Origin of the sequence: Frigidibacter sp. MR17.24 (assembly GCF_037095655.1) — a bacterium.
Taxonomy (GTDB): Bacteria; Pseudomonadota; Alphaproteobacteria; order Rhodobacterales; family Rhodobacteraceae; genus Frigidibacter.
Map to the genome: position 1 here is coordinate 1 of NZ_JBAWKE010000014.1, position 53,901 is coordinate 53,901.

General features: G+C 68.6%; 56 protein-coding genes and 1 pseudogene (1 of these 57 only partly in view). 22 read left to right on the top strand and 35 right to left on the bottom strand.

Features of this window, described 5'->3' with window-relative positions:
• From V8J39_RS22200 to V8J39_RS22210, 3 genes are all read right to left on the bottom strand, one after another.
• Window positions 1-1,224, bottom strand: a 1,224-nt coding sequence (locus V8J39_RS22200) for an AAA family ATPase (protein WP_336463165.1), incomplete at its 3' end; no start/stop codon positions are given.
• 58 nt (window positions 1,225-1,282) lie between these two features.
• Entirely contained in the window at window positions 1,283-2,239 is a 957-nt protein-coding gene (locus V8J39_RS22205) for a GIY-YIG nuclease family protein (protein WP_336463166.1), read from the bottom strand.
• A 168-nt stretch (window positions 2,240-2,407) separates the two neighbouring features.
• Window positions 2,408-2,944 carry a hypothetical protein gene (locus tag V8J39_RS22210; protein ID WP_336463167.1) on the bottom strand — a complete coding sequence of 179 codons (537 nt, stop codon included), beginning with the start codon at window positions 2,942-2,944 and terminating at the stop codon, window positions 2,408-2,410.
• 128 nt (window positions 2,945-3,072) lie between these two features.
• Between V8J39_RS22210 and V8J39_RS22215 the strand changes: the two genes are divergently transcribed.
• Window positions 3,073-3,258 (top strand): ribbon-helix-helix protein, CopG family, encoded by a 186-nt coding sequence (locus tag V8J39_RS22215; protein WP_336463168.1) that lies wholly within the window; start codon window positions 3,073-3,075, stop codon window positions 3,256-3,258.
• A 605-nt stretch (window positions 3,259-3,863) separates the two neighbouring features.
• On the opposite strand, the gene V8J39_RS22220 is transcribed toward V8J39_RS22215, so the two are convergent.
• Both V8J39_RS22220 and V8J39_RS22225 read right to left on the bottom strand, forming a co-directional pair.
• Entirely contained in the window at window positions 3,864-4,649 is a 786-nt protein-coding gene (locus tag V8J39_RS22220) for a hypothetical protein (RefSeq protein ID WP_336463169.1), read from the bottom strand.
• Window positions 4,650-4,972: 323 nt separating this feature from the next.
• Entirely contained in the window at window positions 4,973-5,179 is a 207-nt protein-coding gene (locus V8J39_RS22225) for an MbcA/ParS/Xre antitoxin family protein (RefSeq protein WP_336463170.1), read from the bottom strand.
• A gap of 400 nt (window positions 5,180-5,579) precedes the next feature.
• On the opposite strand from V8J39_RS22225, the gene V8J39_RS22230 reads away from it, so the two are divergent.
• The 8 genes from V8J39_RS22230 to V8J39_RS22265 all read left to right on the top strand — a co-directional run bounded on the left by V8J39_RS22230 (window position 5,580) and on the right by V8J39_RS22265 (window position 14,109).
• Entirely contained in the window at window positions 5,580-6,314 is a 735-nt protein-coding gene (locus V8J39_RS22230; RefSeq protein ID WP_336463171.1) for a PIG-L deacetylase family protein, read from the top strand.
• A gap of 108 nt (window positions 6,315-6,422) precedes the next feature.
• A complete protein-coding gene (locus V8J39_RS22235) occupies window positions 6,423-7,109 on the top strand; it encodes a 4-carboxy-4-hydroxy-2-oxoadipate aldolase/oxaloacetate decarboxylase (protein WP_336463172.1) in 687 nt (228 codons plus the stop codon).
• A 56-nt stretch (window positions 7,110-7,165) separates the two neighbouring features.
• Complete coding sequence (locus V8J39_RS22240) at window positions 7,166-8,236, top strand: 4-oxalomesaconate tautomerase (RefSeq protein ID WP_336463173.1); 1,071 nt, start codon at window positions 7,166-7,168, stop codon at window positions 8,234-8,236.
• A 99-nt stretch (window positions 8,237-8,335) separates the two neighbouring features.
• A complete protein-coding gene (locus tag V8J39_RS22245; protein WP_336463174.1) occupies window positions 8,336-9,055 on the top strand; it encodes a TetR/AcrR family transcriptional regulator in 720 nt (239 codons plus the stop codon).
• A gap of 32 nt (window positions 9,056-9,087) precedes the next feature.
• Window positions 9,088-10,017 (top strand): TAXI family TRAP transporter solute-binding subunit, encoded by a 930-nt coding sequence (locus V8J39_RS22250; protein WP_336463175.1) that lies wholly within the window; start codon window positions 9,088-9,090, stop codon window positions 10,015-10,017.
• A 17-nt stretch (window positions 10,018-10,034) separates the two neighbouring features.
• The gene (locus V8J39_RS22255; protein WP_336463176.1) at window positions 10,035-11,969 is read left to right on the top strand and encodes a TRAP transporter permease; all 1,935 of its coding nucleotides are present in this window, start codon (window positions 10,035-10,037) and stop codon (window positions 11,967-11,969) included.
• An 8-nt stretch (window positions 11,970-11,977) separates the two neighbouring features.
• Window positions 11,978-12,862, top strand: coding sequence for an amidohydrolase family protein (locus V8J39_RS22260; RefSeq protein WP_336463177.1), 885 nt, complete (start codon window positions 11,978-11,980; stop codon window positions 12,860-12,862).
• Window positions 12,863-12,945: 83 nt separating this feature from the next.
• Complete coding sequence (locus tag V8J39_RS22265; RefSeq protein ID WP_336463178.1) at window positions 12,946-14,109, top strand: LysR substrate-binding domain-containing protein; 1,164 nt, start codon at window positions 12,946-12,948, stop codon at window positions 14,107-14,109.
• A gap of 3 nt (window positions 14,110-14,112) precedes the next feature.
• Here V8J39_RS22265 and V8J39_RS22270 read toward each other — a convergent pair whose 3' ends face one another.
• From V8J39_RS22270 to V8J39_RS22290, 5 genes are all read right to left on the bottom strand, one after another.
• Complete coding sequence (locus tag V8J39_RS22270; protein ID WP_336463179.1) at window positions 14,113-15,006, bottom strand: NAD(P)-dependent oxidoreductase; 894 nt, start codon at window positions 15,004-15,006, stop codon at window positions 14,113-14,115.
• A gap of 95 nt (window positions 15,007-15,101) precedes the next feature.
• A complete protein-coding gene (locus tag V8J39_RS22275; RefSeq protein WP_336463180.1) occupies window positions 15,102-15,581 on the bottom strand; it encodes a tripartite tricarboxylate transporter TctB family protein in 480 nt (159 codons plus the stop codon).
• Window positions 15,578-16,594 carry a tripartite tricarboxylate transporter substrate binding protein gene (locus V8J39_RS22280; protein ID WP_336463181.1) on the bottom strand — a complete coding sequence of 339 codons (1,017 nt, stop codon included), beginning with the start codon at window positions 16,592-16,594 and terminating at the stop codon, window positions 15,578-15,580. The genes V8J39_RS22275 and V8J39_RS22280 overlap by 4 nt, the downstream gene beginning before the upstream one ends.
• A 74-nt stretch (window positions 16,595-16,668) precedes the next feature.
• The gene (locus V8J39_RS22285) at window positions 16,669-18,168 is read right to left on the bottom strand and encodes a tripartite tricarboxylate transporter permease (protein WP_336463182.1); all 1,500 of its coding nucleotides are present in this window, start codon (window positions 18,166-18,168) and stop codon (window positions 16,669-16,671) included.
• 117 nt (window positions 18,169-18,285) lie between these two features.
• Window positions 18,286-19,212, bottom strand: a complete 927-nt coding sequence (locus tag V8J39_RS22290) for a LysR family transcriptional regulator (RefSeq protein ID WP_336463183.1) — start codon at window positions 19,210-19,212, stop codon at window positions 18,286-18,288.
• A gap of 145 nt (window positions 19,213-19,357) precedes the next feature.
• Here V8J39_RS22290 and V8J39_RS22295 point away from each other — a divergent pair.
• A pseudogene (locus V8J39_RS22295) lies at window positions 19,358-20,289 on the top strand (IS5 family transposase).
• A 290-nt stretch (window positions 20,290-20,579) separates the two neighbouring features.
• Here V8J39_RS22295 and V8J39_RS22300 read toward each other — a convergent pair.
• A complete protein-coding gene (locus V8J39_RS22300; RefSeq protein WP_336463184.1) occupies window positions 20,580-20,903 on the bottom strand; it encodes a YnfA family protein in 324 nt (107 codons plus the stop codon).
• Window positions 20,903-21,331, bottom strand: a complete 429-nt coding sequence (locus V8J39_RS22305) for a MerR family transcriptional regulator (RefSeq protein WP_336463185.1) — start codon at window positions 21,329-21,331, stop codon at window positions 20,903-20,905. The genes V8J39_RS22300 and V8J39_RS22305 overlap by 1 nt, the downstream gene beginning before the upstream one ends.
• Window positions 21,332-21,468: 137 nt before the next feature.
• Here V8J39_RS22305 and V8J39_RS22310 point away from each other — a divergent pair, with 137 nt between their 5' ends.
• Together V8J39_RS22310 and V8J39_RS22315 are read left to right on the top strand one after the other, a co-directional pair.
• The gene (locus V8J39_RS22310) at window positions 21,469-23,754 is read left to right on the top strand and encodes a heavy metal translocating P-type ATPase (protein ID WP_336463186.1); all 2,286 of its coding nucleotides are present in this window, start codon (window positions 21,469-21,471) and stop codon (window positions 23,752-23,754) included.
• A gap of 11 nt (window positions 23,755-23,765) precedes the next feature.
• The gene (locus V8J39_RS22315; RefSeq protein ID WP_336463187.1) at window positions 23,766-24,233 is read left to right on the top strand and encodes a DUF411 domain-containing protein; all 468 of its coding nucleotides are present in this window, start codon (window positions 23,766-23,768) and stop codon (window positions 24,231-24,233) included.
• Window positions 24,234-24,505: 272 nt separating this feature from the next.
• On the opposite strand, the gene V8J39_RS22320 is transcribed toward V8J39_RS22315, so the two are convergent.
• From V8J39_RS22320 to V8J39_RS22330, 3 genes are all read right to left on the bottom strand, one after another.
• Entirely contained in the window at window positions 24,506-25,177 is a 672-nt protein-coding gene (locus tag V8J39_RS22320) for an MBL fold metallo-hydrolase (protein ID WP_336463188.1), read from the bottom strand.
• Complete coding sequence (locus V8J39_RS22325; RefSeq protein ID WP_336463189.1) at window positions 25,167-25,682, bottom strand: MarR family winged helix-turn-helix transcriptional regulator; 516 nt, start codon at window positions 25,680-25,682, stop codon at window positions 25,167-25,169. The genes V8J39_RS22320 and V8J39_RS22325 overlap by 11 nt, the downstream gene beginning before the upstream one ends.
• A 189-nt stretch (window positions 25,683-25,871) precedes the next feature.
• Complete coding sequence (locus V8J39_RS22330) at window positions 25,872-26,765, bottom strand: LysR family transcriptional regulator (RefSeq protein ID WP_336463190.1); 894 nt, start codon at window positions 26,763-26,765, stop codon at window positions 25,872-25,874.
• A gap of 97 nt (window positions 26,766-26,862) precedes the next feature.
• Here V8J39_RS22330 and V8J39_RS22335 point away from each other — a divergent pair, with 97 nt between their 5' ends.
• On the top strand, window positions 26,863-27,609 hold the full coding sequence (locus V8J39_RS22335) for an SDR family oxidoreductase (protein WP_336463191.1): 747 nt from the start codon (window positions 26,863-26,865) through the stop codon (window positions 27,607-27,609).
• Here the strand turns inward: V8J39_RS22335 and V8J39_RS22340 are convergent.
• Window positions 27,606-28,592 carry a GlxA family transcriptional regulator gene (locus tag V8J39_RS22340; RefSeq protein ID WP_336463192.1) on the bottom strand — a complete coding sequence of 329 codons (987 nt, stop codon included), beginning with the start codon at window positions 28,590-28,592 and terminating at the stop codon, window positions 27,606-27,608. The two genes, V8J39_RS22335 and V8J39_RS22340, sit on opposite strands and share 4 nt — an antisense overlap.
• A 220-nt stretch (window positions 28,593-28,812) precedes the next feature.
• Here V8J39_RS22340 and V8J39_RS22345 point away from each other — a divergent pair, with 220 nt between their 5' ends.
• The 4 genes from V8J39_RS22345 to V8J39_RS22360 all read left to right on the top strand — a co-directional run bounded on the left by V8J39_RS22345 (window position 28,813) and on the right by V8J39_RS22360 (window position 31,469).
• Window positions 28,813-29,649 carry an alpha/beta fold hydrolase gene (locus V8J39_RS22345; RefSeq protein WP_336463193.1) on the top strand — a complete coding sequence of 279 codons (837 nt, stop codon included), beginning with the start codon at window positions 28,813-28,815 and terminating at the stop codon, window positions 29,647-29,649.
• A 158-nt stretch (window positions 29,650-29,807) separates the two neighbouring features.
• Entirely contained in the window at window positions 29,808-30,221 is a 414-nt protein-coding gene (locus V8J39_RS22350) for a Rid family hydrolase (protein ID WP_336463194.1), read from the top strand.
• Between the two features lie 167 nt (window positions 30,222-30,388).
• A complete protein-coding gene (locus V8J39_RS22355) occupies window positions 30,389-31,024 on the top strand; it encodes a TetR/AcrR family transcriptional regulator (protein ID WP_336463195.1) in 636 nt (211 codons plus the stop codon).
• On the top strand, window positions 31,014-31,469 hold the full coding sequence (locus V8J39_RS22360; protein WP_336463196.1) for a cupin domain-containing protein: 456 nt from the start codon (window positions 31,014-31,016) through the stop codon (window positions 31,467-31,469). Before V8J39_RS22355 ends, V8J39_RS22360 begins: the two co-directional genes overlap by 11 nt.
• A 96-nt stretch (window positions 31,470-31,565) precedes the next feature.
• Here V8J39_RS22360 and V8J39_RS22365 read toward each other — a convergent pair whose 3' ends face one another.
• From V8J39_RS22365 to V8J39_RS22380, 4 genes are all read right to left on the bottom strand, one after another.
• Window positions 31,566-32,180, bottom strand: coding sequence for an FMN-dependent NADH-azoreductase (locus V8J39_RS22365; RefSeq protein ID WP_336463197.1), 615 nt, complete (start codon window positions 32,178-32,180; stop codon window positions 31,566-31,568).
• A gap of 76 nt (window positions 32,181-32,256) precedes the next feature.
• Window positions 32,257-33,120: a sigma-70 family RNA polymerase sigma factor gene (locus tag V8J39_RS22370; protein WP_336463198.1), complete on the bottom strand. Its 864-nt coding sequence runs from the start codon at window positions 33,118-33,120 to the stop codon at window positions 32,257-32,259.
• On the bottom strand, window positions 33,110-33,583 hold the full coding sequence (locus tag V8J39_RS22375; RefSeq protein WP_336463199.1) for a carboxymuconolactone decarboxylase family protein: 474 nt from the start codon (window positions 33,581-33,583) through the stop codon (window positions 33,110-33,112). Before V8J39_RS22375 ends, V8J39_RS22370 begins: the two co-directional genes overlap by 11 nt.
• An 84-nt stretch (window positions 33,584-33,667) precedes the next feature.
• Window positions 33,668-34,495: an SDR family oxidoreductase gene (locus tag V8J39_RS22380; RefSeq protein WP_336463200.1), complete on the bottom strand. Its 828-nt coding sequence runs from the start codon at window positions 34,493-34,495 to the stop codon at window positions 33,668-33,670.
• Between the two features lie 94 nt (window positions 34,496-34,589).
• Between V8J39_RS22380 and V8J39_RS22385 the strand changes: the two genes are divergently transcribed.
• Window positions 34,590-35,516 (top strand): LysR family transcriptional regulator, encoded by a 927-nt coding sequence (locus tag V8J39_RS22385; RefSeq protein ID WP_336463201.1) that lies wholly within the window; start codon window positions 34,590-34,592, stop codon window positions 35,514-35,516.
• On the opposite strand, the gene V8J39_RS22390 is transcribed toward V8J39_RS22385, so the two are convergent.
• Window positions 35,468-36,397, bottom strand: coding sequence for an ornithine cyclodeaminase family protein (locus V8J39_RS22390; RefSeq protein ID WP_336463202.1), 930 nt, complete (start codon window positions 36,395-36,397; stop codon window positions 35,468-35,470). The genes V8J39_RS22385 and V8J39_RS22390 overlap by 49 nt on opposite strands.
• A 10-nt stretch (window positions 36,398-36,407) precedes the next feature.
• Window positions 36,408-37,403, bottom strand: a complete 996-nt coding sequence (locus tag V8J39_RS22395) for a threonine ammonia-lyase (RefSeq protein WP_336463203.1) — start codon at window positions 37,401-37,403, stop codon at window positions 36,408-36,410.
• Window positions 37,404-37,525: 122 nt separating this feature from the next.
• On the opposite strand from V8J39_RS22395, the gene V8J39_RS22400 reads away from it, so the two are divergent.
• Window positions 37,526-38,233 carry a GntR family transcriptional regulator gene (locus V8J39_RS22400; protein ID WP_336463204.1) on the top strand — a complete coding sequence of 236 codons (708 nt, stop codon included), beginning with the start codon at window positions 37,526-37,528 and terminating at the stop codon, window positions 38,231-38,233.
• Between the two features lie 105 nt (window positions 38,234-38,338).
• Here the strand turns inward: V8J39_RS22400 and V8J39_RS22405 are convergent, their stop codons facing one another.
• Window positions 38,339-39,238 (bottom strand): LysR family transcriptional regulator, encoded by a 900-nt coding sequence (locus V8J39_RS22405; protein ID WP_336463205.1) that lies wholly within the window; start codon window positions 39,236-39,238, stop codon window positions 38,339-38,341.
• 95 nt (window positions 39,239-39,333) lie between these two features.
• Here V8J39_RS22405 and V8J39_RS22410 point away from each other — a divergent pair, with 95 nt between their 5' ends.
• Entirely contained in the window at window positions 39,334-39,813 is a 480-nt protein-coding gene (locus V8J39_RS22410) for a GlcG/HbpS family heme-binding protein (protein WP_336463206.1), read from the top strand.
• A gap of 126 nt (window positions 39,814-39,939) precedes the next feature.
• Here V8J39_RS22410 and V8J39_RS22415 read toward each other — a convergent pair whose 3' ends face one another.
• From V8J39_RS22415 to V8J39_RS22450, 8 genes are read right to left on the bottom strand one after another with little or no spacing between them, the layout of a single operon-like run.
• Window positions 39,940-40,740 carry a Pnap_2097 family protein gene (locus V8J39_RS22415; protein ID WP_336463207.1) on the bottom strand — a complete coding sequence of 267 codons (801 nt, stop codon included), beginning with the start codon at window positions 40,738-40,740 and terminating at the stop codon, window positions 39,940-39,942.
• On the bottom strand, window positions 40,737-41,990 hold the full coding sequence (locus V8J39_RS22420) for an MSMEG_0569 family flavin-dependent oxidoreductase (protein ID WP_336463208.1): 1,254 nt from the start codon (window positions 41,988-41,990) through the stop codon (window positions 40,737-40,739). Before V8J39_RS22420 ends, V8J39_RS22415 begins: the two co-directional genes overlap by 4 nt.
• Before the next feature lie 11 nt (window positions 41,991-42,001).
• A complete protein-coding gene (locus V8J39_RS22425) occupies window positions 42,002-42,280 on the bottom strand; it encodes an MSMEG_0570 family nitrogen starvation response protein (RefSeq protein ID WP_336463209.1) in 279 nt (92 codons plus the stop codon).
• Window positions 42,273-43,241, bottom strand: coding sequence for a sll0787 family AIR synthase-like protein (locus tag V8J39_RS22430; RefSeq protein ID WP_336463210.1), 969 nt, complete (start codon window positions 43,239-43,241; stop codon window positions 42,273-42,275). The genes V8J39_RS22425 and V8J39_RS22430 overlap by 8 nt, the downstream gene beginning before the upstream one ends.
• Complete coding sequence (locus V8J39_RS22435) at window positions 43,241-43,786, bottom strand: MSMEG_0567/Sll0786 family nitrogen starvation N-acetyltransferase (protein ID WP_336463211.1); 546 nt, start codon at window positions 43,784-43,786, stop codon at window positions 43,241-43,243. Before V8J39_RS22435 ends, V8J39_RS22430 begins: the two co-directional genes overlap by 1 nt.
• The gene (locus V8J39_RS22440) at window positions 43,783-44,904 is read right to left on the bottom strand and encodes an MSMEG_0568 family radical SAM protein (protein ID WP_336463212.1); all 1,122 of its coding nucleotides are present in this window, start codon (window positions 44,902-44,904) and stop codon (window positions 43,783-43,785) included. Before V8J39_RS22440 ends, V8J39_RS22435 begins: the two co-directional genes overlap by 4 nt.
• A complete protein-coding gene (locus tag V8J39_RS22445; RefSeq protein ID WP_336463213.1) occupies window positions 44,897-45,865 on the bottom strand; it encodes a Nit6803 family nitrilase in 969 nt (322 codons plus the stop codon). The genes V8J39_RS22440 and V8J39_RS22445 overlap by 8 nt, the downstream gene beginning before the upstream one ends.
• Before the next feature lie 53 nt (window positions 45,866-45,918).
• The gene (locus V8J39_RS22450) at window positions 45,919-46,401 is read right to left on the bottom strand and encodes an MSMEG_0572/Sll0783 family nitrogen starvation response protein (protein ID WP_336463214.1); all 483 of its coding nucleotides are present in this window, start codon (window positions 46,399-46,401) and stop codon (window positions 45,919-45,921) included.
• Window positions 46,402-46,679: 278 nt separating this feature from the next.
• Between V8J39_RS22450 and V8J39_RS22455 the strand changes: the two genes are divergently transcribed.
• The gene (locus V8J39_RS22455) at window positions 46,680-48,050 is read left to right on the top strand and encodes an aminotransferase-like domain-containing protein (RefSeq protein ID WP_336463224.1); all 1,371 of its coding nucleotides are present in this window, start codon (window positions 46,680-46,682) and stop codon (window positions 48,048-48,050) included.
• A gap of 1,049 nt (window positions 48,051-49,099) precedes the next feature.
• Here the strand turns inward: V8J39_RS22455 and V8J39_RS22460 are convergent.
• Entirely contained in the window at window positions 49,100-50,017 is a 918-nt protein-coding gene (locus V8J39_RS22460) for an NADP-dependent oxidoreductase (RefSeq protein ID WP_336463215.1), read from the bottom strand.
• Between the two features lie 84 nt (window positions 50,018-50,101).
• Here V8J39_RS22460 and V8J39_RS22465 point away from each other — a divergent pair, with 84 nt between their 5' ends.
• Window positions 50,102-50,875 (top strand): AraC family transcriptional regulator, encoded by a 774-nt coding sequence (locus V8J39_RS22465; protein ID WP_336463216.1) that lies wholly within the window; start codon window positions 50,102-50,104, stop codon window positions 50,873-50,875.
• A 76-nt stretch (window positions 50,876-50,951) separates the two neighbouring features.
• On the opposite strand, the gene yghX is transcribed toward V8J39_RS22465, so the two are convergent.
• The 3 genes from yghX to V8J39_RS22480 all read right to left on the bottom strand — a co-directional run.
• Window positions 50,952-51,845, bottom strand: coding sequence for a YghX family hydrolase (gene yghX, locus V8J39_RS22470; protein ID WP_336463217.1), 894 nt, complete (start codon window positions 51,843-51,845; stop codon window positions 50,952-50,954).
• A 243-nt stretch (window positions 51,846-52,088) separates the two neighbouring features.
• On the bottom strand, window positions 52,089-53,240 hold the full coding sequence (locus tag V8J39_RS22475; protein ID WP_336463218.1) for an L-dopachrome tautomerase-related protein: 1,152 nt from the start codon (window positions 53,238-53,240) through the stop codon (window positions 52,089-52,091).
• Window positions 53,237-53,901, bottom strand: the 3' portion of a protein-coding gene (locus V8J39_RS22480; protein ID WP_336463219.1) for an alcohol dehydrogenase catalytic domain-containing protein. Its footprint extends 358 nt past the window's final position; only the last 665 of its 1,023 coding nucleotides appear in the window; the start codon falls outside the window, past its right edge; it ends in the stop codon at window positions 53,237-53,239. Before V8J39_RS22480 ends, V8J39_RS22475 begins: the two co-directional genes overlap by 4 nt.

Below are 53,901 nucleotides of genomic sequence, written 5' to 3' on the forward strand. Positions count from 1 at the left end.
GCAGGGCGCGGTCTCGCGGGCATGCTCGAAGGATCTGCGCATCTCGCGCAGGAGGTCTCCGAGATGTCCGGCCGCCTGCCACTCGCCATAGGAAGCCTGGACGCAGCTGATCCCGGCGGCATTCGCCATGGCCTGCGCGAGCCATGTCTTGCCCGTCCCGGGCGGGCCGTAGAGGAGGAGCGAGCGGCTCAGCTCGGACCAGGCGACCTCGCCGCGCTGCCAGCCCTGCAGGTCGCTCACCATCCGCCGCGCGGTGGTCAGCGCCTGCGATGTGCCGGTCATGGCGTCGAGATCGGGCCCGGATCGCGGAGCGGTCGGCGCGGAGTTCCGCAGGAGCTGCGCGATGCGTTCGGCCACGGTGTGTGCGGTCTCGGCGCGCAGTGCGATCTGCAATGCGCCGGGCGTGAGAGTGCTGAGCGCGGCGTCATCGGGCAGGGCCGCACGCACCCTGGCCTCGTCGATGCGGCCCGTTGCGGAATGGGTGTGCCGGAGCAGCGTAATCAGGATATCGGTGTCGAGATCGGGAAGATCCTGAACCGGGGGGAGAAGCACTGCGACCTTGTTCGGGATCCTGTAGCCGGAGGGCAGGGTGATCAGCACCGGGCCGGCCTCTTCCAGCACGCGACCGATGGCGGCGGTGAAGCGGGCCTCTGCGGGAGTCGTCACGTGGCCCGTGCCCTGGACCTCGGGCGCGGCCACGAAGAGCGTCGGCTTCGTCGGATCGCCGTCGTCCTGATAGCGGCTCGCCCGCCAGGTCTCTGGCAGGAAGGCCTGGCGCAGCAGCTTCTTCAATGTGCCTGCGTCGTCGATCCCGGCGAGGATCGTCACCGCGCCCGGGGCGAGCCACCGAGCCAGATCCGCCTGACTGCCGATCAGCGCCGCGATCCGGATCGCGAGCAGCAGCCGGTGCGGATGCACCCAGACCGCCGGGCGATGCGCGCCCGAGGCGAGGTCCACCGCCTCGGGATCGGCCCCGCTCTTGCGCAGAGCCGCGCGGTCGTCTGGGTGATGGCGGTCGATGGCGCCGCTGGTCACAAGCATCTCGGTCAGCAGGCGGCCGCGGGGTGTCAGCTGGTAAGGCGGGCGGTCGCTTCCATCTTCATTGGCATCCTTGTCGTTATCCTTGTCGGTGCCGCGCAGCGGCTCGTGCCGGCGCAGGCGTGCGATGGCGCTTTCCGCGAGCGGCAGCCAGATCGGTGGGGGAAGGGAGGTTTGTTCGGGCATGGGCAGTCTCACTCTCTGTCTCGGGGCATCTTCTGAATTGTGGGGGCATCTGTTCCCGTCAGCGGGTGAGCCCGGAGCTCTCGAGGGCGTCCAGCATCTGCAGGATCACCGGGCCGAGGCGGGCGTCGTAGATTTCCGACCCGACGCGCAGGACGTCGCGGTAGCGCTCGGGCGCGACGACGGCCTCGGGCGAATGCTGGCGCAGCTTGCGGTGCATGCGCTTCTCGATCTGCAACGCCCGGTGGCCGGTGCGGACCGGGATCCGGCGCAGGATCTCGGCGTCGAGGTCGGGCCGGCGCTTCAGCTGGTAGTGCAGCCGCGAATGCGGATTGCGGCTGTAGCCGAGCTTCACGAACTCGGCCCCGTCCGGGTGGCGGATCCGCATCGCGTAGATCCAGCTTGGCGAGGCGGACCATCCGGTGCTGCAGGACGTGCACTGCACCCGCTGGGACTGCATGTTCGCGCGGGCGATCCGCTGGCGATGGCCGCAGCGTTCGGGGCCTTCTCCGACATGAGTGTAGATCCGGTAGTTCGGGTCCTTGTCAGGGTCCGCGCCGACCAGCTCCCAGCCATGCGCCTGCGCCTCGGCGGCCTCCTTGGCGTCGTGGCAGGTCTCGCATCTGAGGCCGGTTTCGCCGCGGGCGGCGCGGCCGACCAGCTCGAACTGTCGGCGGGCCGCGTGGCCGCAGGGCATGCGGTAATGGCCGTAGTGCCGGTCGTCGGGATCGCGGTGCAGCCAGGTCAGGCCCGCGGCTTCGGCCTCGGTCCGCCACGCGCTCTCGAGGCAGTTCGGGCAGAGCGGCTGGGCCGTCCGCAGCGTGAAGATCTTCGAGACGCTGAGGGCCGCGCAGGTGTGACAGCGCAAGGCAAGGTGGAAGCGGTCGCGGACCCGTGCGGTGATCTCGAACCCCTTGTCATGGGCGATGTCGATCCAGCTCGGGGTGAGCGGCATGTCGAGGATGGGGAGGATCTCGCCGTTGATGGTGAGCGTGTGGGGCAGGGGGATCTTGGTCATGGGCATAGGGCTCCTGGAAGAGGATGCGGGCGATCCGTTCAGGCATGGGGGTGCCGGCGCGCTGGCATGGGATGCGGGCGCGGTTCGGATGGCCGGGGTCTGGCTCCCGCGTGGGGACGCGGGGCAGGGACCGGTTCGGCGAGCTGTCAGGGAGGGGTCAGGCCGGCGTCACGCGCGCGGCAGCTTGGGCGCGCTGACCGTATCGGCCTCGAGCAGCCCGGTGATCGCCGGGGAGAGCGTGTCGGGCAGGTAGATGTCGAGCGAGGCCATCGTCTCGAGTCGCTGCGCCGCCGTCAGCAGCATCCGGTCGACGCGCAGCGCGGTGGCGGAGCCGCCCTCGCAGCGGAACAGGTGCTCGTAGTGGACGACCATCGGATGCAGACGCTGGTAGGTCCCGGGTTCTTCGGATCCGGTCATGCCCTCGATCAGCATCGCCATCCGCCGCAGGGGCTCGTCCTCGTCGCGGGTCTCCTCGGCATCGGTCAGCGCGAGGACCTGGCGCGACAGCCTGGTCTGGATCTCCTCGGCGTCGCGCAGCCAGTTGGCGAAGGCCGGGTCCCAGATGTCGACATCCTCGATGTCGCGCTCGGCCTCGATGTGCAGCGCAAGCGTGCCGAGCAGCGCCGAGAAGGCGATCGAGATCGGCGAGGGGACGTAGCGCCCTTCCGAGCCGGGCGTGATGGTGGTAGCGGTGAGCGTAGCCATTGGTCGATCTCCGTTGACGAGATGGGTCTTGGTCAGAACGAGGGCGAGGAGGTGAGATGCCTTGCTCTCGTTCGTTAATCATGTAATGCTGTAATCATAAAGTCAATCCATCGAATGGAAGATTCAGCATGGCAGAGAAGAAAAAGATGGGCCGCCCTCCGGCGGACACCGAGCCGGTCATGATACGCATGTCCCGCGATATGATCCGCGCACTCGATGAGGCTCGCCGCGACGTCGAGGATCTCCCGACGCGACCGGAGCTCGTTCGGCGGATCGTGTCGGAGTGGCTCGCTGAACGCGGCGTGCAGGTCTGAGATCAAGGCCGCCGATGATGGATGTCGGGCGTTCTCGGAGGAGACTGAGGGCCAGGCCTGGCAGGGTGGCTGTGGGGCGTTGGGGCTTCATCTAGAGGTCAGGTGATCTCATGGCCGATCAGGAGGACCGAACTTCCTTAAGTCGCCCACGCCCCAAGAAACGTTGACCTTTTCGCCTGTCGTCAGCTGCCCGATAAAATGGGCTGGGGTCACTCAGTCCATATTATCGGGCAGGTAGAGCGCGCAACGCCCGTCGGCCCGATAATATGGCAGGGGCGAGGGCCGATGCTGCGATCGGACCTCAGGCGGCGGACTGGCACGACGCTTTTGGCGTCTGGTGCATCCGGCAGGCCAGCCGCGAACCCGGCATGATTGGCGCGGCTCGCCCCGGCGGTGCTGGCAAGAGCCACGACCCGCCTGTCGCCCAAGACGTCAGCAACCCAGATGACCCGCCTGGCCGAGGGAACCGGCTCGGCACGCATGGGGGTGGCGCTGTCAGGCAGGCGGGGGCTCCCCGATGCCCGAGGCCTCTTCGACCTGCCCGGACCGAGGCGCATGCTTCCGTGCCGGGGCGAGGGATGCCGAGCCGACCGCAGGGCGCGGTTTCAGTGCGTCTGCGCGGTCCAAGGCTTGTCCGGACTGCTGCGCTCGCTGATCGGACCCTGCCGTGTCTGGTGGGAGGGCACGGTCGCGACCCGATCGCGCTGGCTCTCTGCGCCGACGCCACGAGGCCTGTCGATGAGCATTCCGCCGGCATGGTCCCGAGCAAAGAAGGGATCATCCGGTTCCTCTGTGCGGTCTGCGGCTTCATCCACCTGGCATGCCGCGGCCGTCGCCGCGGAGGTGCTCTGCGCAAGCGATGTCGCCGCCCCGGCATTGGTGGCAGAGCCGCCAGGGCGTTCGGGCCGAGCGTCGCCGGAGATCCCGCTCAGCTCGCGAGCCGCAGCCGGGGCACCCTCGCCGGGCTGCGGTTCGGAGAGCTCGTCGGCACTCGGCGCTTCCGGGCGCAGTCCTGCGTCCGTCTGCGAGCGGCCGCAGCCGCACGCGGGTGCAGTCGTCCCGTCACCCGCGCCGTCTGCGTCGAGCGCGTCCGGCACCGCCGCTTCGTGCATGCGGCCGGGGCGGCGCGCCAGCTTGCGGTCGCTCGTCTTCAACTCGCGCAGGTAGCTCGCCAGTGTTCCGGCGGTGATCTTCATGCCGCTGGTGGCGAGGCGCTCCGCGATGTCCGCGTGGCTGTAGCCGCGCCCGAGGGCGGTGCGGATGTCGTCCGCCAAGGTGTGCACCGTCTCGCGCGCGGTGAGGGCGGTTTTCGGCTTCGGCGGCAGTGCGGTCAGCATCTTGCGGATGGAGGTGACGGTCTCGCTCGAGACCTGCAGCGGCGGCGTCTTCATGTCGGCATTCCTTCTTTTGGGGCCGACAGTATTAATAATCACGTTTGCCCCGGGTGTCGCAGCAAGGTTCGCGTAATCCACATGTTTGGGTGGCCGGAGGTGTAGGGGCCCTCAGTGCAATGCGACGCGTTCGCTGGCGGCAGCTGTCGGCGATTGTGTTCGGGCTCGGCAGTCCGCGGCATCAAGCTTCGATCAGGATCATTCACTGGGCTGGTGCCTTGCTGGCCAATCATGCTGGGGGCCTACTGCCACGCTGTAGGTGCCTCGCATCCCATCAATAGCGAACCGGCTTCGCCCGTGGGGGCATGTTAGCGCGGGATGGCTCAGATGTAGACGCCGAACTCCATCCTCACGAGCAGGTCCGAGACCGTCTGGAATCCTTCGGCCGTCTCGAGAAAGGTCGCAGGACTGCGGCAGCCCAATGCCAGAGTGGGTTCTGCGAGCCACTCCTCGGCCGTCTGCGGCGATCCCAAGACCGCAGCCGCCTGCGCGCGAATGCATTCGATACTGATGTCCTGAGCATCGATCATGAACTCGAGACTGGACCCAACTTCGTGCGAAGTCAAAGGATGTCGCCTCAGGCGCGGAGGGGCGCCGTCGCGGCGATCGGATGCGTCGGCCCAAATCGACTTCGGACGGCGTGAACGTTTTTGTGTCTGACAGCTGTGGCGAATGACGTTCGCGCGGAGGGTCTCGGCTGAGGTCCGCCAGTCCAAGGATTTGCGGGATGCAGCGATCAGGCGGCGGCCCGATCATCTGGCAAGCTTTGTCGCGCCGCAATCCTCGCCGGAAAACGGTGGCCACCTATGCCAGCGCATCGGCCGTGGTGCCGTCCTATAGCAGAAACTAATGCCCTGAGCGCTCGATCTAAATTGAGATGCGGGCCAAGGCGGGCGATCTCTCGACGCAAGCTTTGCTCAGGAGGACACCGTGACACAATCCAAGACCGCCCTGGTCATCTCGGCCCATGCCGCCGATTTCGTCTGGCGCTGCGGTGGCGCGATCGCGCTGCATGCCTCGATGGGCTACAAGGTCACCGTGGCGTGCCTGTCCTTCGGTGAGCGCGGCGAGAGCGCGAAGCTTTGGAAACAGCCGGGCATGACGCTGCAGCAGGTCAAGGACGCCCGGCGGGCCGAGGCCGAACGGGCGGGCGAGGCGCTGGGGGTGCACGACCTCGTCTGTCTCGATCTCGGGGATTACCCGCTCGAACTGACGCGCGACGACAAGAACCGGCTGGTGGACGTGATCCGCGACGTGCAGCCCTCGTTCATGCTGTCGCATTCGCAGTACGACCCCTACAACACCGACCACATGTATGCGACCCAGGTCGCGCTGGAATGCCGGATGATCGCGCAGGCCTGGGGCCACAATCCGGGCCAGAAGGTGCTGGGGGCGCCGCAGCTCTACCTGTTCGAGCCGCACCAGACCGAGCAGATGGGCTGGAAGCCGGACACCTTCCTCGACATCACGCCGGTCTGGGAACGCAAGCGCGCCGCGATCGAATGCATGGAGGGCCAGGAGCACCTGTGGGAGTTCTACACCCGGGTCGCCATCAACCGCGCCAACCACTTCAAACGCAACTCGGGCGGCCAGTCCGGCGGCCGCGACTGCAGGTATGCCGAGGGCTTCCAGTCGATCTTCCCGCGCACCGTCGACGAGCTGTGAGCCGGCGGGGCAGGGCGGCCCCGTGCAGCTGAGGCCGCCCGCCCCGTCGCAGGCCTTCGACACCTACGAAATTCACGGCACCACGCCGGCACAGACACAGGAGCCGCCATGTCCGGTCCCAACCAGAACGTCGTCATCCGCAACATCGAGCGCGCCGAGCGGTCGGTGATCGAGGGGCTCGCCGCGGCCGGCGTCGCCACCGTGCACGAGGCGCAGGGTCGCATCGGCTGCCTGCACAGCCAGATGCGCCCGATCTACGCTGGTGCGCGGATCGCCGGTTCGGCCGTCACAATCTCGGCCGCGCCGGGCGACAACTGGATGCTTCATGTCGCGATCGAGCAACTGCAGGAAGGCGACGTTCTGGTGCTCGCACCGACCTCGCCTTGCGACAACGGCTATTTCGGCGATCTTTTGGCGACCTCGGCCATGGCGCGCGGCTGCCGCGGGCTGATCATCGACGCGGGCGTGCGCGACGTGCGCGACCTGACGCAGATGGGCTTCCCTGTCTGGTCCAAGGCGATCTCGGCCCAAGGCACCGTCAAGGAGACGCTCGGATCAGTCAACGTGCCGATCGTCTGTGCGGGTCAGAACATCGAGGCGGGCGACATCGTGGTCGCGGATGACGACGGCGTCTGTGTCGTGCGCCGTGCCGATGCGGCCGTGGTGCTGGCGGCGGCGCAGAAGCGCGAAGCCGGCGAGGAGGCCAAGCGCAAGCGCCTCGCGGCGGGCGAGCTCGGGCTCGACATCTACGACATGCGCCCGCGGCTTGCCGAGAAGGGTCTGGTCTACATCTGAGCGGGGAAGGGCAGGGCGCTGGCCCTGCGAATCTAGCGGGTCCGGGGGAGGGGCGCATGACGATTTCGAACGATGACGGGGGCATCGCCTGTCTGTGGATGCGGGGCGGCACCTCGAAGGGGGCGTATTTCCTGGCGTCGGACCTGCCCGGGGATCGGGCAGCGCTGGACCGGCTGCTGCTGGCGGTGATGGGCAGCCCAGACCCGCGCCAGATCGACGGGATCGGCGGGGCGGACCCGCTGACCTCGAAGGTCGCGGTGCTGTCGCCGTCGAGCCGGCCCGATGCGGATGTTGACTATCTGTTCCTGCAGGTCTTCGTCGATCAGGCGCTGGTGTCGGATGCGCAGGGCTGCGGCAACATCCTGGCCGGGGTCGGCCCCGCCGCGATCGAGCGCGGGCTGGTCGCGGCGCGGGGCGACGAGACCGAGGTGCGCATCCACATGCGCAACACCGGAGAGGTCGCGGTCGCGACGGTGCAGACGCCGGGCGGGCGGGTGAGCTACCGCGGCGAGACGCGGATCGATGGCGTTCCCGGCAGCCATGCCGCGGTGCCCCTGATGTTCACCAACACCGCCGGGTCGATGTGTGGCGCGCTTCTGCCCACGGGGCGCGCGGTGGACCGTGTGCAAGGCGTCGACGTCACGCTGATCGACAACGGCATGCCCTGCGCGATCCTGCGCGCCTCGGATTTCGGGCTGACAGGGCGCGAGACGCGCGAGGCGCTGGAAGCGGACGAGGCGCTCAAGGCGCGGATTGAGGCGATCCGGCTCGAGGTCGGGCCGATGATGAACCTTGGAGACGTGCGCGAGAAGTCGGTGCCGAAGATGACCCTGGTCTCGCCCCCCGGGGCGGGGGGAACGATCTCGACCCGCAGCTTCATTCCCCATCGCTGCCACGCCACGATCGGCGTCTTCGCCGCCGTCAGCGTCGCGACCGCCTGCACGCTGGAGGGATCGCCTGCCGCCGATCTGGCGCAACTGCCTGAAGACGGTCGCTTTCTTGTCGAGCATCCGACGGGTGCGGCCGAGGTCCTGATCCGCCTGGACGGGCACGGTGCCGTGGTCGGGGCCGGCACGATGCGCACGGCGCGCAAGCTTTTCGACGGTCTCGTCTTCCCCGCCGCGTGACACTTGGGGCCCATGTCAGATCATTTCGAACACCTGTCCGAAAAGGCTGTGCTACCGTCCTGATTCTTGGTAGTCTCGATCGGAGAGACAGGAGGACCCATGGCGCAGCAGACCAGCCACGACGAGATCCGCGTGTCGGAACGGTCCCGCGGTGGCGGCCCCCGGCAACGGGACCGCGCCGACCAGATCGTCGATGCGGCGATGAAGCTCTTCTCGGAGCAGGGATATGGCGCGGTGTCGCTGCGCGAGATCGCGCGCGAGAGCGGCGTTGCGGTCTCGACGGTGGCCTATCACCACGTCGACAAGCTGTCGCTTCTGGGTGAGATCTACGAGCGCTGCACCCGTCCGATGAACGCGCGGCGGTTGGAGCTGCTTGGAGAGGCGCAGCGGATCGACGAGGCATCCGCGCGGCTGACGGCGATCCTGCGGGCCTATCTGCTGCCGGCCTTCACCTCGTCCGACGACACGATCCACGGCGGCGCGCGCTTCACGCGCATGCGTGCCGTGCTGTCGGCCGAGGGCGATCCCGAGGCCCGCCGCATCATCGCCGAGGCCTTCGACGCGACGACGCGGCAGTTCATCGACGCGATCTGCGCCTGCCTGCCGGGCGCGTCGCGCGAAGCGGTGGTCTGGCAATGCCAGTTCCTGCTTGGCGCGCTCTACTACACGCTCATCAACCCCGACCGGATCGACCGCCTCTCGGACGGTCGGACCAGCGGGGCCGACCACGAAACGGCCATCGGCATGATCGTCAGATCGACCCATGCCAGCCTGATGGCCCTGATGCCGCCGCCAGAGGAAGCGGTGCTGCAGGGCTGAGCCCGAACACTAGGAATTTACGGGAGGATACCGTGAGAATTGGACTGATGCTTGCCGCGGCCGCTCTGGCCGGCGGCCTTGGAACCTGTGTCTCTGCAGAAGAGCGCATCTCGATCGGCACCGGCGGCACCGGCGGGCTGTTCTACGTCATCGGCGCGGGTGTCGCCGATGTCATCAACAAGCATGCCGAGGGCATGACCGCGCGGGCCGAGGTCACCGGCGCCTCGGTCGAGAACCTGCGCCGCGTGGCCGCAGGGCAGATGCAGATCGGCTTCTCCTCCTCCTCGACGCTCTACGAGGCGGCGACGGGGACGGGGGCCTTCGACGGCGACAAGCAGGCGGTGCAGGGCATCGCCTCGCTCTACCCGGCGGTGCTGCAGGTCGCGACGATCGCCGGCACCGGCATCGCCGGGTTCGAGGACCTGAAGGGCAAGCGCATCAACCTCGGCCCGCCCGGCTCGAACGCGGCGGTTCTGGCGCAGCGGCTGCTCGATGCCTACGGCGTCTTCGATCCGAGCAAGGCCCAGTTCCTGTCCTATACCGAGGGCGTCGCGGCGCTGGGGAACGGCACGCTGGACGCGACCGTGGTGCTGGCCGGGGCGCCGACCGCCTCGCTGATCGACCTCGCGACGCAGGAGGACATGGTGCTCCTGCCGATCGATCCCGACCGGTTGAGCGATCTGTTCGCAAACTATCCCTACTACCAGCCGGCAGAGATCCCGGCGGGCACATACAAGGGGCAGGACACGGCGGTGGCTGCGATCAACGATCCCGCGACCCTGTTCGCCGGCACCGAGGTCGATCCGGCGACGGTTCAGGCGATCGCCGCCGCGATCTTCGACCATCTCGACGAGCTGTCGGGGGTGCACCCGCAGGCCAAGGCGATTTCGGTCGAGAGCGCGACGCCGATGCCGGTCGAGCTGCATCCCGGTGCCAAGGCCTATTTCGACGGCAAGTCCTGAGACCCGGAGGCGAACCCGTGCTGAGCGACCTTTTCGACAGGCTGGCGCTTCCGGGCGCCCGCCGCGGCTCGGGCCCCGAGGCGACGCTCGTCGCGCTCTGGGTCGCGGTCCTTGCGGCGCTGGTGACCGCGCTGGTGATCTGGGGCGCCTACTTCGGCCTTGTCACCGCGCTGATCCTGCGTGCGCTCTTCTTCTCGATGATGGCCGCGGCCGGGCTCGCGATGGTGGGATACGCCACCGCGAACCCGGTGGGGCGGATCCTGTGCTACGCGCTGGCTGTCCTGGCGCTGGTGCCGGGGCTGCACATCCAGGCAAGCTACCTTGACATCGTGATGCGCGGGGCGATGGCGAAGCCTGCGGATCTTTGGGTCTTTGCCGTGCTGATGGCCGGGCTCTTCGTGCTGGTGCAGCGCCGTGTCGGCTGGGCGCTGATCGCGCTGATGGTGGCGGCGCTCCTCTATGCCTGGTTCGGCTACCTGATCCCGGGGCGCTATGGCCACGGCGGCTACGACCTGCGCCGGCTCGCCTCGACGCTGATGCTGTCGACCGAGGGCGTCTACGGCGTGCCGATGGGTGTGGCCGTGGAATACATCTTCCTCTTCTCGCTGCTCGGATCGCTGCTGATGCGCATCGGCACCGGCGAGGTCTTCGTCGATGTCGCGCGCGGGCTGACCGGGCGGATGCGCGGCGGCCCCGGGCTGTCGGCGGCGCTGTCCTCGGCGCTCCTGGGCACGATCAACGGCAGCGCGGTCGCCAATGTCGTCACCACCGGCACCTTCACGATCCCGCTGATGAAGCGCACCGGCTATTCCGCGACGCTTGCCGGCGCGATCGAGGCCGCGGCCTCTTCGGCCGGGCAGATCCTGCCGCCGGTGATGGGGGCGGCCGCCTTCCTGATGGCCGAGGTCATCGGGGTGCCATACGCGACGATCGCGCTTGCGGGGCTGGTGCCTGGGCTTCTCTACGTGCTGGCGCTGATGGCGGCGGTCTGGCTCGAGGCCGGCCGGCTGGGCCTTCAGCCCGACCGCGAGGCGGGGCTTGCGCTGTTGGGCCGGACGCTGCGCGAGCGGGGTTATCTGCTGTTGCCGCTGGCGCTTCTGGTTGGCTGCCTCGTCGCGGGCATGACGCCGGTCCGGGCGGCGGTCTGGGCGATCCTCGGGGCGCTCGCGCTGTCGCCCTGGCGGCGCGATACCCGCATCGGGCCCGTCGACCTTGTCCTCACCTGCCGCGAAACCCTGATCTCGGTCATGCCCATCGTCGCGGCGGTCGCGGCGGCGGGTGTGGTGATCGGGGTGCTGAACCTCACCGGTCTGGGGCTGATGCTGTCCGGGCTGATCCTCGATCTGGGGGGCGGCAACGTGATGGTGATCCTGCTGCTGACGGCGATCGTCTCGTTCCTGCTGGGTATGGGGCTGCCGACCTCTGCCGCGTATCTGCTGCTTGCGGTGCTGGTCGCGCCGGCGCTGACCAAGCTGGGCGTGCCGCCGATCGTCGCGCACATGTTCATCTTCTACTACGGTCTCGTCTCGGCGATCACGCCGCCCGTGGCGCTGGCGGCCTATGCCGCCGCCTCGATCTCGGGCGGTGATGCGAACCGCACCGCGTTCGAGGCGGTGCGGCTGGGCTTCGTCAAGCTGCTGGTACCGTTCCTCTTCGTGTCCATGCCGGGGCTGCTGATGGTGGGCTCGGGCGCGTCGATCGCGGTGTCGATCCTGCTGGCGGTGCCGGCCGTGCTGGGGCTGACCGTGGCCTTCGCCGGCTGGTGCCTCGTGCCGCTTTCGCCCCCGGTGCGTGGCGGTTTCGCGCTGGGTGCGCTGCTGCTCGCCTGGCCGACCGATGTGCTTTCGACCGATCCGCTGACGCTCGGCGCGCGGGGCCTCGGCCTCCTGCTCCTGATCCTGCTCTCGCTTCGCTGCGCCGCCGCGGCGCGGCCCGCCCCCCTTTCGACCTGAGGTCCGACATGCTCGACGAGAATCTGCCTTTTCACTCAAACCCTTCTACGCCGAAGCTCGTGCTGCCCGCGGGGGCCTGCGACGCGCATTGCCATGTCTTCGGTCCCGCCGCGCGCTTCCCCTTCGCGCCGGGGCGTACCTACACCCCCGTCGATGCCCCCTGGGAGACGCTGGTGGCCCTGCACGACAAGCTCGGCCTGTCGCGCACCGTGCTCGTCCAGGCCAGCTGCCACGGCACCGACAATGCCGCGATGCTGGACGCGATCGCCGCCTCGCAGGGCAGCTGCCGGGGCGTGGCCATGGTCGGCCCCGACGTGAGCGACGACGAGCTCGCACGGCTCGACCGCGGCGGCGTCAGGGGGTTGCGCTTCAACTTCGTCACCCATCTGGGCAAGGATGCCGACATCGGCGCTGTCCGGGCCCTTGCGGAACGGATCCGGCCGCTGGGCTGGCACGCGGTCGTGCATTTCGATGCCGACCGGCTCGATCGCCTGGCGCCGGAGCTGCAAAGCATCGACCTCACGCTGGTCATCGACCACATGGGCCGGGTCGATGCGTCGAAGGGGCTCGGCCAGCCGGCCTATGGCAAACTGCTGGCACTGATGGAGGATCCGCGGTTCTGGGTGAAGGTCTGCGGGGCCGAGCGGATCACCCGCGCCGGCCCCCCCTATGACGACGCGGTGCCCTTCGCCCGCGACCTCGTCGCCCGGTTCCCGGACCGGGTGCTCTGGGGCACGGACTGGCCGCATCCGAACATCAAGAAGGACATGCCCGACGATGGGGCGCTGGTCGACCTGCTGGCGCGGATCGCGCCCGGTCCGCAGGCCCTGCGCAAGCTTTTGGTCGACAACCCGACGCGGCTCTACTGGCCGGAGCTGGCCACGCAGGGCTGAGGGAGGATGCGGCTGGCGTGCCGCGCGCCGCCCGCTATGATCGCGCCCGGAGCCGCGAGTTCGGCTCTGGGGAAAGTGACATCGTGCAGACCGCCAGCATTCGCCATCTCAGGATGTTCCTTGCCGTCGCGCGGACCTGTTCGGTGACTCAGGCGGCAGAGCTGTCCCATGTCTCGCAGCCGGCCGTGACGCAGGCGATGGCCAAGCTTGCGACGCTGACCGGGCACCAGCTGTTCAACCGCAGTCCGCAGGGGCTGTTCGTGACCGAGGCGGGCGCGCTTCTGGCGCACCGCGCCGGCCGGGCGATCCAGCGGCTGGACGCGGCGATGCGGGACATGGGGCATGCGCTGCGGGTGCAGGCGACCTGGCAGCAGCTGAACGCGCTGGTCGCGGTGACAGAGACCGAGAACTTCACCCTGGCGGCCCATCGGCTGGGCCTTGCCCAGCCGACCGTGCACCGCTCGACCACGATGCTCGAGGCGGCGGCGGGAACGCTGCTGTTCCAGCGCACGCTGCACGGGCTGATCTCGACCCGCGCGGCACGCACGCTGGCTCAGGCGACGCGCCTTGCGCTGGCGGAACTGGCGCAGGCCGAATCCGACCTTGCCGCGCTTGACGGGCGCGAGGTCGGCAAGATCGTCGTCGGCGCGCTGCCGCTGTCGCGTTCGGGCTGGCTGCCCTCGGCGATGCTGGCTTTTCGCAAGAAGCGCCCGCATTTCCCCTTCGAGGTCATCGACGGGCGCTACGACGAACTTCTCGTCGGCTTGAGGCGGGGTGAGATCGACATGATGCTGGGCGCGCTGCGGCTGCCCAGCCCGATCCCCGATATCTCGCAGGAGCGGCTTTTCGACGACGAGGTGGTGGTGGTCGCGCGCCGGGACCATCCGCTGATCGGCGGGCCGGCCCCGGATTTCGCCGCGCTCTCGCGCTTGCCGTGGGTTTTGCCGCGCCGCTCGACCCCGCTGCGCGCTGTGCTGGACGCAGCCTTCGCCGATGGCCAGCCACCCGAGCTGATCGAGACGTCCTCGGTCATCATGCTGCGAGAGATCCTGCGTGGCAGCGACCATATCGGCGGGCTGTCGCGCATGCAGGCCGAGGTCGAGGCCGACACGCTGGCCATCGTGCCCGTGACCCTGCCGAACGCCATGCGGCCGATCGGGATCACCACGCGCGAGGACTGGCAGCCAACGCAGGCGCAGCGCGACTTCATCGCGCTGCTGCATTCCACGGCGGCCAGGCTGACCTGAGGGTCAGCCCCGGGTGCCGAGCCGGTCGAGGATCGCATCGGCCCGGTGGGAGAAGTCCGGCTCGCCCGCGGGCAGGACCATGTCGCCGATCAGCTGCTGCCAGTCGGCGGTCGCGCTGGCCAGCCCGTCGGGCAGTCCCAGCTCCTGCAGCGTGATCGCGACCTCGCGCATCTCGGCGGCGCGGCGGCGGCCATGGACCATCATCCGCTCGAGGTTGTAGGCCGCCTGCTTCGGCCAGTCGATCTCGGGGTTCGAGGTCGACAGCGATCCGAGGATCCGGTCCTCGATCCCGGCCCGCCGCGCCGCCAGCAGGCATTCCGCGGTCAAGGCCTCCATGCCCTTGATCATCACCGAGCGGATCATCTTGGTGGCCGAGGCCTCGCCGATCTCGGGCCCGGCGATCCTGGCCTGCATCCCCAGCTCGTTCAGCAGTTCGAGCGCGGCTTCGGCATGGGGCCCGGCGATCAGCAGCGGCGTCCGATGCATCTTGGGATAGACGGGGGCCATGATCGCCACGTCGACGTAGCGCCCGCCCGCCGCCTCGACGATCCCGGCCGCGCGCCGCTTCGCCCCGGGCGAGCAGCTGTTGCCGTCGAGCCAGAGCGCGCCGGGGGCAAGCACGGGCGCTGCCTGCGCCGCTGCGTCGACTGCGCGGTCGGCGGTCACGAGGCAGAAGACCGCGCCCGCGCCGTCGAGCGCCGCCGCGCGGGTTTCGTCAAGCGCGACGCCACTGGCCGCGGCACGCGCACGCGGTTGCGCGGCCGCATCGCCAGTCTTCTCGTCATAGGCGCGGGCACCCGCTGCGGTCTCGGGGCCCCATCCGGTCGCGAAGGCCTCTGCGGCCTCGCCGAAGCCGATGAAGGCGAGCGGGGTGGTGTTGCGGGCAAGGGTGTCCATCGGGGCCGTCCTTTGATGTCGCGGCAGGGATACGCGGCGCGGCGCGCCGGGCAGGGAGGTGGAGGCCCGGTCCGGAAGGCATCCGGGCCGGGCGCTTATGGCAGCGGAATGCCCAGAAGCCGGCCGAACAGCAGGAGCGCGATCGCCCAGAGCGCGACCCCGGTCAGACCGGCGCGCAGCAGCCGGTGCCGGCCGTCGAAGGCGAGGGTGGTCAGCCCGGCGACAGCGCCGATCGCGACCGCCAGGCCCAGCCACTGCACGGCCACGAGGCCTGCGACCAGCACCAGGCAGACCGAGAACGCGCGCGGAAAGCCCGTGAAGTCGACCCGCTCGTCGGCGAAGGCTCCCCGAAGCGTCAGCCCGATGTAGGCCAGCGACAGCAGCACCCCCGCGATGCCGATCCGGACGGGCAGCGCCGCCGGACCGACGTCACCCGTCGAATGCCCGGCGGGCAGTTGCCAGGCGAGGGCGAGAAACCCGCCGCTCGCCGCGAGGCAGAGGCCCGCCGCCACCAGGTTGCCCGCGCGGTTGGCGAGGCCCGGCGCCGGCCGCGGGTTGGCGGGCGCGTGCGTCATTGCACGAACCCGGCCGCCTTGAGGAACTCGCTCTGTTCCTCGAGGTCCTTCTTGACCTGCTTGGTGAATTCCTCCTCGGCCCAGTCCGGGCTGTCCTGGAACTGCTGCTCCTGGAAGGTCTTCCAGTCCTCCGAGGCGGTGACCTTGTCGATCGCGGTCTGGATCGAGGCGACCACGTCGTCGGGCGTTCCGGCCTTGACCGCGATGCCGCGCCAGATGGCCCCGGTCAGGTCGTAGCCCTGTTCCGCGAAGGTGGGCGCATCGGGAAGGAACGGGCTGCGCTCTTCGGTCGTGACGCCGAGAAGGCGGATCTCGCCGCTCTTGACCTGCGACAGGCCGGTCGAGGGGGTCATCATCGCCGCATCGAGGTGCTTGCCCAGCAGCGCGAGCGTCACCTTGCCCGAGGCGTCATGCGGCACCCAGCCGCTTTCGAAGCCGCCCTGCTTCATCAGCTGATAGAGCATGTACTGGTGAAAGCCGCCCGAGGAATGGCCGCCGACGCGCAGCTCGTTCGGATGCTCCTTCATGTAGCCCACGAAGTCGTCGACCGACTTGAAGGGACTGTCGGCCAGCACCGCGAGCGACGACGGCTCGGACTGCATGGCGCGCAGGAGCCGCAGGTCATCGACCTTGAAGGGGATGAGGCCCTGCGCGATGCCGAAGGTCAGCGTGCCGGTCAGCACGAGGATGTTGTAGCCGTCGGCAGGCTGGGTCGCGATCTGCGACATGCCGACCGCGCCGCTGCCGCCGGGACGGTTGTCGACCTTGACGGTCCAGCCCGCGTCCTTCTCCAGCAGTTCGGCAAGCTTGCGCCCATAGGTGTCCAGCGCTCCGCCCGCGCCGGACCACACGACCAGCGTCACCGGCTTTTCGGGGAACTCGGCCCGGGCGGGGCTGGCCGACATCGCGGTGGCGGCCGCGACGCCCGCGACGGCCAGGCAGGCGGCCGAGACCGCCCGGCGCATCCGCGCGCCGAATGTCCGGCCCATGGCGGCGTTGGTCGAAGACTGCATTCTCTCTCTCCCTGTGTGAATGCGGTGATAGGTGGATCTGGTGGCCGGACGACCATGGCCGTGCGGCACGGCCCTCAGGCCGAAACCCGCCGGGCGGTCCGGCCGCGGGGGCCCCAGGCGCGCCAGATCGGAACGAGGATGCTCGCAAGGCTCAGCAGCAGGAACAGCACGCTGATCGGATCGGTCACGAAGACCGTGTAGTCGCCGCGCGAAGAAACGAGGGCCGTGCGGTAGTTGCTCTCGATCAGGTAGCCCAGCACCATCGCGAGGATGACCGGGGCGACCGGGAAGGAGAATTTCTTCATCATGTAGCCCAGCACGCCGAAGCCCATCGTCAGCCAGACGTCGAACATCAGGTTGCGGATCGCATAGGCCCCGAGCACGGCGAAGCAGAGGATGCCGGCGGCGATCACCCCGTCGGGCAGCAGCACGGTGCGCGCGAGAACCGGCAGGAAGATCGAGCCGACGATGTACTGCACCACCGCCGCGAGGATGACACCCAGCAGGATCGCGTAGACCAGCGCCGGCTGCTCGGCGAACAGCTGCGGCCCCGGATGCAGCCCGTGCATGATCAGCGCCCCCATCATGATCGCGGTGGTGGGCGAGCCGGGCACGCCGAGCGCCAGCATCGGCACCAGCGCGCCGCCGACGGTCGCGTTGTTCGCCGCCTCGGGCGCGGCGACGCCGTTCGGCGCGCCCGCGCCGAAGGCCTCGCTCCCCTTGGAGCGGGCGCGGGCGTAGTCGCGCGCCACCCAGCAGGCGATGTTGCCGCCGACGCCCGGCAGGATGCCGAGCAGCGTGCCGATGACCGAGCCGGACAGCATCGAGCGCCATGTCTCGCGCCAGAGCCCCAGCGACATGAAGACATGGCCGACCCCGGACTTGTCCATGCCCTGTCCGCGGGCATGCTTCTCGGCCAGGGCGAAGGCCTCGGACACCGCGAAGAGGCCGATCAGGGCGGCGAGGAAGGGCACGCCCTCGTAGAGCTCGAAATGACCGAAGGTGAAGCGCGGGGTGCCGGCGATCGGGTCGATGCCGACGGTCGCGAGCGCGAGGCCGAGCGCGGCGCAGAGCAGCCCCTTGATCAGCGAGCCGCCGGACAGCGCCGCGACCGAGGTCAGGCCGAAGAGCCCGACCGCGAAGTAGCCCGCCGGACCGAAGCTCAGCGCAAGTGCCGCGAGCGGCATCGCCAACAGAAGAAGCGCGAGCCCGCCCAGGATCCCGCCGATGGTCGAGGCGGTGAGCGAGATCGAGATCGCCTCGTTCGCGCGGCCCTTCTGCGACATCGCGTAGCCATCGATCGCCGTTGCGGCGGCCGCCGCGGTTCCCGGCGTCGACAGAAGGATCGCGCTGATCGAGCCGCCGTATTCGGCCGAGACGTAGAGCGAGATCATCAGCAGCATGCTGAGCTCGGGCGACATCGAGTAGGTGAAGGGGATCAGCAGGCTCAGCCCGATCGAGGGGCCGAGCCCGGGAAGCGCGCCGACGACGATCCCCAGAAGCGCGCCGATGAACAGCACGCCCAGCCCCCCGAGACTGAAGATGATGCCCAGTGATTGCGCGATGCCGTCCATGCGATGCTCCTCCGCCTCGGGACGCGCCTCCTCCGGGCGTCCTGTCCGCGAGGGCCTTTATTGCGGGATCGGCCCGAGGAACCAATTCACAACCGGCCATCAATCCATAAGCGGACGCTATAGCGGCTTTCGAGAACCCTTTCGGAACTCGGCGAGGAAGCCGGCAAACGCCTGCGCCACATGCGAGCGCGCGCGCCGCGCCGGCTGCAGCAGATAGAGGCTGCGGTGAAGCGACAGGTCCGCGACGGGAACGAACCGGATGGCGGGGTCGCCGAACAGTCCCACGGCACGCTCGGGCAGCAGGGCCAGCCCCAGCCCGGCGCGGATCAGGCAAAGCTGCGCGACCGTCGAATGGCATTGCACGGCACCGCGCTTCAGCTCCCCGGGCACCGCGGGCTCCGACTCGATGAGCCGTCGCGTGCCGGTCTCGTCGTCGAGCGAGATCATCTGGTCGGGATCGATCTCTTCCAGACGCACCGACGCACGCGCGGCCAGCGGATGATCGGCATGACAGGCCAGGCCGATCGGGTCGGTCTCGATCAACTGCTGGCTCAGCTCCGCCGTGTCGCGGGCCGGTCCGGCGACCGCGAGATCGAGTGCGCCCTCGACGACCATGTCCGCGAGCCTCTGTCCCAGATCGTCGTGAAGGCGGCAGCGGATCGCCGGGTGAGCGGCGCGGAACCGTGCCAGCGTCGGACCCACCAGCCCGGAGATCGCCGAGGGGGCCGCCCCGATCGCCAGTTGCCCCACGCTCAACCCGCCTGCAGCCCGCGCGCGAACGACGGCCCGGTCGAGGCCGTCGAGCAGCGGCTGCGTCTCCTCAAGCAGCGACAGGCCGAGCGGCGTCGGCTGCGGCGGGCGAAGCGCGCGGTCGAAGAGCGGAGCGCCGAGGGCCAGCTCGATCTGGCGCACCGTCTCGGTCAGGGCCGAGGGCACGACGCCCAGCTCCGCCGCCGCGCGCGCAAAGTTGCCCTGCGCCGCGACCGCGTGGATCGCCCGCAGGTGACGCAGGTTTATGTTCAGGTTTTCCGAATTCAGCTTCATTTAATTCCGTTTCTACGAATGTCCGTTCCGTGGTTCAAGCGGGGTGAACGGACGGGAGGCGGATCATGGACGGATCGGGAAGGCGTTGTTGCACTTATCGGTGAGGCGGATTCAGGTCGTAAGTCCTGAGTGTTAGCCTCGGGCCATGCCGAAGCCTTCTTCCCCGCGCTACCGCACGACGAACTGGTCCGACTACAATGCAGCGCTGCGACGCCGCCGATCTCTCTCGATCTGGTTCGACCCGACGATGACTTGGCACGCGGCCAAGACGGGCAAGCGCGGTCACCCAGAGACCTTCTCGGAGGCCGCGATCCAAACTTGCCTCACGCTGAAGGTATTGCTCGGCCTGCCGCTACGGCAGACGGCTGGGCTGGTCGCCAGACTGATCGAGATGGCGGGGCCGGACTGGCCCGTGCCGGACTATTCCACGCTGTGCCGACGTCAGGCACGGATTGCGGTGCAGATCCCCTATCGCCGCCCGCACGGCCCCGTGACCTTGCTGGTGGACAGCACTGGCATCAAGTTCCGCGGTGATGGCGAGTGGCAGGCACGCAAGCATGGTAGGTCTCGCCGCAGGCAATGGCGCAAGGTCCATATCGGCATGGACGCGCAGACCGGCGATGTCCGAGCCGTCGAATTCACGTCCAGTCGGCAGGGCGACAGCCCGATGCTGCCAGATCTTCTGGCGCAACTTCCCGAGCATGAAGAGATCTGTTCGGTCGCGGCTGACGGCGCCTATGACACCAGGGGATGCCATGGGGCGATCGTCGCACGGGGAGCCAAAGCGCTCATACCGATCCGCAGGAATGGCCGTCCCTGGAAAGAGGATTGCCCGGCCCCTGCGCCCGAAACAACATCCTGCACGAGACGCGACGCCTGGGACGAGCCAACTGGAAACGTTCGGTCGGCTACCACGTCCGAAGTCGGGTCGAGGCACGTATGAATTGCCTGAAAGCCTTCGGCGAACGCATCGCCTCGCGTGACCCCGACCGGCAGACCGCAGAGATCCAGATCCGCATCGCCATCATGAACAGATACAACACCCTCGGCACCGCCGAGATCATTGCCGTGGGCTGAAGACAGAGCGGGAAAGGGGCAGATCGGCCTTCGGCCGATTAGCGCAACAACGCCTGTCCGAGGCGGTAAGGATTTCGGTCGCCGCACCTGCGAACGGCAGCTCCTCCCCAGTAGGCAGAACTTCAGGCGGTAGAATTTCTGCGCTTAGCGTCGAATGGCCGCTTCCGGGAACGCCGCCACGCAGCAACTGGACCCGACGACCGGCCGCTAAGGGCCGGACGCGTCCTGCAACGTCACTCGTCTGGACGACCAGGCATGCCGCGCTGCCGCAGGTCCGCTCCGAGCCCATATCAACCTGCGCGTGGTGCGAGAAAGATCACTGCGGCGCCGATCAGGCACAGGCAGGCCCCGACGATATCCCATACGTCAGGCCGCTGCCCCTCTGCGCTCCACATCCAGAAAAGCGACGCTGTGATATACACGCCGCCGTAAGCGGCAAAAGTCCGACCGGCGAAACCGGCCTCGACCTGCGCCAGAAGCCAGCCGAATAGCGCGAGGCTCACAATCCCGGGCAGCAGCCAGAGGATCGACGCGCCCCGCCACCAGGCCCAGATTGCAAAGCAGCCGGCGATTTCGGCCAGCGCAGCGAGCGGATAGATCAACACGGTCGGCATCAGGAGCCGGGCCGGTCGTGATCGGCGAGGCACTCTTCGTGGTCGCGTAGCACCTCAAGGATGCGGCAGTTGGCAACCCGATCGGCCCTGCACTCGCCGATCATCCGTTGCAATTCCATCCGAAGTGCCTCAAGCCGGGCGATGCGCGCCTCGACCTCGTGTAGCTGTTTCTGAGCGACCGCATCGACCTGCGCACAGGACCTTTCCGGGCTGTCCGAGAGTTCCAGGAGTTCTCGTATCGCCTCCAGCGAAAAGCCGAGTTGTCGAGAGTGCCGGATAAACGCGAGCCGGTCGAGTTCCGCTGCCCCGTATCGGCGCTGACCACCCTCGCTGCGCCCGGGCTCGGGCATTAAACCGATCTGTTCGTAATAGCGGATCGTTTGCACCTTGGTGCCTGTCCGCTTTGCCAGCGTCCCAATGGACAGCATAAGAATCTCCTTCGCTCGTTAGAGCATCGTGGCCCCCGTGGCCAAAGATACGGAAAACCTTCCTCGCGAGGCTTGAACCTACAGTGGCTGTAGATCGCATAGCTAAGTTCAACTGAGAATCACAACGGAGGTTCGGTATGGCCGATGGCAGCACACGACAACGCGAATGGCGCGTTACAGGCATGGATTGCGGGTCATGCGCTGCCAAGGTGCGCGGCGCGGTTGAGCGTCTACCTGGCGTCGAAGGTGTCGATGTCGCCCTGATGGCCGAGCGGTTGCGACTGACGCTCGATGAGACACAGACCCCGCCAGAGCACATCGAGAAGGCCGTGCGCGGCGTCGGCTTCGGGATCGCACCAAAGGGCGCGCGGCCAGAGAAGCCCAAGGGCGGTTTTGTCCTTCCGGAGGGCGCCTTTGCGGATGCGGCGGATGCCGTGGAGATCGACAGCGAGCCGGAGGAGATCACTGGGCCTGCCGATGACGCGCCGACCTCCTGGTTGAAGACATCCAAGGGTCGCCTCGTGCTCGGCACCGGCGTATTGCTCGCGGCGGCTTGGGCGTCAAGGCTCGTCCTGCCGGCTGAGATCGCGCATTGGGCGTTCGTGCTGGCGACACTCGTTGGGATTGTGCCCGTGGCGCAGCGCGCCTTCGCCATGACGCGGGCCGGCATGCCCTTCACCATCGAGATGCTGATGACTATCGCCGCCGGTGGCGCGCTGATCATCGGTGAGCCGGAAGAGGCGGCGCTCGTCGTTTTCCTCTTCGCCGTGGGCGAACTTCTGGAAGGAGTCTCTGCGAGCAAGGCGCGCGACAGTATTCGCGCCCTCTCGAAGCTCGTGCCGAAGACGGCACGGCTCGAAGTGGGAGGCAAGACACGGGAGGTCGTGGCCGAGAAGCTCCAGTTAGGTCAGGTCGTGCAAGTCCGGCCCGGTGACCGCGTGCCCTGCGACGGCGAGGTGATCGAGGGCACGTCGGGTGTCGACGAGAGCCCAGTGACCGGCGAGAGCGTCCCGAACCTTAAGGAGCCGGGCGCGGAGGTCTTCGCGGGGTCGATCAACACCGAAGCTCTGCTGCGCGTGCGGGTGCTGAGGTCGGCCGAGGACAACACCATCTCCCGCATTGTCCGCCTCGTGGAAGAGGCCGAGAGCGCCCGCGCACCCACCGAGCGCTTCATCGACAGGTTCAGCCGGGTCTACATGCCCGCTGTGGTCGGGGTCGCTGTTCTCGTCGCTATCGTTCCGCCGCTGGCCTTCGGGCTGGCTTGGGGTGAATGGATCTACCGGGCGCTTGCGCTGCTGCTGATCGGCTGCCCCTGTGCGCTGGTGATCTCGGTGCCAGCCTCGATTGCCTCGGCCCTGTCCACGGGAGCGCGCAATGGCCTGCTGATGAAGGGCGGCGCGGTGATCGAGGCGGCGGCCCGCACGACCCATGTCGCCTTCGATAAGACCGGGACGCTCACACATGGCAGGCCCCGCGTGACAGATGTCTCTGTGTTGAGTGGAAGCGGCGACGACCTCATGGCGCTTGCGGCCGGGGTCGAGAGCGGCGCGAGCCACCCGCTCGGACAGGCGATCTGCGCCGAGGCCGAGCGGCGAGGCGTGGGCGCGGCGACGGCCACCGGCTGCCGCGCGCTTCCCGGCAAGGGGGCGGAAGCCTTCATCGACGGCGTGACCGTCAGCGTGGGCTCCCCACGGCTGGCGAACGAGCGCGGCGCACTCACGGACGACCTGCGGATCCGCGTGGCGGCGCTGGAAGTTGAGGGCAAGACGGTGGTCATTGTGTTGCGCGAAGACGTGCCTCAGGGCCTCATCGCGCTCAGGGACGAGCCGCGCGCCGATGCGGCGAACGCTATCGCGCAACTTCGCGGGCTCGGCATATCTTCGGTCATGCTGACGGGGGACAACCCGCGCACGGCCCAAGCCATCGCTGAAGGGCTCGGGATCGAACATCGTTCGGAACTGATGCCGGAGGACAAGGTGACGGCGATCCGCGATCTGACGACGGAGGCCCGCGTGATGATGATCGGCGACGGGATCAACGATGCGCCGGCGCTCGCCGCCGCGCATGTTGGCGTTGCCATGGGCTCGGGCACCGACGTGGCGCTCGAGACGGCCGACGCGGCGATCCTGCGCAACCGCGTGACCGATGTGCCGGGCAAGATCCGCCTCTCCCGTGCGACCATGTCGAACATCCGCCAAAACATCGCGATTGCGCTCGGCCTCAAGGTGATATTCCTCGTGACTACCGTGCTCGGGATCACCGGCCTTTGGATCGCAATCCTCGCGGATACCGGCGCCACCGTGCTGGTGACGATGAACGCCCTGCGGCTGCTGTTCTTCCGTCCCACCGGCACAGCTGAACCTGCGGGGCACCTCGGTCTAACCTCGGAGACACGACCCGATCACGCAGCCGCAACGACCTGAAAGGAACCCTGATGACCCTCACCCGCCGCGCCGTGATGGCCTCCGCCGCTTGCTTCGTCGCGACTGCACCGACCGCCGGACTGTCTCAAAGCTCTCCCGCGATCCACGTTCTGAAAGATCCGAACTGTGGCTGCTGCACAGCTTGGATCGAGATCCTGAAAGAGAACGGATTTAAGGTCACCACCGAACGCAGTTTCGGCACCCTCCTGATCCGGCACAAGCTCGAGAACGGCATCCCCCAGAACATGACCTCCTGCCACACCGGCGAAATCGAGGGCTACATGATCGAAGGACACGTGCCTACGGCCGACATTCGACGGCTGCTATCCGAGCGCCCCGATGCCGTCGGTCTCGCCGTGCCCGGGATGCCTTACGGATCACCGGGCATGGGGCCAGAGGATGAGCGGGAAGCCTACGACGTGTTCCTGATCCTCGGAGATGGCAGGACGGAAATCTTCTCCAGTTACGAAGCTGCCTGACGGCGCCGATCTCAGGATCGCCGTGGGGCCACGGCACAAATCTCGCACCGCGCAGTCGCAGCGAAAGTCAGGAAAGTCCGCACAGCGTACCTTGGCCGCAGAAAAATGCTGCGCGACGCATGAACGACTGTTTCGGTGGATCTGCGCGGCAGCGAGGTCGTCCAGCCACAAGGTCGGGTTAGGGCCGCAAGCGTCGTGCAGCTCTGCCAAGCCAATCGTGCGACGCGCCGCAGCGCCGCATGACCGCTTCGGAGCCCTTAGCGGCTGCGCAATCAAGCATTCTCACCTCGTCTGAGGCGCGCCATGATCTTCTCCAGGTTTCTCGTGGCCTCTTCGCGTGAGACTTCGTAGCCGTAGGGCGCGCCGCCCTCGACGCCCCAGGGAACCAAGATATCGAACTCGATCTCCCGCAGCAGAGCGAGGCTGTCGAGGTAGGCGGAACGATCACTGGCCCCGAGCAGAACGGCCTTCCATTCGCCACCCTGCACCCAGAGGGAGTCTCCCGGAAAAAGCACGCGTTTGTCCCCGTTGTCCCATAGAAACATCGTGGTTCCGGGCGTGTGTCCGGGGGTTGGAATGAGTTCGAGATCGTCATCGATCATGTGCCGCTCGGAGAAGGTATCGCTGATAGGCATGTCTGCCATCGGGCGGTCCCTCTCGTGAATCCAGATTGGTGCTTCAAGGTCGGGCTTGCCGTACATCGCCTCATGGTGATGGTTGAGCAGAAGCATGTTCGGCCGCCCTAGCGCCGCGATTTCAGTCGCTGCCTCGCAGATGCCTGGAGCGTTGTAGACAATGACATTGCCCTGCGGGCGCTCCAGAACGAAGGCGCGCACGACGACGCCACTAAGGAACGGCAGCGGTGCGGTCGGTGTCCCGTAAAGTCCGCGGATCGAAGGTCCCCGAACCTCCGACTCCTTAGCGCAGTAGAGATCATCCAGCATCTGTAGGTCTCCTTTGGGGGTCATCATTGTCGAGGTGTGGCGCGGGCTTGAGAGGGGTGGCGGTCTCTGCAGTCGCAGGCTTGGAGGCAAGGTGTGCCTCGATGCGACCTAGGGCCTCCACCACTTCCTTTACGGTTGGCTGCTCCAGCGCCACTCCGCATAAAGCTTCGCTCCAGGCCTGCCGCATGCGCTGAGCATTCTCCCGCGACAGAGCGGTCGGGTGGAGCTGAACGACCCGCCTGTCTTCCTTGGCAGGTCGACGCTCCAGCAGGCCTTTCTGCACCAGCCCACCGAGCACTCGGCTGAAGTTGCTCGACGGCAGGCGACAGGCGTTGGCTGCCTCCCGGGCGGAGGTGCCAGGATTTCTGCCGACGAAACGCATGACACTGATCTCGACCGGGGTGCAAGGACCGGGTTCGAGGTTAGTCGGGGCAGGAAGGTGCCGCGCAATGGCGTGGACAAGGTCAGCAAGCTCGTAACGCTTGTCGGTATCATCTTCTTTCACGACATTACCTGATATCTATCACTCGATAACTATCATGTAATAGGAGGTTATCGAATTTCAATGAGGGTGATCCCGCATCAAGGGTCACTCTCATGAACGGCGGCTTCGTCCGCATAGCTGCCATTTGCTTCCGGCTCGAATATGGGCTTGTCCCTGCATGCTTCGGACGGAGGGACGGGGAGCTGACTTTCAGCTCGGTTTTGATGACAGGATGGACTGGCAGAAGCTGCAGAACATCGCCACGCGTCGAGGAACAGTCCCGGAGTAGGCATGTAATGCGGAGATCGGCAGTATGGGCAGTGAACGGTCCGCAAGCAGCACCCGAAGGCGTCCGTCCCGAAGATCCTCGGCGATGAACGGTTCCAGAAGCTGAGCTACGCCAAGGCCCGCAAGCGCCGCCGAGCGGATCGCCGCGCCGGTGTCGAACTGGAGCGCCGGCACAGGCTCGAGGCGGTCACCGCCAGCGAAGTCGACGGGTTGCAGTCGGCCGCGTCGACGGTAGCCGATGAACGGCAGTGCATCCAACTGCGCGATGTCTGTGATAGGCTCGGCCGTCGCGACCAGACTCGGTGCGGCGACCAGCCGTAGCGGCGCTTGGCCAAGCTGGCGGATCCGAAGCTCGGAATCCCGCACGGGCCCGATCCTGATGGCCAGGTCGTACCCTTCCCGAATGAGGTCGACCTGTCGATCCGTGGCGCTGAGATCGAGCCGGAGCCTGGGGTTGGGCACCAGGAGCGCCGGGCCCAGGTGCGGAAGCAGGAGACGCAATAACTCGCCAGGCAGGCTGACTTTCAGCGTGCCGGCGATACCTTCATTCGCGGGTTGCTGAGTGAGGACCGCGCCCAGATCCCGCAGGAGCGGCAAGACCTGCTCGTAAAGCTGCTGCCCGTCGTCGGTGATGCTGACAAACCGGCTCGATCGCTTGAAAAGCCGTTGGTCGAGACCCTGTTCCAGCCGCGCGATCGTGCGCGACACCGCCGAGGCACTCACCCCGAGGCGCAGCGCCGCTGCACTGAAGCCGCCGGTTTCGGCGACGGCAATGAAAGTGTCGAGGGCGGCGAAAGACGCCGGAGCCTTGGTCATCTGTGATCTCAGGTCAACGGTTCTCTGCCTGATGGTGCCATTTCAATGAGCTTTGTGCACGCTCAAATCGGCCCTGCATCATTGCAGGAGCGAGACGATGGATTTGAGAAACAAGGTTGCGGTCGTCACTGGTGGATCGAGCGGGATCGGCCTGGCCACGGCGGGCGCCTTCATCGCGGCCGGTGCCGAGGTCGTCATCACCGGGCGGCGGCAGGCGGCGCTCGACCGCGCGCTGAAGGGTCTCGGGCCGCTCGCTATGGCGGTGGCGTGCGACAGTGCCGATCCCGTTCAGGCCTGCGCCCTGGCCGATCGCGTCCGGGAGCGGTTCGGCGGTTGCGACATCTTCATGGCGAATGCCGGCGTCAACACGATCACGCCGTCGGACCGCGTGTCGCCGGCGGAGTATGATGCTCAGTTCGACGTGAACACGCGCGGCACGTTCTTCGGCCTGCAGGCGATGCGGCCGGTGCTGCGCGACGGCGCCTCGGTCATCTTGACCGGTTCGATCGCGGCAAGCAGGCGGCTCGACGGCCACGCCGTCTACGCGGCGTCGAAGGCGGCGCTGGCGGCATTCGTCGTCGCCTGGGTGGCGGAGCTTCGGGAGCGTCGGATCCGGGTGAACCTGCTGAGCCCCGGTCCCGTCGACACTGCGATCCTTGAGAAGCTGGGGCTGGCCGAGGCCGACCGGCCGGGGTTCGAGGCGGCGATGGCGGCCGCGATCCCGGCGGGACGGCTTGGCCGCCCCGAGGAGATCGCGCAGGCGGCGCTGTTTCTTGCCTCGGACGCATCCAGTTTCGTCAATGGTATAGAACTGCGCGTCGATGGCGGGATGAGCGCCGTCTAATCCGCGGCCGCCTGCCGTGTGGGGCCAATGCCGAAGGACTGGCGGTAGCTTGCGGGGGCCATGCCGGTGAGTTTCTGGAAGCTTTTCCGGAAGGCCGCGACGTCGCCGTAGCCAACATCCCAGGCGATGCGGTCGACCGGGGCATGGGTGCTTTCCAGCGCCTCGCGCGCCCGGGCGATGCGCACCTGCTGCAGGTAGTCGTTCGGACGGTGCCCCGTCGCGGCGGTAAAGCGGCGCAGGAAGGTGCGCTCGGTCATCCCCGCCACCGCTTGCAGGTCGCCGACCGCCAGGGCTTCGGCCGAATGGGCGTGCAGGTGATGCTGCGCGCGCCGGATCGGCTCGTCGCCATGGTCGAAGCGGGGGAGGAAGGGGGCGAAGGGCCGCTGGCTCGACCGCGGCGGCTCAATCAGCAGAAAGCGCGCGGTGGCGAGCATGGTCGAGGGGCCGAGCAGCCGCTCGACCAGCGTCAGGCCGAGGTCGGTCCAGGCGAGGATGCCGCCCGCGGTGACGATGTCGCCGTCGTCGATCACCATGTGCTCTTCGGCCAGCCGGATGCCGGGATGGCGGCGGGCGAGCGCCTCGGCAAAGGCCCAGTGGGTGGTGGCGCGGCGGCCCTCCATCAGCCCGGTCTCGGCCAGGACGAATGCACCGGCGCAGACTGAGCAGAGCGTCGCCCCCTCGGCATGGCGGGCGCGCAGCCATTTGGCGGTATCGGGCTGCGCGGGCATGCGCTCGGGCATCACGAGGCTTGGCGGCAGGATCACGTGGGACAGGCGGTGGTCGTCGGACGGGTGGCTGTCCCAGTCGGCGCGGATGCCCTCGCCGCCGACGCGCCAGTGCGAGACGCGGATCTCGCGCGCGGGCGCGCCCGACCATTCGCCGGCGATGCGGAAGAGGTCGGTCAGCCCGTAAACCGCCGAAAGCTGGCAGTCTGGATAGACCAGAAGGCCGATCTCGGCCACCGGCGCGGCGGGCGGTATCATTGGCGGTTTTTCCTCGTTCATTGTCGGATCTGCCACGCCTCATCCTCGGGGCAAAGGCATAGCTTTGTCCATGTCGAAACCGAGAGGACACGCGATGCACACCGATCTGACCCGGCGCGCGATGCTGATCACCGCGGCTGCTGCCGCCGCGATCGGCACGGCTCCGCGCCTTTCCACCGCCCAAAGCCTTCAAACCCTGCAAGCACAAGGAGACATCATCATGTCCACCATCACCACGAAAGACGGCGTCGAAATCTTCTACAAGGACTGGGGTCCGCGCGACGCGCAGCCCATCGTCTTCCACCACGGCTGGCCGCTCTCGGCCGACGACTGGGACGGGCAGATGCTGTTCTTCCTGTCCCATGGCTACCGGGTCATCGCCCATGACCGGCGCGGCCACGGCCGTTCGGCCCAGGTCTCGGAGGGCCACGACATGGACCATTACGCCGCCGACGTGGCGGCGCTGGCCGAGGCGCTGGACCTGCGCAATGCGATCCACATTGGCCACTCCACCGGCGGCGGCGAGGTCGCGCGCTATGTCGCCAAGTTCGGTCAGCCCGCCGGCCGGGTGGCCAAGGCCGTGCTGGTCTCGGCGGTGCCGCCGCTGATGGTGAAGACCGCGGCCAATCCCGAGGGCCTGCCGATCGAGGTCTTCGACGGCTTCCGCGCCGCGCTCGCCGCGAACCGGGCGCAGTTCTACCGCGACGTGCCCGCCGGCCCGTTCTACGGCTTCAACCGTGAGGGGGCCGAGGTCTTCGAAGGCGTGATCCAGAACTGGTGGCGCCAGGGGATGATGGGCTCGGCCAAGGCGCATTACGAGGGGATCAAGGCCTTTTCGGAAACCGACCAGACCGAGGATCTGAAAGCGATCACGGTGCCGACGCTGGTACTGCATGGCGAGGACGACCAGATCGTGCCGATCGCCGATGCGGCGCTGAAGTCGATCGGGTTGCTGCCGAACGGCACGCTGAAGACCTATCCCGGCCTTGGCCACGGCATGCTGACGATCAATGCCGATGTTCTGAACGCGGATCTTCTGGCCTTCGTGCAGGCCTGAGGCAGAGGGCGAAGGGGGCCGGCTGACCGGCCCCTTTCCGGCCGTGTGCCAGCCGGGACGGCCGGCGGCGGGGCTGCGTTGCGCCGGGCCGTCGCGATCCTTAAGGTGCCGCCTCGACCCCTTTCCGAATGTGCGGACGGGGCAGGGGAGAGAGACAGGTGACAACAGAAGTGCTCGAGATCCCGGCCGGGAACGAGATGTTCGACGGCTACCGCACGGCTTTCGAACGCTATGGCTTCTCGCCGGCGGTGAAGTCGAAGGGTTTCCTGTTCATCTCGGGTCAGGTCGGTGTCCGCCCTGATGGCCGCGCGGCCGAAGGTGTCGGAGACCAGACCATCTGGGCGCTGAAGCGCATCGAGGAGCTTTTGCGGATCGCCGGGTTGGAGATGACCGATCTCGTCGATGTCACCAGCTATCACGTGGATATCGAAACCACGATGCCGGCGTTTCTCGAGGCGAAGCGCGGCTTCATCGCAGCGCCTTTCCCGGCCTGGTCGATGATCGGGATCTCGGGCCTCAGTCGACCGGAACTCAAGATCGAGATCCGCGCCGTCGCCGCGCTGCGCGACTGACCGCGCCGGCCGGTGACGGCTGTCCCGCGCGTTGTCGCGGGGGGACGGGCCCGCCGTGTCCCGGATCTTGCCCGATGCGACAGGTTTATCGCGTCACCATGGGTGACATGGATTGACCTTGGTCGAAATTCGTGACACAAGATGTGCCACCAAATAGGGGGCACGGCGTGACGACGACCAGATCCTACACCAGCCCGCTGCGCGACGAGAAAGCGCGCGCCACGCGCGAGGCGATCCTGCAGGCGCTCTACGACCTCATGGCCGCTGCCGAGGGCGAGATCGGGATGGAGGCGATTGCGCAGCGGGCCGGGGTTCAGAAGCGGACGATCTTCCGTCACTTCTCGACCAAGGAGGAGCTTTTCGCCGCGTTCTGGCCGTGGCTGAATGCCCGGATCGGTGCCTCGGTGTCTCCGGCCACGACGCGCGATATCGTGGAGGGTCCGCGCCGGGCCTTCCCGCTGTTCGAGGAGCACGAGCCCGCCATGCGCGCCGCGCTGCACTCGCGCACCGGGCGCGAGATGCGCAATGGCACGGTCGAGGCGCGGCGCCAGCATTTCGCGGCCGCGCTTGCGCCCGTCTGCGCCGCGCTGGCGCCGGACGAGGCCCGCCGGGTCACGGCGCTGGCGCATTTGCTCTACTCGGCCTCCGCCTGGGAAGTGCTGAAGGATTACGGCGGTCTGTCCGGTGCCCAGGCCGGGGAGGCCGCCTCCTGGGCGCTTGGGGTGATCCTGTCCGCGGTCCCCACGGGCGAGGCTTCGGCGGACGTTGCATCGCAGCGAAAGGATGACCGCGATGACGCTTGACGTGAATGCTTCCAACGCCGCCGACACCCTTTGGGTCGTGGGCGACAGGATCCGGTTTCTTGGCGGGCTGCCGGCATCGGATGCCGAGCTGGTCGAGGTCGATGTGCCGCCGGGCTCGGGCACGCCGCCGCACAGCCACGCCTCGGCCGAGATGTTCTACATTCTCTCGGGTGCGCTGACGCTGCGCAGCTTTCCCGAAGCCGGGGGGCGGCCCGCAGAGGTGACGGCCACGGCCGGGGATGCAATCCGGATCGCCCCGGGCCTTCGGCACAACTACAGCAACGACAGCGACGGGCCGGTGAAGATGCTCGTCCTGCTCGCGCCGTCGATGGTCGCCTTCTTCCGCGAGGCGGGGACCCCCGAGCCGCAGGCGCTGCCCGATCTTGCCCGGCTGGGCGCGGCGATGGCGCGGCACGGCATCACCCTGTCCGGCATGGCAGCCTGAGCCACCTGTCGAAGCCGATCGGCCGGTGCGTGACCGCACCGGCCGATCGGTGGGCGGCGAGCGTGCACAGGCCGAGGCCGGCACGCATCGCCGCACCTAGATCGCGCGCGCTGCGCCGAACCGCGCATCCTGCGCGATCCGGCCCCGGGCGAGGGCCAAGCGTGCGGCGGCGCGCTCGGGATCGGCGAGGCCGTCGAGATAGGTGAAGGACAGGTCCCGGATCCCCATCGTCGCGAAGACATCGGTCAGGTAGCCGGTAAGGTGGTCGGGCTGCCGCGCCTCGGGGCCGAGCAGGCTGCCCGAGGCGACGACGACCGTCACCGGCCTGTCGGCCAGCAATCCGACCTTGCGACCATCGCTGATGCCGAAGCTGCGCCCGGCCCGCAGCACGAGGTCGATCCAGACCTTGAGCGCGGCCGGCACGGTGAAATTGTGCATGGGCGTCGCGAGGATGATGGCCTGCGCCGCCTCGATCTCGCGGATAAGTGTCTCGGAGAGGGCGAAGGCCGGGTGATCCGGCGGCGCGCGCCCGACGATCGCATCGGCATAGGCGCGGCTGATGTCGCCAAGCGCGAGCCGTGTTAGGTCGCGTTCGATCAGCCGCAAGTTGGGATCGCTGCCACGGAGGCGACGAACTGCAGCCAGTGCGGTGGCATGGCTTCGGGCATCGGCCCCCAGGGGGCTGGCCGACAGGAACAGGACGGATGTCATGGGAAACCTCGCAGGGGTTCGGGGCGGGCGCCGGCAGTGCCGGACCCGGTCATTGGGGCGGGAGCGGGGGCAGGTGTCAGTGCCGGAGCACGCCCGCCAGCTTGTCCGGGTTGCGTGTGACGTAGATCGCGACGATCCGGCCGCCTACGATCTCGAGCGCGGTGGTCTGCAGGTGGCCGTCGAACCGGGCGACGAAGCCCGGCAGGCCGTCGATCACCGTGGCCTCGAGAAACTCCATCGCTTCGCCGAACTTGCGGTGCAGGCCCAAGAACAGCCGCACGAGGTTCGGGGCGCCCTCGATGACGTTCGGATAGGACAGCACCTTGCCGCCGCCGTCCGAGCGCAGTGTCGCGCTCTCGGCCAGCATTGCGCCGAGCGCGGTCGCGTCGCCGGTGCTGCAGGCGGCGAAGAAGGCGCGCGCGATCTCGTCACCGGTTTCGCGCGGGATCTCGTAGCGCGGCTGGTCGAGCCGGACATGGGCCCGGGCGCGCGAGGCAAGCTGGCGCGTCGCCGCCGGGCTGCGCCCCACCGTCTCGGCGACCTCGTCCAGCGGCTGGCCGAAGACGTCGTGCAGCAGGAAGGCGGCGCGTTCCAGCGGCGAGAGACGCTCCAGCGCCAGCATCAGCGACAGCGTCAGATTGTCGGGGCGCAGCGCATCGTCCTCGGCCTCGATCAGCGGTTCGGGCAGCCAGGTGCCGGGATAGGTCTCGCGTCGCGACCGGGCGGATTTCATCCGGTCGAGGCAGAGCCGCGACACCGTGCGCGTCAGCCAGGCGGGGGCCGAGGCGATCTCGGCGCCCGTCTCCATCGTGCCGTGCCAGCGCAGGTAGGCGTCCTGCACCGCATCCTCGGCCTCGGCATGGCTGCCGAGCATCCGGTAGGCGAGGCGGAGCAGCCGGGGCCGCTCCGTCTCGAAGGTGGCCGCCGGATCAGGCCGCATCGGCCCGCGGTCCCGGCAGGGTGGTGGCATGGGGCACGCGCAGGCCGGCCTGCACCCGGTTCCACAGGTTGATCGCGCCGATGGCGATGGTCAGCCAGGCCCGTTCGTCGGTGTCGAAGGCGGCCTCGACTTCGGCCCAGTCGGCATCCGGCGCGCCGCTGTCGGGCAGGCGGGTCAGAGCCTCGGTCCAGGCCAGCGCCGCCCGCTCGCGCGGCGAATAGAGCGGGCTCTCGCGCCAGGCGGGCAGCATGTGCAGCCTGAGCGGCGTCTCGCCATCCTTCAGCGCCTCGGCGACGTGCATCTGGATGCAGAAGGCGCAGCCGTTGATCTGGCTGGCGCGCAGCTTCACGAGGTGCACCAGCAGCGGCTCGAGGCTGCTCGCCCGGATCGCGGCTTCCACCGCGTAGAGGGGCCGGAAGCCGGCATCGGCGCGTTTCATGTGGTCGGTCATGCGGGGGGTCATCAGGATCTCCTTTTCATCTGATACCGTGATGACGAGCCAGCCAAGCTCGGTGTGACATCGGGGCCGAAGTTTTTTCCGCCGGTCTCACAATTCCCCGAGGCCGAGCTCCGCCCGCATCATCGCGATGTAGCTGTCCTCGCCGGCCTCGCGCCGGGCCGCGACCCAGGGCTTGATCCCCTCGGTGGCGACGAGGCGCAGGCGGTCGCTCTCGTTCGAGGCGGCGCTCAGGATCGCGTCGGCGACCTCTTCGACCGTGCCATGGCTGCGGCTTGCGGCGATGCGGGCGAACAGCTCCGCGGCGCGGCGCGACAGGGGGGCGTAGTCCGGCACGTCCAGCGTCAATCCGGCCTCTGCCCGGGCCCGATCCCCGAAACCGGTCGTGGTGACGCCGCCCGGTTCGACCAGTTTCACGGCGATGCCGAAGGGGGCGACCTCGTGCATCAGCGATTCCGAAAAGCCCTCGACCGCGAATTTCGATGCCGCGTAGCACGACACCATCGGCAGGCCGAAGACGCCGGCGCCGGAGGTGACGTTGACGATGACCCCGCTGCGCTGCCGGCGCATGATGGGCAGGACGGCGCGCGTCAGGTCCATCAGTCCGAAGAGGTTGACCGCAAACTGCTCGGCGATCCGTTCGCGGGGGATCGTCTCGAAGAAGCCGTGCAGGCCGAAACCCGCATTGTTGACGAGCGCGTCGATGCGACCGAAGCGGCCGGTGGTTTCGGCGACGGCCGCCTCGATCGAGGCGGGGTCCTGCACATCGAGCGGCAGCACGGTCACGCCGTCTGGGAAGGCGGGTGCGGCCTCGGGGCGGCGCAGGGTCGCGACGACGGTCCAGCCGTCGCCTGCGAAGCGGTGAGCCGCGGCCGCGCCGAAGCCCGAGGAGCAGCCGGTGATGAGAACGGTCTTCATGTGTCTCTCCTGTGTGATGACCGGCAAGATGGGGAGGCGTGACAATCTTGTGCAGTCGCACAATGCTGGTTGAGCTGATGCAGGGAGTGCACCAATGCCCGACCTTTCGCTGTCGGAACTGCGCCTGGTCGCAGAGATCGTAGAGGGCGGCAGCTTCCGAGCGGCCTCGATCCGGCTCGACGTCCCGCCCTCGACCATCAGCCGGAGGGTGGCTACGCTGGAGGCGCGGCTGGACCTGCGGCTTTTCAACCGCACGACGCGAAGCCTTGCGCTGACCGAAGAGGGGCGGGCGTTTCTCGACCGGGCGCTGCCGGCGCTGGCCGAGCTGGAGGCGGCGCTGACCGAGGCCTCGGGCCGGCGCGCGGCGCCCGGCGGTCTCTTGCGGATCAACGGTTCGACCGGAGGGCTCGCGATCCTGCTGCCGCTGGTGCTTGCGTTCCGCAGGCTTCATCCCTCGGTCCGTTTCGACCTGGTCGAGGACGGGCAACTGTCGGACATCGTCGGACAGGGCTTCGACGCGGGGCTGCGGCTGGCCGAGGACGTTCCGGCCGACATGATCGCGGCACCGGTCGGCGGGCCGCAACGGTTCATCGTGGTGGCCACGCCCGCGCTGGTGGCAGAGGCGGGCCGGCCATCGCATCCCTCGGATCTCGATCCGGGGCGATGCCTTGGCGCGCGATTGCCGTCGGGCAGGATCATCGCGTGGGAGTTCGCGCGGCGCGAAAAGGCGGTGTCGGTGCACCCGGCGGGTCCGGTGACCCTCGGCGACACCGCGCTTGCCCTCGAGGCGGCGCGTGGGTCTGCGGGCTTCGCCTATGTCACCGAGCGCTTGGCGGCGGCGGATCTTAAAAGGGGGGCGCTGGTGACTGTTCTGGACGATTGGTGTCCGTCGCTCGAGGGCCTGCGTCTCTATTACCCGCGCCACCGCAACGGCTCGGTCACGCTGCGCGCCTTCGCCGAGTTCCTGCGCCGTCAGGCCGCGGCGGAGCGCTCTGCCGCCACCAGCGCGCGGGCGATGTAGAGGTCCTGGATCGAAAGGCCGGAACTGTCGAAGACGGTGACGGTATCCGCGGCCCACCCGCGCGCGCCCGGATCGTCGAGTGCCGCGCCGATGGCGCACAGCGGAGCCTCCGCGGGCGCATGCTGCATCTCGCCGATGCGTCGCGACTGCTCCGGGTCGTCACAATAAAGCCGGGCCCGGGCCAGCAGTGCCGGTGGCAGCTCCTGCTTGCCGGGTCCGTCCGCCCCCATCGCCGAGACATGGGTTCCGGGCCGCACCCAGTCCGCGTCGAACAGCGGCGCGCGCGAGGGCGTGGCCGTGACGATGATCTCGGCCGCCGCGCAGGCCTCGCGGGCCGCGGCGGGCTGGCCCGCAGGCAGGCCGGCGCGGGCAAGCCGGGCGCAGAAGGCGGCGGTGGCCTCGGGCGAACGCCCGACCACAAGCACCCGCCGGATCTGCCGCACCTCGGCCAGCGCCGCGACTTCGTGGAACGCCTGGTTGCCGGTTCCGAAGACCGCGAGAGTGGCCGCGTCCGGCCGGGCCAGGTGATCCACCGCCACGGCATCTGCGGCGGCGGTGCGATAGGCATTCACCAGCCCCGCCTCGATCACGGTGTCGATACGGCCGCGCTCCTGGTCGAAGAACAGGATGACCGAATTGTGCCGGGGCAGGCCTCGCGCGCTGTTGCCTGGCCAGTAAGAGCCGATCTTGACCCCCGCGAGCGTTCCGTCCGAGGCGGATTTGATGCTGAAACGGTTCTCGGGTGCGGTGCCGTGACCGAGGACGACCGGGAAGGTCGACACGGCTTGCGAGGCTGCCGCGACCAGCGCCGCGCGCGCGGCGTCGAAGGCGAGGGCCCGGGTGACGAGACGGGCCGAGGTCTCTTCGGAAATGAAGTGCATGGGGCGCTCCTCAGGCCGACAGGATGTCGGCGAATGTCAGGGGATCGACGTTGCCGCCGGACAGCACGAGGACGACCGGCCCGCGGGTCGGGGGCAGCTTCCCGGCAAGGAGCGCCGCGAGCGTGACCGCGCCCCCCGGCTCGACCACCAGCTTCAGAAGCCGGAAGGCGACGCGCATGGCGTGGCGCACCTCGTCGTCGGTGACGCTGAGCCCACTGTCGATCAGCCGGCGGTTCACCCGCCAGGTGAGCGTGCCGGGCTCGGGCGCGAGGAGAGCGTCGCAGATCGACCGCGCGCCTGCCGTCGCCGCCAGCCGTTCGCCGGCTGCGAGCGAGCGGGCCGTGTCTTCGAAGCCCTCCGGTTCGACGGTGTGCAACGTCACGCGGGGCAGCTTGCCGCGCAGCGCCGTGGCGGTTCCGGCGGTCAGCCCGCCGCCGCCGCAGCAGATCAGCACCCGCTCGGGCATCAGGCCGAGCGCCTTTGCCTGTTCGGCGATCTCGAGCCCGACGGTGCCCTGTCCGGCCATGATGTCGACGTCGTCGTAGGAGGGGACCAGGATCGATCCGCGCGCGGCGACAAGGGCACGGGCGATGTCCTCGCGCGATTCCGTCGCCCGGTCGTAGTAGCGGATCTCGGCCCCGGCGGCGCGCGTGTTCTCGATCTTCAACGCCGGCGCATCGGTCGGCATCACGATCGTCGCCGGAATGCCCAGCAGCCGCGCGGCGTCGGCCACGCCCTGCGCATGGTTGCCCGAGGACCAGGCGACGACGCCGCGCGGGCGTTCGGACTCGGGCACTTGCGACAGGCGGTTGTAGGCGCCGCGGAACTTGAACGAGCCGGTGCGCTGCAGCGTCTCGGCCTTCAGCAACACCGGGGCGCCGGCGAGGTCATCGAGAGTGTGGTTGCGCAACAGCGGCGTGCGAACCGCCGCGCCGCGGATGCGCTCGGCGGCGGCTTCGATGGCGGCGAGGTCGAGGGTCTTCGTCTTCGTGGCAGCGGTGTCCATGGAGCCTCCGGAAGATGATTCCATCTTGTATATACAGATCTGCGACAGTTCTGTATATACAGATTGACCGCACTCCCCAGCGCGCCCTATGGTCGCCTGCGATTGGGAAGCGAGGCGCGGTGATGGACAGCAAGCGGCAGCAGATCATCGGCAGCCTGTCGGAGCGCATCAATTCCGGCCGGTTGAAACCCGGCGAGCGGCTCGGCTCGGAATCCGAGCTGATGGCCGAGTTCGGCGTCAGCCGCATGACGGTCCACCACGCGATGCGCGAGCTGGAGGCGCGCGGGTTTCTCGAGCGGCGCAAGGGCAGCGGCAGTTACGTCGCGCCGGCCCGGCCCTATGTCGCGATCTATCCGCATCTCGACATCCGCGCCGAGATCGAGGCCGCGGGCGGCGTGCACCGCGCGCGGGTGCTGGTGCAGGCGCTGGAGCTGGCCGCGCCACCGCTTGCGCAGGGCTTCGGTCTGGGTGCCGACGCGCCGCTGTTCCATGCGGTGGTGCTGCACCTGTCAGGGGAGGTTCCGGTCGAGATCGAGGACCGCTGGCTCAACCCGGCGCTGCTGCCCGAGTGCATGAGCGTGGACCTGACGCGCGAGACCCTGTTCGGCCTGCTGATGGCGCGCCGGCCGTTCCGGGCGGGTGACGAGCGGATCCGGGCCTGCACGGCGAGTGACGAGGAGGCCGCGGTGCTGGGGCTGGAGCAGGGAGCCGTCTGTCTCGAAATCACGCGCAGGACCCGGAGCGACGAGGGCGTCGTGACGCAGGTCCGGCTTCTGCGGCCGGGCACCTCGCATCTCGAAGGCCGGATCGCCCCGGCGGCCCGCGACTGATCGCGCATAGGGTCGCGAGCGGGCCGGAGAGCGTCAGCCAAGGCTGTGAGCGCCGGAATTGCGCTGCCGGTCGGGGGCGGAGGACGACGGGGACCAAACTCCCTATCACGCTTCGATGGTCCGGAGCCGGGGCGGCAAGGCATCGTCCAGCTGGCCGATGAGGCTGCGGACGACCGGTGAGCGTTCATCCCGGCGCCAGATCGCGACGATGCCAGAGGGGATCTGCGGGCCGTCGATCTCGTAGAATTCGACCCCTTCGACCTGAAGCGCGTCGCGCAGCAGGTCGGGCACGATGGCTGCGGCAGAGGCGACGGCGACTTGCGTCAGGACCGCGACCAGCGATCCGGGCACCGCTATGACCCGGGGTGTGAAGCCACCGCGCCGCCCTACCTCTTCGGTGCCGAACCGCTGTTCGGGCAGGACGAAAGGCAGGTCGGCCAGATCCGCCGCCTTCAGCACGCCGTCACGTGCGGGCAGGCGATGGCGCGATGACAGGGCCGCGACGAAATGATCGTTCGTGACGTCTTTCTGGCGCAGCCCCCGGGCCGTGACGACGGGCCCCCGGACAAGCGCCAGGTCGACCACGTTGTCCGCGACCAGCCGGGGCAGGTCATCCATGACATGCTCTTGCGCCATCAAGGAGGCGTCGGGGCAGGCGCGCTCGAACCGCGCCATGACGCGCTGAAGGACGCCCGCATAGACTGCGGAGCCCACGTAGCCGATGCGGACCTCGCCGACCGTTCCGCGCGCCAGGTTGCGGCCGGTCGCCTCAGCCGTCTCCGCAGCCCGCAGCACGGCCTCGGCCGCCTGCAGGAAGGCTTCGCCCTCGCGGGTGACGGTGACCCGTCGGCTGGTGCGTTCGAAGATCCGCAGCCCGAGACGCTCCTCGACGTAACGGATATGCACCGAGAGCGTCGGCACCGAGACACCAAGACTGCGCGCCGCCTGCGCGAAGCTCAGATGCTGCCGAACCGCGGAGAGATATCGGTAATGTCGGAGTTCCATGATCGTTAATCAGAGCCTAACGATCGATGCAGGCACGGCGAATGACCGGCGAGCGGCCGCGCCTTAGGTGAGGGGCACAGGTCAAAAAGGTCCCGATGATGTCTTTCAAACACGCCGCAATCGCTTTTACGTTTCTGTCGTTGCCGGGTCTTCCGGCCTTTGCCGATGCCGCGCCGCAGCCCGTCCTGACGCTGACGGCGGCGCAAGAGGTCTTGCAGGCCGCTCTCGCCAAGGCCGATGGCGAAGCATGGCCCGGTGTCGTGGCGGTGACCGATGCCGGCGGTGCGCTCGTCGCCTTCGCGAGGATGGACGATGCCGCGGTGCCGGCGGGTGTCACGCTGGCACCCGGCAAGGCACGGACGGCGGCGCTGTTCGCGCGCCCGACCGCCGATCTGGAGGCCGCGATCAACGGTCCGCGGCCGGCCGTGGTGACGGCCGGGGACTTCGTGATGATGAAGGGCGGTCTGCCGCAGCGCGTCGACGGCCGGATCGTCGGCGCCATCGGGGTCTCGGCCGATACGCCGGACCATGACCAGGCGATCGCCGAAGCCGGGGTGGCGGCGCTGACGCGATAGCCGGGCGGCGGCACGGCATCGCTCGACCCTGCCGGTCGGGCGAGAGAGGGGCCGAGGGAGGGGAGATCCCCTTGGCTCCTCATTTCCGACCACCCGCGGGCCCTTCGGCGCAAGGATGAGACGTGGTCACGCGGCATGAAAGCGGCTGCGCATGAGGGCGAGCGGCCGGCCGTCCGGGCCTGCGAGCTGCGCGAGATGGCCGCCGCGCGCCGGGCGGAAGCCGATGCCCACCGTCTCGCCCGGATCGACATTGCCCATGTAGACGGTGCGTCGCTCCACGAGCAGCCGTTGGGCACTGGCGCCGCGCGCGAAATCCGCGCGCTCGACGAGGGCCGCGAAGCTCGGGAAATACAGAAGGCCCGCGGCGTTGAACTCGGTCGCGGGGCAGGGCAGCAGGTGGTGGGACGGTTCGATCCGGGGCGGTGCCGCGGCGATGCGGGCGGCCTGCCGCGCCAGAAGCGCCAGCGCGGCGGGAGCGGCGGGCGGCACCGCCATCACGCGCGGGGCCCGGCGCACGACGCTGCGGTTGCGCGCCGGGTCGTCATGGCCGACGAAGACCGAGACGAGCTCGATCCGGCCGATCTCGTCATCGCCGAGCCGCAGCGACTGGCGCGAGGCGAGCCGGCTCGCGCCGATGCGCGACAGCTCGCCCTCAAGGCGCAGCCGGTCGCCGAGCCGGGGCCGCCCGGGCTGGAACAGCCTGAGCCGGGTGGCGCAGAACGCGGCATAGAGCGGCCGGCCGTCGGCGCAGGCGAACTGCGCCCGGTCCTGGCCCATCGCCGCCGCGATCAGCCGCCAGTGCAGGTCGCCCGCCCGGCGCATCAGCCATTGCTCGGAGAGGCCGCGATAGCCCATCTCGGCCATGCCGAGGCGGTGATCCTCCCACAGGACGGGTGCCGCCGCCGCGACCCGCTCGGCCCGGCTCATGCGGCAAGCCCGGCGCGGGCGCGGTCGGTGATCCGCTCGGCCAGAAAGCGGCTGTCCTCGTCGATCGCGAGGAAGCGCCCCGATCCCCAGGTGTTCAGCCAGCCGAGGCCGATGAAGTAGAGCCCGGGCACTTCGGTCACGCCACGGTGGAACATGGGCTTGCCGCGGGCATCGAAGCAGGGCGCCTCGATCCAGGAATAGTCGGGGCGGAAGCCGATCGCCCAGAGGATCGAGGTGATGCCCTCGGCCGCCATGTCGATTTCGGTCGTCTCGCGCGCGGGGCGCCAGAGCTTCTCGAACGGCGGCTCCTCGGGCGCGTCGATGCCGCTGGCGGCGATATAGGCGTCGATCTGGGTGCGGATGCCCATGTAGCTGCGGTCGGCATCATCGAGGTTCTTCTCCAGATCCGGCATGAATTCGAGCCGCGTGCCCGCGCCGCCCGAGACCGAGCCGTAAAGCTTCACGCCCTCGAGCGCGTAGCGGCGCAGGTCGATCTCCTTTCCGCCGTCTCGGCCCGACATGTAGTGGTTGGTCTGGCTCAGGGCCTTCTGCGGATCGGGATGGCGGTCGATGGTCACCGCGTAATGGCCGGCTTCGTGCAGCCAGTCGGTCGCGTCGCGTCCTCGGTAGCGGCGCGGGCTGCGCGGGGCGGGACCGACGGCGAGGTGGACGGGGCGGCCCGCAAGGTGGAAATCGTCCATCAGCTGCACGCCGGACTGGCCGGTGCCGACGATCAGCGTGCCGCCTTCGGGCAGCTGCGACGGGCGGCGGTAGTCGCGCGAGTGCATCTGCACGATGCCGGGGTCGAGATCGCGGGCGAAGGCGGGCTCGATCGGCGTGTCGTAGCCGCCGGTCGCGATCACCACCTGGCCGGCGGTGAAGCGGCCGGTGCGGGTCTCGACGACATAGCCATCGTCGAGCCGCGCGACCCGAGTGACCTCGACCCCCTCGCGCAGCGGCGGATCGAAGCTGTCTGCGAAGCCGTCGAGATAGTCGACGATATCGTCCTTCAGCATGAAGCCGTCGGGGTCGCCTCCGCGATAGGGCCAGCCGGGCAGGCGGCACTGCCAGTTCGGGGTGACGAGGCAGAAGCTGTCCCAGCGGTTATGCCGCCAGCTCTCGAAGCGTTTCGCGCGTTCGAGCACCAGATGCTCGATCCCGGCGGCGCAGAGATACCAGCTGACGGACAGGCCGGCCTGGCCGCCGCCGATGATGATGACGGGGACATGGGGATCGCGGGCGGGGGTCATGCGGGGACCTTTCAGCTGAGGCGAAGGCAGGCGACCACGCCCCCGGGGGCTTGCATCGCGGCTTGGGTCTCGATCCGGGAGAGCTGGTCCATCGCGGCCGAGCAGGCGAAGCCGTATTTCGCGGCGACCCGGTCCGAGGCCTCGGTCAGCGCGGCGCGGGCACGGGCGAGGAAGTCGGGCAGCGGATAGCTGGTGCCGGCGCTCAGGTGCTGGTGGATCACGGTCGAGGGCGAATAGCAGACTTCCTCGGCCCCGTCGGGCCAGCGGATGGTGAAACGGACCTCAGGCATCGGCGGCCTCCGGGGCGAGGGACAGGTAGGGGACGTCAGCATGGTCCCAGAAGGGGACGCGCGCGCCGTCGCGGGCGAGGGTGACGCAGCTGCCGTCGGTCACGCGGCCGATGATGGCGGCGGTGATGTCGCGGGCGGCGAAGCGGGCGAGGATCCCGGGCGCGGCGGCGTCGGAGGCGGTGAGCAGGAAGCCGAAGCTCGGGAAGCTGACGAGCCAGCGCGCGAGCGGCACGCCCGCGGGCAGGGGGATGGTGTCGAGGTCGATCTCGATGCCGGTGCCCGAGCATTCGGCCAGCATCAGCGCGGTGCCGGCGATGCCGCCTTGGCTGATGTCCTTGCCGGCGGCGGTGAGGCCCTCTTCGGCCAGCGCGGGCAGAAGCGCGAGGTCGCCGCGCAGCCGGTCGTGGGGGGCCTCGAGTGCGGCACAGAAATTGTCGAAGCTGCGATAGGTGCCGCGGTGGTCGATGGCGGCGACAAGCTGCTCGCCGGGCCGGGCGGCGAAGGAGGAGATCAGCCGCTCCGCCCGGCCGGTGACGCTGACCGACAGGCCGAGCGCGGGGGCACGCAGGTTGGTATGGCCGCCGACGATCGGCACGCCGTAAGCGCGGGCGGCGTCCGACAGGCCCTTGAGCAGTGGCGCGGCGCTGTCGGCATCAGGGGCCCAAACGGCATCGAGAAGCGCGGTCGTGCGACCGCCCATCGCGGCGATGTCCGACAGATTGACTATCACCCCGCACCAGCCCGCGAACCACGGATCATGGGCGACGAAGCCAGGAATGAAGCCTTCGCCCGCCAGCAGGTCCCAGCCGCCCTCGGGCCGCGGGAGGGCCGCGGCGTCGTCGCCGGGCGCGCCGGGGGCCGAGCCGGTCAGACCCAGCGCGCGCGCCGCCGAGGCGATGTCGCGCTTGCCGGTGATCGAGGGATGGGCCGCGAGTTGCGCGGCGAGGGCTGCAAGATCCATCACCGCCTCCGCGCCGAGGCGCGCGCCGACCAGCCGATGGCCGGGTCGGGGATGGGCGGGTAGTGGGATAGGCTCGCCAGCATGTGGGCATGTGGCGCGTCGTGCAGCATCACCTCGTCGATCACCTGCCAATGCAGGCGGCGGAACAGAGGCACGTTCTGGATCTGCACGTGGGCATGGAATTCCCGCGCGCCGCGCCCGGTGGCGGTCGAGACCGCGAGGCGGATCAGCTCGGCCCCCAGCCGTCCGACCCGCCGGTGATCCTCGGCCACGGCGAGGCGCGAGCCCCACCAGATCCCGGGCGACGGCTCGTGGATGCGCACGGTGCCGACGACCTCGGCCGGTTCGGCGGCGAGCGTCGAGATCGCGACCAGCGGCAGGGCCAGCTGGTCGATCTCGTCGCGGTCGTGGCCGGTGAAGAGCCGCTGCTCTTCGACGAAGACGCGCCGGCGCAGGCTGGCGGCGCCGGTCAGCTCCCACCGCTCGGTCGCCGCGCGGATCAGGAATTCGGGGCTAACGAAGGCCGAGGGGGGCAGCCAGATCATGCGCGCACCTTCAGCTTCTCGTAGACCGACAGGGCCGAGCAGGCGCCGCATTTGCCGCATCCCGCCTTGATGTCGGCAGCACTCATCCCGGCACCGGTCACCATGCGCGACAGCGGTTCGAGGACCGAGGCCATGAAGGCCGCGTCGGGCGCGGGGTGGCTTTCGAGCGGCGTGCCCGAGATCGGCACGAAGGGCACGACGAAGGGGTAGACGCCGATCCCGACCAGCCGCTCGGACATCGCGAGGATCGCCTCGGCGGTGTCGCCGAGGCCGGCGAGGATGTAGGTCGAGACCTGCCCCCTGCCGAAGACCTTCACCGCCGCCTCGAAGCTCGAGAAATACTTCGACAGCGGCACCGAGGCCTTGCCCGGCATGATCCGCTCGCGGACCTCGGGCGTCACCGCCTCGAGATGCATGCCCAGCGCATCGGCACCGGCGTCCTTCATCCGCTGGTGCCAGGCGTCGTCCTCGGGCGGCTCGCATTGCACCTGGATCGGCAGGTCGACCGCGGCCTTCACGGCGGCAGCACTTTCGGCAAGGACCGCGGCGCCGCGGTCCTTGCCGGGCGGAGTTCCGGTGGTCATCACCATGTGCTTCACGCCGTCGAGCGCCACCGCCGCCTTCGCGACCTCGGCCAGCTGCGCGGGCGTCTTGTGCGCGACGGTGCGGCCCGCAGCGAGGCTTTGGCCGATGGCGCAGAACTGGCAGGTCTTCTTGCGGCTCTCGTAGCGGATGCAGGTCTGCAGGATCGTCGTCGCCAACACGTCGCGCGAATGCAGCACCGCGATGTGGTTGTAGGGCACGCCCTCGGCGGTCTTCAGGTCAAAGAAGCGGGGGCGGTTCGGGAAGCGCACGCGTGCGATCTCGGCGCCGTCGCGGCGCACGATCGCCTCGCCGCCCGGGTCCGGCGCCTCGACGACAAAGGGGCTGTCGAAGGCGGGCGCGGTGTGGACCGGGACCATCACCGTGGTGTCGCCGAAGCTCACCGCCTTGTGGTCCGAGGGGCCGGCGCCGCCGCGGCGGCTTTCGTGGCCGGCGCGCGGATCGACCAGCCGCATGCCGCGCGTCTGCAGCTCGTTGATCAGTGCCGCGTCGGGGGGCAGGGAAAGGTCACGCATCCTGGGCCTCGCTCGCTTCGGGGGTCGCTTCGGGAAGGATCTGTTCCAGCGGGCGCTGCGGCCGGGCGTCCTGCACGAGGCGCAGCAGCTCCGGCCGGGCGTAGTGGCCGACCGAGTCCATCATCCGCTTGCGCTTGGTGATCAGCGCCATGTCGAGATCGGCGATGACCATGCCCTCGCCCCCGGTCAGCGGCGGCGCGGCATGCCGGCCCTCGGGGGTGATGATGCAGGTCATGCAGCCGTCGCGCAGGCCCTTCTGCAGCTTGGGATCGGGGTGGATCGAGGCGATCTGCTCCTCGGTCAGCCAGCCGGTGGCGTTGACGACGAAGCAGCCGGATTCCAGCGCGTGGTGGCGCATCGTCACCTCGATCTGCTCGCCGAAGATCGGGCCGACGAGGCTGCCGGGGAAATGCGACGCGTGGATCTCTTCGTGCTGGGCCATCAGCGCGTAGCGGGCCAGCGGGTTGTAATGCTCCCAGCAGGCCAGCGCGCCCATGCGGCCCACTTTCGTCTCGACCACTTTCAGCCCCGCGCCGTCGCCTTGGCCCCAGATCATCCGCTCATGATAGGTCGGTGTGATCTTGCGCCGCTTGAGCTTCAGCGTGCCGTCGGCATCGAAGATCAGCTGCGTGTTGTAGAGCGAGCCGTGATCGCGCTCGTTGACGCCGAGCACCACCACCGCACCGCGCTTGCGCGCCGCCTCGGCCACGGCATGGGTCTCGGGCGAGGGGACGGTGACGGCCTCCTCGTAAAGCCGCAGGTGTTCCGGCCCCTGCTGCACGGGCGGCAGCACGAAGCTGAAATAGGGATACCAGGGCACGAAGGTCTCGGGGAAGACGATCAGCTCGGCCCCCTTGTCGGCAGCCTCGGCGATCGCGTTCAAGACCCGCTCGACCGTGCCCGCGCGCGAGGCGAGGTCGGGCGCGATCTGGATGGCGGCGGCGCGGACGGTTCGGGACATGTGGCTCTCCCTTCAAGGAAGGGGCGCCCGCGGACGGGCGCCCGGGGGCTGGCTCAGAGCGTCCAGGTGTCGACGATGACGGCGTTGGCCTTCTTGTGCAGCAGGATGCAGTCGAGCACGTCCTGCGGCTGGATCGGGGTGATCCCGGGGATCAGCGAGGGCTCGCCGTGCCCGTAAAGCGCCTGCAGCGCGAAGCGGCAGGCATAGACCTTGCCGCCCTCGGACATGAAGCGCTCGAGGTTCTTGTTGAAGTTCAGATGGCCCGGGAATGCCTCGTCCCCTAGCGTCGGGAAGCCGCGCTGGATGCCCAGCGTGACGCCCGGCCCGTAGAGCAGGATCGAGGTCTCGTAGCCCTTCCGCTGCAGCCGGATCGCGTTGAGGATGTTGACGAGCCCGATCGAGCCCTCGAAGGCGACGGTGTGGAAGGTGACGAGCGCTTTCTCGCCGGGATCGGCCTTCACATCCTCGAAGACCTTCGACTCGTAGTCGACGAAGTAATCGCCGTCCTTGTGGGCGGGGTGGGTGACTGCGGGCATCGGTCTCTCCTGTCCGTGGGGTGCAGGATCAGGATGATCGGCGTATTGAATGGATCAATCGGCAGTTCAATTGCCATACAATAAATGCCTCAAGTAAGAGTCATCTTGCGGAAACAATGGGCAGATGGCCGGGTTTCGTGCCTGGTTCGCGAGCATAGTCTGCGATGACTGCACCATGATATATGCGAATCGCTCGCCTACCGACCAAAGTTTCCGTCATCGGTTGCCAAGCGCCGGGTGCATCCATACAATCGGAAACAATGAACGGACGGATGCAGATGCTGACCTGGACGCCCTCGCTCGGAACTTCGGGCAAGCCCCGCTATCTGGAGATCGCCGACGCGATCGAGGCCGCGATCCGCGCCGGTGAATTCGCCACCGGCGACCGGCTGCCGCCGCAGCGCCGGATGGCCGAGCGGCTGGGGATCGATTTCACCACCGTCAGCCGCGCCTATGCCGAGGCGCAGGCGCGCGGGCTGGTCGACAGCCATGTCGGCCGCGGCACCTTCGTGAAGGCGGCCGCCACGCCGCAGGACGCGCCCGATCCGCGCCGCGCCCGCGAGGAAGACCTGTCGATGAACATGCCGCCCGAGCCGGAGGATCCCGAGCTGATCGCGCGCATGCGCGAGGGGTTGCAGGCGGTGTCGTCGAACCTTGTGGCGCTGCTGCGCTACCAGTCGGCCACGGGCGGCGAGCAGGATCGCGAGGCGGCCTCGTCCTGGCTGTCGATGCGCGGCATGGTGCCGAGGCTCGACCGGGTGGCGGTGACGCCGGGCGCGCATGTGACGATGACGGCGATCTTCTCGACGCTGGCGAAGCCCGGCGACCGGGTGCTGTGCGAGGCGGTGACCTATGCGGGGCTGCGGGGGATCGCGGCGCGGCTGGGGCTGGTGCTGGTCGGGCTGCCCTCGGATGGCGCGGGGATTCTGCCCGGGGCGTTGGACGAGGCGATCGCCCGGCACAAGCCCAAGGCGCTCTATCTCAACCCGACGCTGCACAATCCGACGACGCTGACCATTCCGCAGGAGCGGCGCATGGCGATCGCCGACGTCGTGATCGCCCATCGCCTGCCGCTGGTCGAGGATGACGCCTACGGTTTCATCCCGCCGAACGCGCCCACGCCCTTCGCCACGCTCGCGCCGGAGCTGACCTGGCACATCGGCGGTCTCGCGAAATGCATCGGGGCGGGGCTGCGGCTGGCCTACACGGTCGCCCCCGACGCCCGCGCCGCGCTGGCGCTCGGTCAGGCCCTGCGGGCGATTGCGGTGATGCCGGCGCCGCTGTCGATGGCGCTCGCCACCCGCTGGATCGAGGACGGCACCGCCGACAGCATCCGCCGCTTCGTGCGGGCCGAGGCGGCGGCGCGGCAGGAGATCGCGGCCGAGGTGCTGCAGGGGTTCGACTTCGCCGCCGATCGCCATGCCTTCAACATCTGGCTGAAACTGCCCGAGGGCGCGGGACGGGCCGAGCTGATGGGGCGGATGGCGGGGCGGCATGTCGGGCTGATGCCTTCGGACGCCTTCACCGTCGAGGGCGCGCCCGAAGAGCGGATGCGTGTCTGTCTAGGCGGTGCCATCGGCCGCGAGGATCTGCGCCGGGGTTTGTTCTCACTGGCGGGCCGACTGCAAGACGGGGGCTGGGTCGGTTGACCGCCGTTCGCGCATTCGGTTCCTGAAGGTCTGGTCTGATCCTGTCGCCGCCAACCTGTCAGCTCGATCCAATCCCTGCGGCTCAGAGAACCTTCTGGCCACGCCCCAAAGGAACGTCCGATCCAGACTCGAGATCGCCATGCGGCGGTGGGGCTGCCGTCGCAGTATGTCCCTCGGGGCTGGGATAGGCGCGCAGGGCGAGGGGCAACCGAAGCAAAGGGTCACGCCCCTGCGCAGCGACGCACCTGGCGCTGCCGATAAGGGCCGGTCGCTTCCCTCGGTGGCGATGAGACTTCGCTTGCACGAGCGGCGACTCCCTGCGCGGAGCGGCCGATCGAGGCTGTTATAGGGGATCATCAGCCCAAACGTGCTCGAGACAATTTGTGTCCAACTCGTGCTCCCGCAACCACCGAAATCTGCAAAGAAGCTCCCCAAAAGGGGAGCTTCTTTGCATTCAGGGGGTTCCATGGTGTCAAGCCACTGAAATGCGACGATAAAGCACCGTGGGCCCCTGTGGGGCTTTCGCTGTATTAGCCAGTGCCGAACGCTCTCCGCCCAGCCTCGACACCTGGCTCGGGCTAAGCGCGGAGAACTCGGTAGGGGAGGGGCCTTAGGCAGATCCGCAAGGTCAGGATGGGCTGAAACCACCACGGAGCTTCAGGCTCTTCGTTCCCAACCACCTTGGAGGGGCGGCTGCGGCGCCGTAGCCGCGANAGATCCGCAAGGTCAGGATGGGCTGAAACCACCACGGAGCTTCAGGCTCTTCGTTCCCAACCACCTTGGAGGGGCGGCTGCGGCGCCGTAGCCGCGAATGAACTTGCTGAGCTCTTGGGGCGGTCCCTCTGTCGACGCGCTCCGTGCGCCGCGGATAAAACGACCAGCCCCGCGGTGGCCCCATCCGTAAGGCAAATGCTGGTGAAGGAATGCTCACGAACAGGAGCTCCGAGGCGTCCGCTATGCGGACGAAGCTGCCGCTCACGGGCGCGCCGTCCTCGGTCGCCGTCTCTCGGTAACCCGACGTCCGGCAAGCGGCGCCCCACGACGCACGATCACGCCGTCTTCAGGACGATCTTGCCACGCGCACGCCCGGCTTCGGACAGGTCCAGGGCCTCCCTGACCTCGGTCAGGCCAAATGTCCGTTCGACATGCGGCGTGACCTTCCCGGCGCCCACAAGCGCGCAGATCCGGGCGAGGGTGTCCGCACTCGCGACCGTGTAGGCGCGCTTCACCGTGACGCCATGACGCTCCGCCTCGTCCCCGGTGGGGAAGGCGACCACCGTAACCATCGTGCCACCGCGGCGCAGCGTGGCAAGGGCGCGCTGGAATGTCTCGGCCCCGACGGTGTCGAGAACCACATCCATGTCGTGGACCGCTTCCTCGACCCGGCATTTGGTATAGTCGACGACCGCATCGGCCCCCAATCCCCGGACGAAGTCGATGTTGCGGGTGGAGCAAACGGCGGTGACATGCGCCCCGGCGGCCTTGGCAAGCTGGACCGCGAGCGACCCCACGCCGCCCGACGCACCGGTGATCAGCAGGCGCTGGCCCGCGGCGAGGCCGGCCTCATCGAACATCGCCTGCCAGGCCGTGGTGCCGGCAAGGGGAAGGGCTGCCGCCTCCTCGACGCTGAGCCCCTCCGGTGTGCCGGCGATATGCGCGGCGGGGACCGTGAGATACTCCGAGAAAGCGCCGGTCTTCACCATGCCGAAGACCGCGTCACCGGGGGTGAAGCCGGCGACATTCGTGCCGGTCCGTTCGACGACGCCGACGAACTCGCTTCCCAGCCGGATCGGAAGCGTCATCCCCATGCGGGCGCCGGCGCCGTTGCGGATCTTCCAGTCGACGGGGTTGACCCCTGCCGCGAGGACCCGGACGAGCACCTCGCCGGCTTGCGGAACCGGGATCTCCACCTCGGCGAGCTGAACCACAGTGTTAGAGCCATATTCTTCGATGAGTGTCGCAAGCATTTCTCGTGTCTTCCGTCTTGGGGTGCGCTGCCGGCAGTGCTATCAGGTTCGTTCATCGATATGTGGCCAACAAGTATCGCTGACATGCCAACCGCGACCGTGGACGTGACGCTGCACAGGGTTCTGAAACGGCGTGCGGAGGCACTGCCGGAGCATGCGCATGATCAGGCGCAGCTGACGTTCGTGACCTCCGGCATGGCCCAGTTGCGGACCGAGCGCGGCGTCTGGCTTCTGCCACCGCAACTGGCAGCCTGGGTGCCGCCGGGCATGCCGCATCGGCTGGAGATCCTGACCGATGCAGAGCTGCTCGTGGTGCTCTGGTCCCCCGCCGCCCTGCGCGCCGCAAAGCCGGACGACTTTCCCGAGGACGACTTCGTGTCGCCCGTGTCACCGCTGTTGCGCAGCCTGCTGGAGGCGCTTGCTGGAGCCGACCTGGCATCGGAGCGGGGCAGGATCATGCTCGGGTTGGTGTTGCATGAGCTTCGGTGTGTGGCGCAGGCCCCGACCTATCTGCCCATGCCCGCAAGCGAGATCGGGCTGCGGGTGGCAGAGATCGCCCTTGGCGACCACCGCAATCAACTGCCGCTCGAGACTCTGGCCTCTCGCGCCGCCACCTCCGTGCGCACGGCCAGCCGCCGGTTTCCGGAGGAGACCGGAATGACGTTGAAGGCCTGGCGGCAGCGCGCGCGCATCCTCTGGGCGGTGGCGGAGCTCGGGCGCGACAAGGCCATCTCGCAGGTCGCCCGAGAAACCGGCTTTGCAAGCACCGCGGCGTTCTCCCATGCGTTTCGGCAGGTCATGTTCCAAACGCCGAGCGAGTTTCTCGCATCATGTCAGCCGCACGAAAGTAGGTTGTGAAGGATCACTGATGCAGTGCGTCGGTGGGTTGGACGGGCGGATTCCGACCGCCCCGTCCGGCCTCAGTTCTCGGGTGTCAGCTCAGGTGAGCCTTGAACCAGTCGATCGTGCGCGACCAGGCGAGCTCGGCCGCCGCCTTGTCGTAGCGAGGCGTGGAGTCGTTGTGGAAGCCGTGGTTGGCGCCTTCGTAGATGTAGGCCTCGTAGGTCTTGCCCGCGGCGTCGAGCGCCTGTTTGTAGGCCGGCCAGCCCGCGTTGACCCGTTCGTCGAGCCCGCCGTAGTGCAGCAGGAGCGGCGCGTTGATCCGGGGGACGTCCTCGGCCGCGGGCTGGCGACCGTAGAAGGGGACCGCGGCCCCAAGCTCGGGATAGGCCACCGCCGCGGCATTCGCGACGCCACCGCCATAACAGAAGCCGGTGATGCCGACCTTGCCGGAAACCTCGTCCTGCGCCATCAGGAATTCGACCGCCGCGAAGAAGTCGTTCATCAGCTTGGTGCCGTCCACCTGCTGCTGCAGCGCACGGCCGGCCTCGTCATTGCCCGGATAGCCGCCCATGGGGGTCAGGCCGTCCGGAGCCATCGCGATGAAGCCCGCCTTGGCGAGCCTGCGCGCGACGTCCTGTATGTAAGGGTTCAGGCCGCGGTTCTCGTGCACGACCACGACGCCGGGGGCCGGAGAGGAGCCGGCGGGGCGGACGTAATAGGCCCGCATCTCGCCATGGCCGTTCGGCGAGGGGTAGGTGATCCAGGTCGCGGTGATGTCGGGGTCGTTGAAGCTGACCTGCTCGGCCAGCGCATAGTCCGGACTCATCATCGACAATATCGCCGCCGCCGTCAGACCGCCCACGGTGAAGCGCGCCGCGCGGTCGAGGAACTCGCGCTTGGTAATGATGCCGTGGGCATAGAAGTCGTAAAGCTCGAGCAGCTCGGGGCTGAAGTCCTTGGCTGTCAGTCGAGGCTTGGTGTCCATCAGGGCTCCTTCCAGAGTTCCGGGAGACGCGCGGCGCGTCGGTGGGCTGCCAGCTTCAGCAGATGATACAGAGGAAAATCTTGCCGTCAGCACTGACGCCAGGAAGAGATCACATCCGAGCGGGGAGCCGCTCGCCGAGCCGGTCCGTTTGCGCCCGGCTCAAAGAGGGCAACAGGCGTGCGTCGCCAGGCGAGGGCGCTACGGTCCTTAGGGATAGGCCCGGCGCCTCAAGCCAAGCCCTCTTCAGGTCCGGATCTGGGACCCCAACCTTACCCCGTCCACGGCGTCCGGCAGCGCGATCGAATAGATCGCAAAGGTCGGAGCGGCACCGTCCCGTGTATCCGCCAACGGCACCTTCACGGGCACGTAGAGCGTCCGACCTTTGATGAACCCGCCATCGGGACGGACAAGGCGCTCGTCTTCAAGGAGTGTGACGGTCTTGCCTTCGGGTGAGCGCACCTCCAGCCGGTTGGTGGTCGTCTCGCAGAAGTAGAAGTTCCCGAGGTCGTCCATCGCGGACCCGCCCGAGAAGGGCATCGCCCCCATGTTCTGCACATGCTCGGCCAGGGCCTCCTCGGAAAGCGAGACGTCGCGCAACGCCTCCGTGCGGACCCTCCAGAGCGGCCCCGTCGGCGAAGCCCAGTAGAGCCATCTGCCATCCGCGGTCAGCTCGATCAGATCGCTGTTCGGCGGATGGAAGGTGGCATCGCCCTTCACATGGGCCAGCACCGCGGGAATCTGCGCGTCGGGATCGGCCATGGTGACCTTGGCACCGCTCAGCCGACGCAGCGATTTCCCGGTCGCGAGGTCATGCACGATGATGCCGCCCAGCCCTGAATCCGCGATATAGAGGAGGTCGCCATGCAGCCGAAGGTCGTTCATCTGCCCGCCCGCCGGCAGGATCGTCTCGTCGAAGCGTAGGATGCGGAGAACCTTTCCTGACGGGTCGAGCTGAACGATCTTCTGCGCGCCCGGCTGGGGCACGGCAAGGTCCGGCCCGAAGACACCGGCACTCAGCGCGCCCTGGTCGACGCACCAAATCGTGTCGTCACCGAACACATGCACGGAGTTGAGGTAGACGAAGCGTTCGGCGCCGTCCTTGCCGGGGGCCCAGTCGTTCCAGTCATTGCCGGGGAACGGCCGAAGGGTGCCGTCAGCCTCGCGCTTGGCCAGGGCAGGGCTGGCCTTGTCCTTCGCGTAGCGTGGAAGCCCGAGGAAGAGTGTCCCGTCCGAGGTCACCGCGACCTGATTGGCCATCCACGGCGACCGCAGGGCGATATGTGCCTCGACTGGTTTGCCAGCCGCCGCTGCGCGCCCTGTCCCGACCCCGATCAAGGGAAGGAGCGCACCGGCCGAGGCCATCGCCGCCAGAAGCCGACGTCGTTTCATGGTCATTCCCTTGTCCCTCCGGAGAACCCGTTCCTTGTGCTGTCTTGCGCGTCCTGCACGCTTGCGATCCGGATCAGCGCCTTGCCGGAGAAGTCCCGATTCCGGAGAGCCCGCAGGTGGCTGGGCAGGTCTTCGAAGGCGCGGACCACGACGGGCTCCGCGACCAGGCGGCCACTCTCGAGGCCATCGAAGATCCCGGTCGCGGCCGATCGCAGCGCGCGCCAGTCCAGGGCGTCTCCATGGACATGCAGCGCCCCGAGGGCGACCTCGTGGAGCGAGATGCATCGCCCGAAGGCCTCACTGCCCCAGCCGGAAACGCGGCCCTGACTGCAGACGAGATGGCCGTTGGCACGCAGCTGTGGAAAGAGGCCCGCCGCGGCCTCCGGGCCGCGCAGGTCGATGGCCGCGGCAAAGGCCGCGGGCGGTAGCTCGGCGTTCCAGGGCAGGACCGCCGCACCATAGCCGGCCAGACGCTCGTGGTGACGGGGGTGGCATTGCGCAGTCACCTCCCAGCCAGCTTGCAAGGCCATCTGGACAAGATAGCCGCCCACGCCACCGCCGGCCCCGGCAATGAGCAGCGTGCCCTGGCGCACTGGCAGCTTCGACAGGGCGAGCCAGGCCGTCAGGGCCGGACAGGGCACCGTAGCGGCGGTCTCGAGATCGAGCG

What these genes read in the sequence shown, in the direction of transcription:
- V8J39_RS22390 (WP_336463202.1), bottom strand. Translation starts at nt 36,397, where the DNA reads ATGCACTTCATTTCCGAAGAGACCTCGGCCCGTCTCGTCACCCGGGCC.
- V8J39_RS22345 (WP_336463193.1), top strand. Translation starts at nt 28,813, where the DNA reads ATGTCCACCATCACCACGAAAGACGGCGTCGAAATCTTCTACAAGGAC.
- V8J39_RS22375 (WP_336463199.1), bottom strand. Translation starts at nt 33,583, where the DNA reads ATGACCCCCCGCATGACCGACCACATGAAACGCGCCGATGCCGGCTTC.
- V8J39_RS22380 (WP_336463200.1), bottom strand. Translation starts at nt 34,495, where the DNA reads ATGAAGACCGTTCTCATCACCGGCTGCTCCTCGGGCTTCGGCGCGGCC.
- V8J39_RS22440 (WP_336463212.1), bottom strand. Translation starts at nt 44,904, where the DNA reads ATGCGTGACCTTTCCCTGCCCCCCGACGCGGCACTGATCAACGAGCTG.
- V8J39_RS22475 (WP_336463218.1), bottom strand. Translation starts at nt 53,240, where the DNA reads ATGACCATGAAACGACGTCGGCTTCTGGCGGCGATGGCCTCGGCCGGT.
- yghX (WP_336463217.1), bottom strand. Translation starts at nt 51,845, where the DNA reads ATGGACACCAAGCCTCGACTGACAGCCAAGGACTTCAGCCCCGAGCTG.
- V8J39_RS22275 (WP_336463180.1), bottom strand. Translation starts at nt 15,581, where the DNA reads ATGACGCACGCGCCCGCCAACCCGCGGCCGGCGCCGGGCCTCGCCAAC.
- V8J39_RS22280 (WP_336463181.1), bottom strand. Translation starts at nt 16,594, where the DNA reads ATGCAGTCTTCGACCAACGCCGCCATGGGCCGGACATTCGGCGCGCGG.
- V8J39_RS22435 (WP_336463211.1), bottom strand. Translation starts at nt 43,786, where the DNA reads ATGATCTGGCTGCCCCCCTCGGCCTTCGTTAGCCCCGAATTCCTGATC.
- V8J39_RS22305 (WP_336463185.1), bottom strand. Translation starts at nt 21,331, where the DNA reads ATGCTGTCCATTGGGACGCTGGCAAAGCGGACAGGCACCAAGGTGCAA.
- V8J39_RS22260 (WP_336463177.1), top strand. Translation starts at nt 11,978, where the DNA reads ATGCTCGACGAGAATCTGCCTTTTCACTCAAACCCTTCTACGCCGAAG.
- V8J39_RS22460 (WP_336463215.1), bottom strand. Translation starts at nt 50,017, where the DNA reads ATGCTTGCGACACTCATCGAAGAATATGGCTCTAACACTGTGGTTCAG.
- V8J39_RS22215 (WP_336463168.1), top strand. Translation starts at nt 3,073, where the DNA reads ATGGCAGAGAAGAAAAAGATGGGCCGCCCTCCGGCGGACACCGAGCCG.
- V8J39_RS22245 (WP_336463174.1), top strand. Translation starts at nt 8,336, where the DNA reads ATGGCGCAGCAGACCAGCCACGACGAGATCCGCGTGTCGGAACGGTCC.
- V8J39_RS22405 (WP_336463205.1), bottom strand. Translation starts at nt 39,238, where the DNA reads ATGGAACTCCGACATTACCGATATCTCTCCGCGGTTCGGCAGCATCTG.
- V8J39_RS22420 (WP_336463208.1), bottom strand. Translation starts at nt 41,990, where the DNA reads ATGACCCCCGCCCGCGATCCCCATGTCCCCGTCATCATCATCGGCGGC.
- V8J39_RS22310 (WP_336463186.1), top strand. Translation starts at nt 21,469, where the DNA reads ATGGCCGATGGCAGCACACGACAACGCGAATGGCGCGTTACAGGCATG.
- V8J39_RS22465 (WP_336463216.1), top strand. Translation starts at nt 50,102, where the DNA reads ATGCCAACCGCGACCGTGGACGTGACGCTGCACAGGGTTCTGAAACGG.
- V8J39_RS22450 (WP_336463214.1), bottom strand. Translation starts at nt 46,401, where the DNA reads ATGCCCGCAGTCACCCACCCCGCCCACAAGGACGGCGATTACTTCGTC.
- V8J39_RS22225 (WP_336463170.1), bottom strand. Translation starts at nt 5,179, where the DNA reads ATGATCGATGCTCAGGACATCAGTATCGAATGCATTCGCGCGCAGGCG.
- V8J39_RS22340 (WP_336463192.1), bottom strand. Translation starts at nt 28,592, where the DNA reads ATGATACCGCCCGCCGCGCCGGTGGCCGAGATCGGCCTTCTGGTCTAT.
- V8J39_RS22315 (WP_336463187.1), top strand. Translation starts at nt 23,766, where the DNA reads ATGACCCTCACCCGCCGCGCCGTGATGGCCTCCGCCGCTTGCTTCGTC.
- V8J39_RS22205 (WP_336463166.1), bottom strand. Translation starts at nt 2,239, where the DNA reads ATGACCAAGATCCCCCTGCCCCACACGCTCACCATCAACGGCGAGATC.
- V8J39_RS22365 (WP_336463197.1), bottom strand. Translation starts at nt 32,180, where the DNA reads ATGACATCCGTCCTGTTCCTGTCGGCCAGCCCCCTGGGGGCCGATGCC.
- V8J39_RS22425 (WP_336463209.1), bottom strand. Translation starts at nt 42,280, where the DNA reads ATGCCTGAGGTCCGTTTCACCATCCGCTGGCCCGACGGGGCCGAGGAA.
- V8J39_RS22285 (WP_336463182.1), bottom strand. Translation starts at nt 18,168, where the DNA reads ATGGACGGCATCGCGCAATCACTGGGCATCATCTTCAGTCTCGGGGGG.
- V8J39_RS22220 (WP_336463169.1), bottom strand. Translation starts at nt 4,649, where the DNA reads ATGAAGACGCCGCCGCTGCAGGTCTCGAGCGAGACCGTCACCTCCATC.
- V8J39_RS22385 (WP_336463201.1), top strand. Translation starts at nt 34,590, where the DNA reads ATGCCCGACCTTTCGCTGTCGGAACTGCGCCTGGTCGCAGAGATCGTA.
- V8J39_RS22240 (WP_336463173.1), top strand. Translation starts at nt 7,166, where the DNA reads ATGACGATTTCGAACGATGACGGGGGCATCGCCTGTCTGTGGATGCGG.
- V8J39_RS22235 (WP_336463172.1), top strand. Translation starts at nt 6,423, where the DNA reads ATGTCCGGTCCCAACCAGAACGTCGTCATCCGCAACATCGAGCGCGCC.
- V8J39_RS22320 (WP_336463188.1), bottom strand. Translation starts at nt 25,177, where the DNA reads ATGCTGGATGATCTCTACTGCGCTAAGGAGTCGGAGGTTCGGGGACCT.
- V8J39_RS22415 (WP_336463207.1), bottom strand. Translation starts at nt 40,740, where the DNA reads ATGAGCCGGGCCGAGCGGGTCGCGGCGGCGGCACCCGTCCTGTGGGAG.
- V8J39_RS22455 (WP_336463224.1), top strand. Translation starts at nt 46,680, where the DNA reads ATGCTGACCTGGACGCCCTCGCTCGGAACTTCGGGCAAGCCCCGCTAT.
- V8J39_RS22270 (WP_336463179.1), bottom strand. Translation starts at nt 15,006, where the DNA reads ATGGACACCCTTGCCCGCAACACCACCCCGCTCGCCTTCATCGGCTTC.
- V8J39_RS22330 (WP_336463190.1), bottom strand. Translation starts at nt 26,765, where the DNA reads ATGACCAAGGCTCCGGCGTCTTTCGCCGCCCTCGACACTTTCATTGCC.
- V8J39_RS22395 (WP_336463203.1), bottom strand. Translation starts at nt 37,403, where the DNA reads ATGGACACCGCTGCCACGAAGACGAAGACCCTCGACCTCGCCGCCATC.
- V8J39_RS22335 (WP_336463191.1), top strand. Translation starts at nt 26,863, where the DNA reads ATGGATTTGAGAAACAAGGTTGCGGTCGTCACTGGTGGATCGAGCGGG.
- V8J39_RS22445 (WP_336463213.1), bottom strand. Translation starts at nt 45,865, where the DNA reads ATGTCCCGAACCGTCCGCGCCGCCGCCATCCAGATCGCGCCCGACCTC.
- V8J39_RS22210 (WP_336463167.1), bottom strand. Translation starts at nt 2,944, where the DNA reads ATGGCTACGCTCACCGCTACCACCATCACGCCCGGCTCGGAAGGGCGC.
- V8J39_RS22400 (WP_336463204.1), top strand. Translation starts at nt 37,526, where the DNA reads ATGGACAGCAAGCGGCAGCAGATCATCGGCAGCCTGTCGGAGCGCATC.
- V8J39_RS22410 (WP_336463206.1), top strand. Translation starts at nt 39,334, where the DNA reads ATGATGTCTTTCAAACACGCCGCAATCGCTTTTACGTTTCTGTCGTTG.
- V8J39_RS22290 (WP_336463183.1), bottom strand. Translation starts at nt 19,212, where the DNA reads ATGAAGCTGAATTCGGAAAACCTGAACATAAACCTGCGTCACCTGCGG.
- V8J39_RS22430 (WP_336463210.1), bottom strand. Translation starts at nt 43,241, where the DNA reads ATGGATCTTGCAGCCCTCGCCGCGCAACTCGCGGCCCATCCCTCGATC.
- V8J39_RS22370 (WP_336463198.1), bottom strand. Translation starts at nt 33,120, where the DNA reads ATGCGGCCTGATCCGGCGGCCACCTTCGAGACGGAGCGGCCCCGGCTG.
- V8J39_RS22300 (WP_336463184.1), bottom strand. Translation starts at nt 20,903, where the DNA reads ATGCCGACCGTGTTGATCTATCCGCTCGCTGCGCTGGCCGAAATCGCC.
- V8J39_RS22360 (WP_336463196.1), top strand. Translation starts at nt 31,014, where the DNA reads ATGACGCTTGACGTGAATGCTTCCAACGCCGCCGACACCCTTTGGGTC.